Source organism: Pseudomonas sp. Ag1, assembly GCF_000278565.1.
Taxonomy (GTDB): Bacteria; Pseudomonadota; Gammaproteobacteria; order Pseudomonadales; family Pseudomonadaceae; genus Aquipseudomonas.
The window spans coordinates 1-57671 of record NZ_AKVH01000107.1 but is presented as its reverse complement, the minus strand read 5'-3'; the positions used below and the strand labels follow the sequence as shown (position 1 = coordinate 57671).

General features: G+C 59.8%; 49 protein-coding genes (1 of these 49 running past the window's edge). 29 read left to right on the top strand and 20 right to left on the bottom strand.

Translation table 11 applies throughout. The annotated features are described in order from the left end of the window. The 9 genes from A462_RS09340 to A462_RS09365 all read right to left on the bottom strand — a co-directional run. Positions 1–446 carry the start of an OprD family porin gene (locus A462_RS09340; protein WP_003215995.1) on the bottom strand. The gene continues 952 nt to the left of window position 1, outside the view, so 446 of the gene's 1398 nt are visible here — the first part of the coding sequence; its start codon is at positions 444–446; the stop codon falls past the left edge of the window. Positions 447–617: 171 nt separating this feature from the next. Then, positions 618–2162 (bottom strand): ABC transporter substrate-binding protein, encoded by a 1545-nt coding sequence (locus A462_RS09345; protein ID WP_371132335.1) that lies wholly within the window; start codon positions 2160–2162, stop codon positions 618–620. Between the two features lie 364 nt (positions 2163–2526). Next, positions 2527–4155, bottom strand: a complete 1629-nt coding sequence (locus A462_RS09350; RefSeq protein WP_003216000.1) for an ABC transporter substrate-binding protein — start codon at positions 4153–4155, stop codon at positions 2527–2529. Positions 4156–4413: 258 nt separating this feature from the next. Further along, the gene (locus tag A462_RS09355) at positions 4414–6015 is read right to left on the bottom strand and encodes an ABC transporter substrate-binding protein (protein WP_008437261.1); all 1602 of its coding nucleotides are present in this window, start codon (positions 6013–6015) and stop codon (positions 4414–4416) included. A gap of 135 nt (positions 6016–6150) precedes the next feature. After that, positions 6151–6678 (bottom strand): hypothetical protein, encoded by a 528-nt coding sequence (locus A462_RS34935; protein ID WP_238544253.1) that lies wholly within the window; start codon positions 6676–6678, stop codon positions 6151–6153. Positions 6679–6957: 279 nt separating this feature from the next. After that, the gene (locus A462_RS34930; RefSeq protein WP_238544252.1) at positions 6958–8523 is read right to left on the bottom strand and encodes a hypothetical protein; all 1566 of its coding nucleotides are present in this window, start codon (positions 8521–8523) and stop codon (positions 6958–6960) included. Further along, positions 8520–8831 (bottom strand): hypothetical protein, encoded by a 312-nt coding sequence (locus A462_RS34310; RefSeq protein ID WP_134327322.1) that lies wholly within the window; start codon positions 8829–8831, stop codon positions 8520–8522. The genes A462_RS34930 and A462_RS34310 overlap by 4 nt, the downstream gene beginning before the upstream one ends. Before the next feature lie 119 nt (positions 8832–8950). After that, a complete protein-coding gene (locus tag A462_RS09360) occupies positions 8951–12298 on the bottom strand; it encodes a dermonecrotic toxin domain-containing protein (protein ID WP_023659189.1) in 3348 nt (1115 codons plus the stop codon). 299 nt (positions 12299–12597) lie between these two features. Continuing rightward, entirely contained in the window at positions 12598–13311 is a 714-nt protein-coding gene (locus A462_RS09365) for an SIMPL domain-containing protein (RefSeq protein ID WP_003216012.1), read from the bottom strand. A 206-nt stretch (positions 13312–13517) separates the two neighbouring features. Between A462_RS09365 and A462_RS09370 the strand changes: the two genes are divergently transcribed. The 3 genes from A462_RS09370 (at position 13518) to A462_RS09380 (ending at position 17159) form a co-directional block, all read left to right on the top strand. Beyond that, entirely contained in the window at positions 13518–14780 is a 1263-nt protein-coding gene (locus tag A462_RS09370) for an ATP-binding protein (RefSeq protein ID WP_008437257.1), read from the top strand. Then, positions 14773–15333, top strand: coding sequence for a response regulator transcription factor (locus A462_RS09375; protein ID WP_003216016.1), 561 nt, complete (start codon positions 14773–14775; stop codon positions 15331–15333). The genes A462_RS09370 and A462_RS09375 overlap by 8 nt, the downstream gene beginning before the upstream one ends. Positions 15334–15434: 101 nt before the next feature. Beyond that, a complete protein-coding gene (locus A462_RS09380) occupies positions 15435–17159 on the top strand; it encodes an ABC transporter ATP-binding protein/permease (RefSeq protein WP_008437256.1) in 1725 nt (574 codons plus the stop codon). Positions 17160–17356: 197 nt separating this feature from the next. On the opposite strand, the gene A462_RS09385 is transcribed toward A462_RS09380, so the two are convergent. After that, the gene (locus A462_RS09385) at positions 17357–17794 is read right to left on the bottom strand and encodes a YhcB family protein (protein WP_003216019.1); all 438 of its coding nucleotides are present in this window, start codon (positions 17792–17794) and stop codon (positions 17357–17359) included. Between the two features lie 147 nt (positions 17795–17941). Here A462_RS09385 and A462_RS09390 point away from each other — a divergent pair, with 147 nt between their 5' ends. From A462_RS09390 to zapE, 3 genes are all read left to right on the top strand, one after another. Continuing rightward, complete coding sequence (locus tag A462_RS09390) at positions 17942–18571, top strand: alpha/beta hydrolase (RefSeq protein WP_023659190.1); 630 nt, start codon at positions 17942–17944, stop codon at positions 18569–18571. Between the two features lie 16 nt (positions 18572–18587). Next, complete coding sequence (locus tag A462_RS09395) at positions 18588–19943, top strand: tryptophan--tRNA ligase (RefSeq protein ID WP_008437254.1); 1356 nt, start codon at positions 18588–18590, stop codon at positions 19941–19943. Positions 19944–20021: 78 nt separating this feature from the next. Further along, a complete protein-coding gene (gene zapE / locus A462_RS09400; RefSeq protein WP_003216025.1) occupies positions 20022–21116 on the top strand; it encodes a cell division protein ZapE in 1095 nt (364 codons plus the stop codon). A gap of 193 nt (positions 21117–21309) precedes the next feature. Here the strand turns inward: zapE and A462_RS09405 are convergent, their stop codons facing one another. Beyond that, entirely contained in the window at positions 21310–22230 is a 921-nt protein-coding gene (locus tag A462_RS09405) for a GlxA family transcriptional regulator (protein WP_173406101.1), read from the bottom strand. A gap of 220 nt (positions 22231–22450) precedes the next feature. On the opposite strand from A462_RS09405, the gene A462_RS09410 reads away from it, so the two are divergent. Then, positions 22451–23587, top strand: a complete 1137-nt coding sequence (locus tag A462_RS09410) for an acyl-CoA dehydrogenase family protein (RefSeq protein WP_003216028.1) — start codon at positions 22451–22453, stop codon at positions 23585–23587. Positions 23588–23710: 123 nt separating this feature from the next. On the opposite strand, the gene A462_RS09415 is transcribed toward A462_RS09410, so the two are convergent. Then, positions 23711–24751: an NADP(H)-dependent aldo-keto reductase gene (locus A462_RS09415; protein WP_008437253.1), complete on the bottom strand. Its 1041-nt coding sequence runs from the start codon at positions 24749–24751 to the stop codon at positions 23711–23713. Between the two features lie 248 nt (positions 24752–24999). On the opposite strand from A462_RS09415, the gene rplM reads away from it, so the two are divergent. The 8 genes from rplM to A462_RS09455 all read left to right on the top strand — a co-directional run bounded on the left by rplM (position 25000) and on the right by A462_RS09455 (position 30808). Beyond that, a complete protein-coding gene (gene rplM, locus A462_RS09420; protein ID WP_003216032.1) occupies positions 25000–25428 on the top strand; it encodes a 50S ribosomal protein L13 in 429 nt (142 codons plus the stop codon). Between the two features lie 14 nt (positions 25429–25442). Beyond that, on the top strand, positions 25443–25835 hold the full coding sequence (rpsI, locus tag A462_RS09425; protein ID WP_003216038.1) for a 30S ribosomal protein S9: 393 nt from the start codon (positions 25443–25445) through the stop codon (positions 25833–25835). A 266-nt stretch (positions 25836–26101) separates the two neighbouring features. Beyond that, entirely contained in the window at positions 26102–26698 is a 597-nt protein-coding gene (petA, locus tag A462_RS09430) for a ubiquinol-cytochrome c reductase iron-sulfur subunit (RefSeq protein WP_003216040.1), read from the top strand. Beyond that, positions 26698–27909 carry a cytochrome b gene (locus A462_RS09435; RefSeq protein ID WP_003216042.1) on the top strand — a complete coding sequence of 404 codons (1212 nt, stop codon included), beginning with the start codon at positions 26698–26700 and terminating at the stop codon, positions 27907–27909. Before petA ends, A462_RS09435 begins: the two co-directional genes overlap by 1 nt. Next, positions 27909–28688 (top strand): cytochrome c1, encoded by a 780-nt coding sequence (locus tag A462_RS09440; RefSeq protein WP_003216044.1) that lies wholly within the window; start codon positions 27909–27911, stop codon positions 28686–28688. The genes A462_RS09435 and A462_RS09440 overlap by 1 nt, the downstream gene beginning before the upstream one ends. Positions 28689–28833: 145 nt before the next feature. Further along, positions 28834–29451: a glutathione S-transferase N-terminal domain-containing protein gene (locus A462_RS09445; RefSeq protein ID WP_003216049.1), complete on the top strand. Its 618-nt coding sequence runs from the start codon at positions 28834–28836 to the stop codon at positions 29449–29451. A gap of 17 nt (positions 29452–29468) precedes the next feature. Continuing rightward, positions 29469–29888, top strand: a complete 420-nt coding sequence (locus A462_RS09450) for a ClpXP protease specificity-enhancing factor (protein WP_008437252.1) — start codon at positions 29469–29471, stop codon at positions 29886–29888. Between the two features lie 170 nt (positions 29889–30058). Then, positions 30059–30808 (top strand): FadR/GntR family transcriptional regulator, encoded by a 750-nt coding sequence (locus tag A462_RS09455; RefSeq protein WP_008437251.1) that lies wholly within the window; start codon positions 30059–30061, stop codon positions 30806–30808. Positions 30809–31010: 202 nt separating this feature from the next. Here A462_RS09455 and A462_RS09460 read toward each other — a convergent pair whose 3' ends face one another. Further along, complete coding sequence (locus tag A462_RS09460) at positions 31011–32165, bottom strand: hypothetical protein (RefSeq protein ID WP_008437250.1); 1155 nt, start codon at positions 32163–32165, stop codon at positions 31011–31013. A gap of 224 nt (positions 32166–32389) precedes the next feature. Between A462_RS09460 and kdgD the strand changes: the two genes are divergently transcribed. The 5 genes from kdgD to A462_RS09485 all read left to right on the top strand — a co-directional run bounded on the left by kdgD (position 32390) and on the right by A462_RS09485 (position 38937). Then, a complete protein-coding gene (kdgD, locus tag A462_RS09465) occupies positions 32390–33301 on the top strand; it encodes a 5-dehydro-4-deoxyglucarate dehydratase (protein ID WP_003216058.1) in 912 nt (303 codons plus the stop codon). Between the two features lie 54 nt (positions 33302–33355). Beyond that, positions 33356–34801 carry an aldehyde dehydrogenase family protein gene (locus A462_RS09470; protein ID WP_003216060.1) on the top strand — a complete coding sequence of 482 codons (1446 nt, stop codon included), beginning with the start codon at positions 33356–33358 and terminating at the stop codon, positions 34799–34801. Positions 34802–34888: 87 nt separating this feature from the next. Further along, positions 34889–36253 carry an MFS transporter gene (locus A462_RS09475; protein WP_008437249.1) on the top strand — a complete coding sequence of 455 codons (1365 nt, stop codon included), beginning with the start codon at positions 34889–34891 and terminating at the stop codon, positions 36251–36253. A gap of 13 nt (positions 36254–36266) precedes the next feature. Next, entirely contained in the window at positions 36267–37820 is a 1554-nt protein-coding gene (gene garD / locus A462_RS09480) for a galactarate dehydratase (RefSeq protein ID WP_008437248.1), read from the top strand. Between the two features lie 175 nt (positions 37821–37995). After that, positions 37996–38937 carry an AEC family transporter gene (locus A462_RS09485; RefSeq protein WP_008437247.1) on the top strand — a complete coding sequence of 314 codons (942 nt, stop codon included), beginning with the start codon at positions 37996–37998 and terminating at the stop codon, positions 38935–38937. Here A462_RS09485 and A462_RS09490 read toward each other — a convergent pair. From A462_RS09490 to gatC, 6 genes are all read right to left on the bottom strand, one after another. After that, positions 38934–39314 (bottom strand): carboxymuconolactone decarboxylase family protein, encoded by a 381-nt coding sequence (locus A462_RS09490; protein WP_003216068.1) that lies wholly within the window; start codon positions 39312–39314, stop codon positions 38934–38936. The genes A462_RS09485 and A462_RS09490 overlap by 4 nt on opposite strands. Then, positions 39311–40357 (bottom strand): calcium/sodium antiporter, encoded by a 1047-nt coding sequence (locus A462_RS09495; protein ID WP_032899620.1) that lies wholly within the window; start codon positions 40355–40357, stop codon positions 39311–39313. Before A462_RS09495 ends, A462_RS09490 begins: the two co-directional genes overlap by 4 nt. Positions 40358–40416: 59 nt before the next feature. Then, positions 40417–40788 carry a septal ring lytic transglycosylase RlpA family protein gene (locus A462_RS09500; RefSeq protein WP_003216071.1) on the bottom strand — a complete coding sequence of 124 codons (372 nt, stop codon included), beginning with the start codon at positions 40786–40788 and terminating at the stop codon, positions 40417–40419. Between the two features lie 193 nt (positions 40789–40981). Beyond that, complete coding sequence (gatB, locus tag A462_RS09505) at positions 40982–42427, bottom strand: Asp-tRNA(Asn)/Glu-tRNA(Gln) amidotransferase subunit GatB (RefSeq protein ID WP_003216073.1); 1446 nt, start codon at positions 42425–42427, stop codon at positions 40982–40984. 10 nt (positions 42428–42437) lie between these two features. Beyond that, positions 42438–43889: an Asp-tRNA(Asn)/Glu-tRNA(Gln) amidotransferase subunit GatA gene (gene gatA / locus A462_RS09510; protein WP_008437245.1), complete on the bottom strand. Its 1452-nt coding sequence runs from the start codon at positions 43887–43889 to the stop codon at positions 42438–42440. A 16-nt stretch (positions 43890–43905) separates the two neighbouring features. Then, the gene (gatC, locus tag A462_RS09515; RefSeq protein WP_003216077.1) at positions 43906–44193 is read right to left on the bottom strand and encodes an Asp-tRNA(Asn)/Glu-tRNA(Gln) amidotransferase subunit GatC; all 288 of its coding nucleotides are present in this window, start codon (positions 44191–44193) and stop codon (positions 43906–43908) included. A gap of 210 nt (positions 44194–44403) precedes the next feature. On the opposite strand from gatC, the gene mreB reads away from it, so the two are divergent. The 8 genes from mreB to tldD all read left to right on the top strand — a co-directional run bounded on the left by mreB (position 44404) and on the right by tldD (position 55602). Next, on the top strand, positions 44404–45441 hold the full coding sequence (gene mreB / locus A462_RS09520; protein WP_002555108.1) for a rod shape-determining protein MreB: 1038 nt from the start codon (positions 44404–44406) through the stop codon (positions 45439–45441). Positions 45442–45581: 140 nt separating this feature from the next. After that, a complete protein-coding gene (gene mreC, locus A462_RS09525) occupies positions 45582–46691 on the top strand; it encodes a rod shape-determining protein MreC (RefSeq protein WP_080673268.1) in 1110 nt (369 codons plus the stop codon). Then, complete coding sequence (gene mreD / locus A462_RS09530) at positions 46691–47179, top strand: rod shape-determining protein MreD (RefSeq protein WP_003216081.1); 489 nt, start codon at positions 46691–46693, stop codon at positions 47177–47179. Before mreC ends, mreD begins: the two co-directional genes overlap by 1 nt. A gap of 50 nt (positions 47180–47229) precedes the next feature. After that, the gene (locus A462_RS09535; protein ID WP_008437228.1) at positions 47230–47826 is read left to right on the top strand and encodes a Maf family protein; all 597 of its coding nucleotides are present in this window, start codon (positions 47230–47232) and stop codon (positions 47824–47826) included. Positions 47827–47896: 70 nt separating this feature from the next. After that, entirely contained in the window at positions 47897–49354 is a 1458-nt protein-coding gene (gene rng, locus A462_RS09540; protein ID WP_003216085.1) for a ribonuclease G, read from the top strand. A gap of 76 nt (positions 49355–49430) precedes the next feature. Next, complete coding sequence (locus A462_RS09545) at positions 49431–53246, top strand: YhdP family protein (protein ID WP_008437219.1); 3816 nt, start codon at positions 49431–49433, stop codon at positions 53244–53246. Between the two features lie 48 nt (positions 53247–53294). Then, positions 53295–54143: a carbon-nitrogen hydrolase family protein gene (locus A462_RS09550; RefSeq protein WP_008437218.1), complete on the top strand. Its 849-nt coding sequence runs from the start codon at positions 53295–53297 to the stop codon at positions 54141–54143. Positions 54144–54159: 16 nt separating this feature from the next. Continuing rightward, a complete protein-coding gene (tldD, locus tag A462_RS09555) occupies positions 54160–55602 on the top strand; it encodes a metalloprotease TldD (RefSeq protein ID WP_003216090.1) in 1443 nt (480 codons plus the stop codon). Positions 55603–55647: 45 nt separating this feature from the next. Here the strand turns inward: tldD and yjgA are convergent, their stop codons facing one another. Continuing rightward, positions 55648–56169: a ribosome biogenesis factor YjgA gene (gene yjgA / locus A462_RS09560; protein ID WP_003216092.1), complete on the bottom strand. Its 522-nt coding sequence runs from the start codon at positions 56167–56169 to the stop codon at positions 55648–55650. 108 nt (positions 56170–56277) lie between these two features. Here yjgA and pmbA point away from each other — a divergent pair, with 108 nt between their 5' ends. Next, complete coding sequence (pmbA, locus tag A462_RS09565) at positions 56278–57624, top strand: metalloprotease PmbA (protein ID WP_003216094.1); 1347 nt, start codon at positions 56278–56280, stop codon at positions 57622–57624. Positions 57625–57671 lie beyond the last annotated feature (47 nt).

The window sequence follows — 57671 nt, the reverse complement described above, 5'->3', positions numbered from 1 at the left end:
CCCAGTTTGCTCCACTGGTCTACAGCGTCGCCGTCGGAGTCGGCCAGGGTACGGTTGGAGCCGCCCTTGATGTCGCGCTTGCTGCGGTCCAGGACCAGAGCGTTGTAAACCGCCACTTCAGTGCTCACGCCAACGGTGCCTTGGGTGAAACCCGAGGTAGCGTTGAGGATGGTGCCTTGCACCCAGTTGGTACGGTAGTTGTCAGTACGGGCTTCGCCGTGCTTCTGGTAAGTGAACTTGCTGCCACGGAAGCGTTGTTCGTTGGAGAACCAGTTACGGGTTGTACCGCCCAGGCTTGCGCCATCGATAAAGCCTTTGGCCTCGCTTTGGGCGCTGGTGCCGGCCAGTGTGGTTGGAACGAAGTCCTGGCTTGCAGGATCAGCGTAGGCGTTAGCCGTGATGCTGCTGATGGCCAGGGCCAGTAGCGCGGTGCTGCTCAGTTTCATGGGTGAAGCTCCTTTGGTTCTCTTTTTAATGCCGGTCTTTTTAGGTGAACCGGCTATTGGGTGTGTAACTCGTTCAAGCCTTTGCAAACGTTTGCCCATGGGTAAAACCCGAAATAAGGCTGCACGTTTGCAGCAAGGCGAATGCTCGCCCTGCGCAATCCGGTTATCTTTTTATGGGTTGATGCTGACGCCCGAGAACACGTTGCGGCCGAAGGGGCTCACTTTGAAACCTTCGACTTTGGCGCTTAACGGCTGGTTGACCGTCGAGTGGGCGACTGGCGTGATCGGCACCTGCTGCTTGAGCAGTTGCTGCGCCTGTTTGTATAGAACAGTCCTTTGTTCGCGGTCGGTGACGACCTTGGCTTGCTTGATCAGCTTGTCGTACGCCGGGTCACACCACATGGAGTAGTTGTTCCCGCCGATGGCGTCGCAGCTGTAGAGGGTGCCCAGCCAGTTGTCCGGGTCACCGTTGTCGCCGGTCCAGCCGATCAGGCTGATGTCATGCTCGCCATTCTTGGTGCGCTTGATGTACTCGCCCCATTCATAGCTGACGATCTTCACCTTGAGGCCAATCTTTGCCCAATCGCTTTGCAGCATTTCGGCCATCAGCTTGGCGTTGGGGTTGTAAGGCCGTTGTACCGGCATCGCCCACAGGGTGATCTCGGTACCTTCCTTCACGCCGGCAGCCTTGAGCAGTTCCTTGGCTTTTTCCGGGTTGTAGGCGGCGTCCTTGATGGTGTCGTCGTAAGACCACTGGGTCGGCGGCATGGCGTTGACCGCCAGTTGCCCCGCGCCCTGGTACACGGCGTTGAGGATGCTCTGCTTGTTCACCGCCATGTCCAGGGCCTGGCGCACTTCGAGCTGGTCGAAGGGCTTGTGCCGCACGTTATAGGCGATGTAGCCGAGGTTAAAGCCTGGCTTGGTCAGCAGTTGCAGCTTCGGATCGGCCTTCAGGGCTTCGACGTCGGCCGGGCGCGGGTGCAGGGTGATCTGGCATTCGCCGGCCTTGAGCTTTTGTACCCGTACCGAGGCGTCGGTGTTGATCGCAAAAATCAGCTGGTCGAGCTTCACGCGGCTCGGGTCCCAGTACTGTTTGTTGCCGGTGTAGCGAATCTGCGAGTCTTTCTGGTAGCGCTGGAACACGAACGGCCCGGTGCCGATCGGCTTCTGGTTGATGTCGCTGGGCTTGCCGACCTTGAGCAAATGGTCGGCGTATTCGGCCGACAGGATCGAGGCGAAGCTCATGGCGATGTTCTGGATAAACGCGGCGTCGACCGTGTTCAGGGTCATCACCACGGTGTGCGGGTCGGTTTTCTCGACCTTGGCGATATTCTTGTTCAGGCTCATCCCGTTGAAGTACGGAAACTCGGTGGGGTAGGCCTTGCGGAACGGGTGTTCGGGGTCAAGCATGCGATTGAAGGTGAACAGCACGTCGTCGGCGTTGAAGTCGCGCGTCGGCTTGAAGTCCTTGTTGCCGTGGAATTTCACCCCTTCACGCAGGTGGAAGGTATAGGTCAGGCCGTCTTCGGAAATATCCCAACGGGTTGCCAGGCCCGGTACGACATTGGTCGCGCCTTTTTCAAACTCGGCCAAGCGGTTGTAGATAGGCTCGGCGGCGTCGTTATCGGTGGCCGTCGTGTATTGCGCGGTGTCGAAGCCCGCCGGGCTGCCTTCGGAGCAAAACACCAGGCTCTTTTTCTCGGCAGCCTGGCCCATCGAGGCCACAGCCAGCAGGCTGGTGCCAAATATCGCGGATAGAACGGTGGTATGGCGCATAACAATCCCGATCCTTGTTTGTTGTTTTCGTCAGTGAGCAATCGCAAGGTCATTCACGACCTTGCGACAACACTGATCCCACAACGGCAGTTGCCCTACAGAGACGATGCGTCTGCCGTACCACGACGTTATGGGTCGGGAGCCAGGCAGTAAATGCAACGAATCTGACAGACCTTGTAGGTAACGGAGCCGCGATTCGCAGTTAGCTGCCGTAGGACGGCAGCGTGTGCGGAGGTGGTCTGTTTCCTACGGTCTTGGCGGATGCAATAACGGCGACGTTATGAAACGTCGCCGCCAGAGATCCTTACTTGCCGCTTACGCTCACGCCGTAGAAGGAGTTCAAGCCAAATGGGCTGATCTTGAAGTCCTGCACGTTGTTGCGCATGGGTTGATACACCGTCGAGTGCGCGATAGGTGTCATCGGGACTGCATCTTTGAGGATATGTTGCGCCTGCTTGTACAGCTCGGTGCGTTTGGCTACGTCGGAAGTCGCCTTGGCTTCTTTCACGATGCCGTCGAATTTCTTGTCGCACCACTTGGAGAAGTTGTTGCCGGCCAGGGAGTCGCAGCCGAACAGCACGTTCAGCCAGTTGTCCGGGTCACCATTGTCGCCGCTCCAGCCAATGATCATGGCCTGGTTCTCGCCGCCTTTGGAACGCTTGATGTACTCGCCCCACTCATAGCTGACGATGTTCACTTTCAGGCCGATCTGTTTCCAGTCGTTCTGCAGCATCTCGGCCATCAGCTTGGCGTTCGGGTTGTACGGACGCTGGACCGGCATCGCCCACAGGGTGATCTCGGTGCCTTCCTTGACGCCGGCTTCCTTGAGCAAAGCCTTGGCTTTGGTCACATCAAACGGCGCATCCTTGATGGTGGTGTCATAGGACCACTGGGTTGGCGGCATGGCGTTGACAGCCAGTTGGCCTGCGCCCTGGTACACCGAGTCGATGATCTGCTGCTTGTTCACCGACATGTCCAGGGCCTCACGCACGCGCAGGTCGGACAGCGGGTTAGGCGCGGTCTGGCCCTTGAGGACCGGCATTACGTTGTAGGCGATGTAGCCCAGGTTGAAACCGGCCTGGTGCGGCAGTTTCAGGTCCTTGTCTTCACCCAGCGCCTTGAGGTCGGCCGGACGTGGGAACAGGGTCACCTGGCATTCGTTTTTCTTCAGCTTCTGGATACGCACCGACGGGTCGGTAGTGATGGCGAAGATCAGGTTGTCGATCTTCACGTCTTCAGGTTTCCAGTAATCCTTGTTGCCGGTGTAACGGATGTTGGAGTCTTTCTGGTAGCTCTTGAACACGAACGGACCAGTGCCGATTGGCTTCTGGTTGATGTCCTGTGCCTTGCCTTCCTTCAACAGCTGGGCGGCGTATTCAGCCGACTGGATGGAGGCGAAGCTCATTGCCAGGTTCTGGATGAAGGCGGCGTCCACGGTGCCAAGGGTGAACTTGACGGTGTGGTCATCGACTTTCTCAATGTTCTTGATGTTGGTGTCCATACCCATGTCCGTGAAGTACGGGAACTCGGTCGGGTAGGCTTTACGGAACGGATCGTCTTTATTGATCATCCGGTTGAAGGTGAACAGTACGTCGTCAGCCGTGAATTCACGAGTTGGCTTGAAGTACGGGGTGGTGTGGAACTTGACGCCTTCACGCAGGTGGAAGGTGTACGTCAGGCCATCCGGGGAAACGTCCCAGGTCGTGGCGAGCCCAGGAACAACAGCGGTGCCGCCGCGCTCGAACTGGGTCAGACGGTTGAACATGGTTTCGGCCGAAGCATCGAAGTCTGTTCCGGTGGTGTACTGGCCTGGATCAAAACCGGCCGGGCTCCCTTCGGAGCAGAACACCAGGTTGCTCGCCGCTTGGGCGAAAGGTGCAGCAGCCATTAAACCGGCGCTGACTAATAACGGAATGACTGCGTGTTTAAGCATGTTGGCCTCATGATTTGTTGTCATTTTTGGTAGTGAGGGCGACCTCGTGAGTCGACCTGCGGATACTTATGCAGGGCCCATACCCAATGCAAGATGTTGAGAGCCTACAACGGCTAAACAGTGGTACGAACGTACACGAATGTCGCATATGTGTAAGTTCAGACACATTTACGCACTTTTGAGGGTTTTTTTCGGTGCGAGGGCTGCACCAGGAATGCCCAACCGAGGCGTCTGGCGCACTCGGTTGGGGCGCGGCTGTTACTTATTCAGACTGACGCCGTAGAAGGGAGTGAGTCCAAAAGGACTGATCTTGAAGTCCTGCACTTCCTTTCGCAGGGGCTGGAAAACCGTCGAGTTTGCGATAGGCGTTATAGGTACTTGTTCCTTAAGGATTTTTTGTGCCTGTTGATACCACTTGATGCGCTGCTCGCGGTCGCTGCTGACCTTGGCCTGCTGCACCAGTTTGTCGTAGGCCGGGTTACACCATTTTGCATAATTGCTGCCCTTCACCGCGGCACAACTGTAGAGCACGCCCAGCCAGTTATCCGGGTCGCCGTTGTCGCCGGTCCAGCCGTAGATCATCACGTCGTGCTCGCCGGCTTTGGCGCGTTTGATGTACTCGCCCCACTCATAGCTGACGATATTGGCCTTGATGCCAATCTTTTCCCAATCCTGCTGGATCATCTGCGCCGACATCCGGGCATTGGGATTCGACGCGCGTTGTACGGTCATCGCCCACAGGTTGAGGGTGGTACCTGGTGCAACCCCTGCTTCTTTTAGTAGCGCCCGCGCCTTGGCCGGATCGTAGGGCGCGTCCTTGATTGTCGGGTCATAAGACCACTGGGCCGGAGGCAGGGCGTTCTGCGCCAATTGTCCGGCGCTCTGGTACACCGCCTTGATAATTGCCGGCTTGTCGATGGCCATGTCCAGCGCCTGGCGCACCTTGAGCTGGTCCAGGGGCGGGTGGGTCACGTTGTAGGCGAGAAAGCCCAGGTTGAAGCCGGCTTGCTGAAGAACCCGCAGGTTGGGGTCTTGCTTCATCACTTCGATGTCGGAAGGGCGCGGGTAACCGCTGACCTGGCACTCGCCGGCCTTGAGCTTTTGCAGGCGCACGGCGGCGTCCGGGGTGATCGAGAACACCAGGTTGTCGAGCTTCACATCTTCGGGCTTCCAATACTGTTTATTGGCGCTGTAGCGAATCTGCGAATCCTTCTGGTAACGCTTGAACACAAATGGCCCGGTGCCCACCGGTTTCTGATTGATGTCCGCGGCCTTGCCTTCCTTGAGCAACTGCGCGGCATATTCGGCGGACTGCACCGAGGCGAAGCTCATGGCCAGGTTCTGCACGAAGGAGGCGTCAACGTTGTTCAGGTTGAAGCGCACGGTGTGCTCGTCGAGTTTTTCGACGCTCTTGATCGTGGTGTTCAAGCCCATGTCGGTGAAGTAGGGCGACTCCGATGGATAGGCCTTGCGGAACGGGGTCTCGGGATCCAGCAGGCGCTGGAAGGTGAAGAGCACGTCGTCGGCGTTGAAATCACGGGTCGGGGTGAAATAGTCGGTGGTGTGGAACTTGACGCCATCGCGCAGGTGGAAGGTATACATCAGGCCGTCTTTGGACACGTCCCAATTGGTTGCCAGGCCGGGTTCGACTTCAGTGCCGCCACGCTTGAACTGGGTCAGGCGGTTGAACACGGTTTCGGCGGAGGCATCGAAATCGGTGCCGCTTGTGTACTGGCTGGGGTCGAAGCCGGCGGGGCTGGCTTCGGAGCAGTAGACCAGGGTGCCGGCTGCCTGGGCCATGGGCATGAATGCCAGCAGGCCGGCAGCAAGGAGCAGCGGTTTTAAGGTGATTCTTTCCATGGAGACCCCTGAAGTGGCAGGCAAATAGTGCCCGAACGAAAACGGCAGTCACCGAGGTTACCGCCGTTCTTGTCACTCAGGTAGAGATAAGCATGCGAGGCCCCAGTGTCTCCGGGATTCGGCTATTCCAGGTCGCTACGATTTAGCCGGAAAGTGTTCGGGTTTATAAGTGAACGCCCACCACTTGAACGGATTCCAGTACGGGTTGTTCTTTGACGGCTTGAATTTCTTGATTCGCGCCATTTCTTCGCTGACATACTGTTCAGCCTCAGCTCTTACTGCGGTACGGACGTTATCGGTGATCTGAATATTTTGTGCGGATAAGTTCTCCAGGTAGATTTTTTCTACCTTGTCAATGGCAGCTTTTATCTCTTCAGGGGCCAGGTTGGCACTCAAGGTGCCGCTATAACCTTTGACAGGGCGGCCAATCAACTTTTGGAATTGAGCGGCAAACGAAGCATCCCCACCGGTTGCGGAATCACATGACAGCAGGCGCACGTTGTCGAACTCTTCCGGATGGATCCCTTTGCTGTGAAGCGTATCCAGCAATTCTTCCGGACTATTGAGCTTTCCATCATAAGAAACTTTTGCGACCCCGGTAGTCTCATCGACTTTACCGTGTACCAGTATGTTCAATCGCTGGGCCGAACCTTGTTTGTTCACATCCACGAACGTGTAAAGTTTATCGTTGATAGTGTTCAGGCTATCTATTTCTCCACTGAGAATACTGGTTTTTTCAGCAGTAGAAAAAAGGGCCTCGCCGACCGGCAGATTTTTAACCGTTTTCAGGGGCGGCAGTTCGATGCCGTCTACGTTGATAGATGCCGGGGGGACCTCTGGTCCACTCGACTCAATTTCATTTAAAGACGGGTCCGGATGACTATCGCCGGATACTTTCGAAACGCGTGTCAGCTCAAATTCGCTCTTCTGCGAATTATAGTTCTAGCGGTAGTCTTCAGTAACGGTGGAGTTGAACGTGATCGGAGTTTCACTCAGGCTCGCCTCGACCAAACCGGGTGCAACTTCGTGTGCCAGCATCAGGCTTGAGATGACGGCCGCAGCAGTTCCCCCTGTGCGCTCGCCTGCGGTCTTGCCATAGAGGCTGTCATGCACGCCAAACACGATATTGCCTATATTGCCAACAATGGGCAGATTACCAAAGGTTTTGCCCCAGGTGTCTTTCACCGACTTCCAGGCTTGCTGCGAGGCACCAAACACATCCGTCTGGTCGGCCCACACCGCATTGTTGGCGTTCTGCTCCTGATAGTGGGGGGCGATACCTTTGTTCAGATCGCCAAATTGCAGCCCATAACCTGCTTTTCGCGATTCGGTGTAGTTGAATAGCTCTCGTACCGGCACGGATTTATCTTTGTACCAGTGTTCGTACCCCGGATATCGCGACCGATTATCCTGGATGAGGCTGTCGAGCACCGCCCCGGCCGGTGGCCAGTGGGCATTGTGTCGCCCTTGCATATCACCGGTATTGAAACGGCGCATCAATTCATCACGATTGTCTTTGGCCCAGTTCGCAAATTCGTCATCGCCTTTTATCTCGCGGACAGCGCCGTTCTTCAAGTCGATCATGACTCCCTGATTGGGGCGATTGGCGGTATTGCCATCGTAAGGCGTGTAGGGGATAAAGGCATACCCGCTCATGGGGTAGCCGTAAATATTGGGGATAATCACTTGCCCATTCTTGTCCAGCGTGCGATTCACCGCTTCCTGGCCGGCAGGGCTTAACCTTGCGAAATTTTCCGTGTCACTACGAAGGCTCAGCAACGTGCCCCGTGTTACATAGGCGTCTGCTTTTCCCGATCGCTCTGCTATTGTTCCGGAGCCCTCGCGCATCGGCGCGGCTATGTCTTTCTCCCAGCGAGCTTGAAGTTGTCGGCCGAACGCTTCCAAATCATTGATTTTTGTCCGGTCTTTTTTTTCTATTTCCATTTCAGGAAAATTTAAAACCCCACCACGTGCGGGTCTGTCATGCGCTAGAGCACCCGCTGCAATTTCCCATGCGAAATAAGTGTGTGTCTGGGTATCAGAGAGATTTTGTGCTGTGCCCATACCGACATAGGTATTGAACGTTACCGTGAACTTTTCATGCGGGTCGAACCCGGCTGCCAATAAACCCCCACTGAAGTATCCTGCGGGGTCCATGAACAGGCGCACGTTCTGGAACTTGACGTTTCGTTCGCCTTCAGTGCCACTTTCTATATTTTCGATCTGCGTCTTTACACGATTGGCATAGGCATCGATATGAGCCTCTCGCTCATTGTAGATATACCCATCGCCTGGCGCGTGAACAAAGTCGGGTCCGTAAATGGTTGCCTTGTAGATATCAGACTCGTTCCTGGCGGCAGTGCCAACGTTGTCCGTTTCATAAATATCGGTACTCTTCAATGGCGTTGGCGGTATCCGTTCCAGCGCCTCGGTACGTTGTTCTTGAGTCGTACCGGGTAGCGGTGTTTTTGGGTAATGGACAATGTTAAGTTGAACTGAGCTTGTCATTTCAGATTACCTGGCTGGATGTTGATTGCACGCATCTGCGCCGCCATAAACTGTGGATGAGGAGTACGGTGATCTACGCCATGAGTGGTGCAGCGTCCAGGCGTGTTCCGCTCGTTGAGGGTGAGGATGTAGTTGTCCATTGCACGGGTTATAAGTTGAAAAGATTTATCACCAACGCACTTCAATGTGTCCGGACCAGCAGACGCCCGGCGATTAAGCATTTTCTGAAGCTGGTAACCGGTTATTACCGCTGAAACTTCTTGAATTAAGTGCCAGGCAAAAAAAATGCTGCCCGAAGGCAGCGGCATTGCAGTCCTGCTCCCTGAAATGGCAGGTAAACGCTACGCGAACGAGAACGGCGGTCACCACGGTTGCCGCCGTTCGGGTTACCCAGGTTGAGACAAGCGCCTGCGTCGCGGCGATCGCCTTAAAACACCTGTGCGCCGCCATAAACGGTGGACTGTATCCACCGCGGGTCCATAGGATCGCTCCAGACGTGCCGAGGCGGCGTACCACCATCTCCGATCAGGATTTGCCGGCCCTCGTCGCTCCATTCCTGCATGCGTTGTGCGAATTGGCCGTGGTACTCGTTGGCCGGACAAGTGATACCGGCCCATGGGTCCACTATCCACGCATCAGCCCATTCGGGCTCGGCAAATCCAGCGGTCAAGAGGTTAGGCTGACTTGCGGGGCCGCCGACCACGCTGAAGGTGTGTCCCTGCACTTGTGCAATGCGGGCAAAGCCGCCACTGGCGTTAACGGTATCGGTGGCGACCCTGGCCATCTGGTCGCAATTGCCAGCACCCGTTTTCAGGATGACCTCCGAGTAGTTGGGCGCGCCGGTTCGAGTGTATAGCCAGGTCACTATTTCATTGGCCACGTCGCTGCGCAGACTGTTACCGGCATCGGCCAGGGTTTTCTGGTTGGCCGACCGTATACCGGTTGTCTGGAACTGTTCCTCCACCGTTCTCTTGCCCCAACGGGCGTAGGCCTTGTTTTGCTCGTTGACCGTGAGCTGCCCGAAATAGTGAGGCTTTTGAAGGGGCTCAAGTTGTATGGTCTTGGCGGCCACCTCTACCTTCTTGTCCCAGGCATAGACTGCCAGTAGAACTTCACGTTTCTTTTCATCGGACAGTCCGGCCAGGACTCGGTCCAGTTGGGTGGCTTGATCGGGTGTGAAGTTGTATTCAAGGCTCAGTTTTTTTGCCAGTGAGTCCAGGGAGGGCAGTATCACCAGATCGTTATTGTGGGTTTTTCCGGAAATGTCACGATAGAGGTCCTTGTACTCGTCATGCAGCCTGATGATGTCCCGGCTGGCCGGATCGGTGTTTGCGGCGATGCGTTGAAAGTTGAGCGCAGGGTTCGAACCGTCGTATTCGGCCACGTAGTAAATGCCGGTATCGCCCTCGACCACCACATAATCTATTCCTGCGTAGGGTATTTTTATGCCCCTCAGGACGCGCTGGTCATCACTGAGATCACTGATCTGGTCCAGCTTTACAACCACGGTTTCCTGGTTGAGCGCCCGTGGTTGACCGATATCTTCATAGCCGAAGTCCGGCTCATTGAGCACCACCCCGCTGGTTTGGTTGCGGTAGGTAACCGGCGTGTGCCCGGGCACCGACATCAGCTCCTGGCTGGATGTGTCGCTCACTCTATACAGCCTGTGCTCATGCACCACGGTCCGCGCGCCTTCCTGCGTTGGGGCGCCCGGCAAGAGACGCCGATGCTCAAGTGCCTGGGCGTCTTGAGCGACCGATGTATCGGCGTCCTCGATCATTTTTGTGTAGCACAAGCTGTCAATGTTGCGCTTTACGCGGCGCCCAACCGGCGCACAAACGGCTTCAAAATCCTCCAGCGGCTCGGCATGCTCGGTAGGCCCCATCTTGGTCAAGGCGTCCGGTTGTGCGGGGTCGTAGCGGTAAACGTCATCCCCGACCACTACATCGGTATGGGTTGCACGCTTGATCAGGAAGGTCTGGTCTGCGGACAGGCCCTCAGGTACCAGCACGCTTGCCCCTGCAGCTCCCGGCTCGACTTCGCGCGTGAGGGCGATGCGGGTGGAGGACTCAAGGGCTTTCGAGGCCCTCTCTATCCCTTTCTCCACCAGTGAAGTTGCGCCCGAAGCCACCGTCGGCAGCGCATTGAGCACTCCGAACACGATATGGTCGGCCCCGCCTTTCTTGCCGTGCTTGACGTCATCGATGCCGATACCGGCCTCCGCTACGCCGGAGGCGACGTAGAACACCTCGAGGGCCACGGCGACTTCGGGCATCACCAGTGCCAGCGGCGTCATCAGCATCGCGACCTTGGTGGCGGTTTCCAGGCCTTTGAGGATGTTGGCTTTGGTCACGTCGCTGTCGGTGACGATTTGGGTCTCGGCATCCTTGTACGAGCGATCTTTCTGGCGGGCAGTAATGGCCTCGAATGGGTCCTGGGCGAGGGGTTCGGTGGTGATGAAAGTCTGCGGGTTGAATTCATTCAGGCGCTCCAACACATCGGCATCCGGCGCGTCTTTGCGGTGCCAGCCACCCAGCCCGGTCAGTGTCTGGTTCACGCCGTCGGAGAACGTCCGGTCGGCCTGGTCACGCAGCGTGAAATGGGTTGAAAGGGCTTCGCGCTTGGTGGGGTCGGCAGCTTGCTCAGCCAGCCAGTTTTTCATCTGGGCCTGGCTGTCAAAGCGATGAATAGGCGACGAGTTGCCGGGAATATACAAAAGCGTGGGGCTGATGATCTTGCCGTCATCGGTGACCTTGGGGTTTTTGTCGGTGATGTACAGCAGGTCCGAAGATTGAAAACCGTTGATGCTGAGCAGACCCATTTCCAGGCCTGGGTCCTGGGCGGCAGAGGCTTTCAGGTCCTCGACGCGGAGGTTCGACCAGTCTTTATCGGTGGTCAAGTTCGCTGCGCGTAGCGCCAGTTCCTTGTCGCTTGGGCTCAGGCTGCCGGTCTTTTCCTGGAGCAGGATGGCGGCAACGAAGGAGGCCTTGGTCAATGCCGTGTATTTGCTTTCGTGGCTGGGCCAGAACGTATCCAGGAATGTTTTATACGGCGCGGCGCGTTCGGTGTTCCACACCAATTCCCTGAATTGCTCCGGGGTCTTTTTGATCCGCATCGACTCGTTGTATTGCTGGCGCTGGCCGGGCGGGGAGGCGCGGTATATAAACTCATAGGTCTGCTGGGCATTGACGGCAGAGTCAATGGCAAGCCCCGCCTGGCCCAGCGGCGAAAACGTCAGTAGCCGTTCCAGCCAGGTATGCAGGGTCGTGCGTGTTTTTTCCTCGGGCGTCTGGTGTTCATCGGTGTTGTTTTTTTTCTGCACATCTTGCAGGGCCGCCTGGGTCAAGGTTATCCGGTTCAGTACCTTTGCATTGCGAGGAGGCCTTCCCCGTGTCGGGTCGTAGTTGAAGGTAGTAATAAACGTGTTGTCCGGATCAACGTCCTCGCCCCACTTTTTCTTGATTTCGGCCTTGATAAGGTTAGCGGTGCTTTCCAGGGGCGTCTCGAACCCTGTCGTTGCACTGCGAATGTAGTTTTCGACTGTCTTGTTGTATGGCAATCCCGGGATCAACACGTCGTGAGTGTGACGGCGGGGTCGTGATGCGGGAGTGTCGGTGGCCCGATCGGCTGCCTTTACGGGCTGCCCTGGCGAATATGTCTGCCGTGAAGTATCCGTACCTTGGCGGGGTTTTCCCTGTTCTTCGGCAATACCTGCCGAGGAGGGGGTATCAAGGAAGAAGCCGTTGTTTGCCGCGATGGAACCTATGGTGGTCATATGACAAATCCTGATGTGCATGGTGTGCAGGAATGATGTGATGTCCGCCATAGGTGGTTCAGCGTGTAGGCGTGTTCCGTTCTTTGATGGGGAAGATGTAGTTCGCCATTACGCGGGTTATAAGCTGAAAAGATTTATCGCCGGTGCGCTTCAAGGTGTGTGGACCAGAACACTCTCAGCCATTGAGTATTTTCTTAAGCTGATATCCGGTTATTACCGCTGATACTTCTTGAATGAAGTGCGCAGGCAAAAAAAACGCTGCCCGTGGGCAGCGTCATTGCAACTGGGGTACCGCTCGATCAAGGCATCTGGACTTCGATCACGCCATCTGCGGTCATGTTGACCTGGCTGGTGCCGGCTTCGACTTCCGGCGTCGGTGCCGAATCCATCGCTGCGGCTTTCATCATCATCCCGCCACGTGCATACGGCTGTGGATAACCGTTGGTGTTGAAGTTCAGGTTGACGATCTTGTAGCCCTTGCCGCCCAGCGCATCGGTGGCCAGTTGGGCACGGGCCTTGAATGCGGTGACCGCTTCTTTAAGCAGGGCATCTTCGCTGGCCTTGCGGGTCGGGTTGGCGATGGCGAAGTCCATACTGTCCATTTTCAGGTTGGTCAGCATGTCGCCGGTGAGCTTGGACAGGGCGGCGAAGTCGGCACTTTCCATGCGCAGCTCAGCGCGTTCACGCCATCCGGTGATTTTCTGGTTCTTGTTGTCGTAGATCGGGTAGCTGTTGCGGCTACCCTGGCGCAGGGTCACGCCTTTGACTTCGCGGGCCTGGGCCAGCGCCTTGTTCATGGTGGTGGTGATTTCGGCGGCAAGCTTGGCCGGGTCGGTGTTCTGCGACTCGGTGTACAGGGTGACGATCATCTGGTCGCGCGCCACTTCCTGGCTGACTTCGGCACGCAGGGAAATCTGGTTGTAATGCAGTTCGTCAGCGGCCATGGCCGGCAGGCTGGCGAGGGTAGCGGCGCCGAGTGTGAGGGTGGCTGCACTGCGAATGAAACGAGACATGTAAGCTCCTTGAGATGTTCGTGTTCGGTAAGACTGTAGACGCAAGGTTTCAGTTCTTCGGGTTTACACATTCGCTACAAGTTGGCGGATGCCGACGAACGGTCATGATCCTGACCCCTGCGTCAAAGAGCCACACACGCCGTGCCAGCGCTGTCGCTTCGTTTATACTCCGTGCGATCCGCCTGCAGCGCTCATCGGGAGAGCTCATGCTCGCCGCCGTAAAACTGACTTCCGCCACCCGCCAGAACCTTTGGCGCCTGACGTTCATCCGCACCCTGGTGCTGGCCGCACAGGCCGGTTCGGTGGGGCTCGCCTATTGGTTCAAGCTGCTGCCGCTGCCCTGGTTGCAGTTGGCCGTGACCCTCGGCTTCTCCACGGTGCTGTGTGTATTTACCGTGATCCGGCTGCGCACCACGTGGCCTGTGACCGAGCTGGAATACGCCCTGCAACTGGCCTGCGACCTGTTTATCCACAGTGTGTTGCTGTACTTCTCTGGCGGCTCCACCAACCCGTTCGTGTCCTATTACCTGGTGCCACTGACCATCGCGGCGGTGACCTTGCCGTGGCGTTATTCGGTGGTGCTGTCGGGTATTGCCCTGACCCTGTACACCCTGCTGCTGGCACAGTTCTACCCGTTGCAGACCTTCCCCATCGCCCGGGAAAACCTGCAGATCTACGGCATGTGGCTGAGCTTTGCCCTGTCGGCGGCGGTCATCACCTTTTTTGCCGCACGAATGGCGGAAGAGCTGCGCCGCCAGGAAGAGCTGCGCGCCATTCGCCGTGAAGAAGGCCTGCGGGACCAGCAGTTGCTGGCCGTCGCCACCCAGGCCGCCGGCGCGGCCCACGAATTGGGCACGCCGCTGGCGACCATGAGCGTACTGCTCAAGGAAATGACCCAGGACCACCACGACCCGGCCCTGCAAGACGACCTGAGCGTGCTGCAGGAACAGGTCAAGCAGTGCAAGCTGACCTTGCAGCAGCTGGTGCGCGCCGCCGAGGCCAATCGCCGCCTGGCGGTGGAGATGCAAGACGTCACCCAGTGGCTGGACGAAGCCCTGAACCGCTGGCACCTGATGCGTCCCGAAGCCAGTTACCGGTTCCACCTGCTGGGCCAGGGCACGGTGCCGCGCATGGCACCGCCGCCGGACCTGACCCAGGCGCTGCTGAACCTGCTGAACAACGCCGCCGATGCCTGCCCGGAAGGGTTGGAAGTGACCCTGGACTGGGATACGGAAGACTTCACCATCAGCATTCGCGACCACGGCGCCGGTGTGCCGCTGGCGATTGCCGAGCAGATCGGCAAGCCCTTCTTTACCACCAAGGGCAAAGGCTTCGGCCTGGGCCTGTTTTTGAGCAAGGCCAGCGTGACCCGCGCGGGCGGCTCAGTGAAACTCTATAGTCATGAGGAAGGCGGCACGCTCACCGAGCTGCGCCTGCCCCGTGTCGCACGAGGAGACATCGATGAGTGACGAGATCCAAGTCGAAGGCGAAGAACTGCCGCACCTGCTGCTGGTAGATGACGACGCCACCTTTACCCGCGTGATGGCCCGCGCCATGAGCCGTCGTGGCTTTCGCGTCAGCACCGCAGGTTCCGCCGAGGAAGGCCTGGCCATCGCCACGGCCGACCTGCCGGAATACGCGGCCCTGGACCTGAAAATGGACGGCGACTCCGGCCTGGTGCTGCTGCCCAAGCTGCTGGAGCTGGACCCGGAAATGCGCGTGGTGATCCTCACCGGCTATTCCAGCATTGCCACCGCCGTCGAGGCGATCAAGCGTGGCGCCTGCAACTACCTGTGCAAGCCGGCAGACGCCGACGACGTGCTGGCCGCCTTGCTCTCCGAGCACGCCGACCTCGACACCCTGGTGCCGGAAAACCCGATGTCGGTGGACCGCCTGCAGTGGGAACACATCCAGCGGGTGTTGACCGAGCACGAAGGCAACATCTCCGCCACGGCCCGCGCCCTGGGCATGCATCGTCGAACGTTGCAGCGCAAGTTGCAGAAACGCCCGGTTCGACGTTGAACGGCGACTGAACAATCTGCTTCAGGCCGCACGGAGCCCTGAACCGATCGTTTATGATCGGTTCAAACGCCTGTTATTTTTTTTCCTACCGAGCCTGAACAATGAATCAGAACGCTGAGTATTCCGCGGTCAATGACGCGGTGCGTGGGCAATTTTTAAGGAAAGTCTGGGCGCTGATCACCCCCTACTGGCGCAGTGAGGAGAAGTTCAAGGCCTGGCTGTTGTTGCTGGTGGTGCTGGGGCTTTCGCTGTTCAGTGTGGCCGTGTCGGTGTGGTTCAACAGCTGGAACCGCGACTTCTATAACGCCCTGGAAAAGAAGGACTACGACGCCTTCACCCACCTGCTGATGTATTTCAGCGTGATCGCCGTGGTGGCGATCGTCACCGGGGTGTTCACTTCCTATTTGCAGCAAATGCTCACCATCCGCTGGCGGCGCTGGCTGACTGAAACCTACTTCGCCAAGTGGCTGAGCGAGAAGAACTACTACCACCTGGAATATGGCGGCTACACCGATAACCCCGACCAACGTATCTCCGAAGACCTCAACGCCTTTACCAGCAGCACCCTGAGCCTGGGCCTGGGGTTTATCAGTAACCTGGTGAGCCTGGTGTCGTTCTCGGTGATCCTGTGGGGCGTGTCCGGCAGTATCGAGGTTTGGGGCATCACGATTCCCGGCTATATGTTCTGGGCGGCACTGGTATATGCCGTGCTGGGCAGTTGGTTGACCCACTTGATTGGTCGAAAACTGATCGGCTTGAGCAACCGCCAGCAACGCTTCGAGGCCGACTTGCGTTTCAGCCTGGTGCGGGTGCGCGAGAACGCGGAAAGCATCGCGCTGTTCAATGGCGAGCCGAATGAACACCAGCAACTGAGTGCACGTTTCGGGCGGGTGTGGAGCAACTTCTGGAGCATCATGCAGCTCAAGAAGCGCCTGAACTTTTTCACCAGTGGTTACTCGCAGATCGCGATCATCTTCCCGTTTGTGGTGGCAGCGCCGCGTTACTTTTCCGGCCAGATAGAGCTGGGCGTGCTGATGCAAGTGGCCAGTGCGTTTGGCAGCGTGCAGGGCAGCCTGAGCTGGTTTGTCGACGCGTACACCGTGTTGGCCAGCTGGCGTGCGACCTGTGATCGTCTGCTGAGCTTTGGCGAGGCGATGGAAGAAAACGAAGGCCGCAACACGGGCATCGAGTTGCAACGCCAGGGCGGCAATTTGCAGATGAGCAACCTCAGCCTCGATCTGGCGGATGGTCGTCACCTGCTCGATGGCGCCAACCTGACGGTTGCCGAGGGTGAGCGATTGATGCTCAGCGGGCGTTCCGGCAGCGGCAAGTCAACCTTGCTGCGGGCCATGGGCAATCTCTGGCCAAACGGCCACGGCAACATCCGCTTGCCGGCCGAGCGTTATCTGTTCCTGCCGCAAAAGCCGTACCTGCCGATTGGTACCTTGCGGGGTGTGTTGAGTTATCCACAGGAGGAGGGCGCGTACCCGGCGCAACGTTATGCACAGGTCCTGGAAACCTGCCGCCTGGCGCATCTGATTCCACGCTTGGACGAAGCCAATCACTGGCAGCGCATGCTGTCGCCGGGTGAGCAACAGCGCCTGGCGTTTGCGCGGGCGTTGTTGTTTGAACCGCAATGGCTGTACATGGACGAGGCCACCTCGGCGATGGACGAGGAAGATGAGGCGGCGCTGTATCAGGCGTTGATCGATGAGTTGCCGGGGTTGAGCATCGTCAGCGTCGGGCACCGCAGCAGCCTCAAGCGTTTCCATGGGCGGCATGTGCGGATACAGGACGGGCAGCTACAAGAACAGCCAGTGTCCTGAAGTCGGACTCGGTCAATGTGGGAGCGGGCTTGCTCGCGAATACGGTGGGTCAGTTAATACATAGGGTGACTGATAGACCGCATTCGCGAGCAAGCCCGCTCGCACATTGGATCAGTGTCGTCTGGTCGACCTGGTGCCAACAAAAAAGCCCGGCTGATCATCGATCAGCCGGGCTTTTTTATGCCGCTTGAAAGCTATTACTTCTTCAAGCCGTAATGCTCATCCAGCATCCCCGGGGCGTTTGGCGTTTTTGGCGCGTAATCCCGTGGCGGTTCCTGATTTTCCCGCGGAGGGGTCAGGCGTTCCCGTGGAGCGTGCGGTGCATCGGAATGCAGCGCGGCCAGCAGGCGCTGGCGGGTGATGTCGTCCAGGGCCAGGCGGTTGGCACCCTCGGCGAGATGATCCTGTACTTCCTGATAGCTCTGAGTGAGCTTTTTCACCAGGGTCGCGGTGCTGTTGAAGTGGGTAACAACCTCGTTCTGATAACTGTCAAAACGTTCCTGAATGTCATCCAGCTGACGCTGCGTGCGGTTAGGCGCGGCATTCGGCAGCAGGCGGGCAACCAGGAATCCAATGGCGACACCGGCAACCAAGGCGAGAGTCGGCAACAACCAAACTAAGAGCGAGTGTTCCACGAGTCCTTCCTCTATAAACGGCTTTGCTTTACGTTAACGGCTCGGACCTGCGCTGTATACCGCGATTAAGCTCGCAATGATGCCATGCACAGACTTTTAGCTAGACGAGTCGACCCCTTGAGAGGTCACGGAGTTCCTTCCTTGCTGATGCGTGAAACCCCCGTTTTGATCGATGGCCCGGTAGGCCAACTGGAAGCCCTGTATCTGGATCACCCCGAGCCACGTGGCCTGGCGCTGATCTGTCACCCGAACCCGGTGCAGGGCGGCACCATGCTCAACAAAGTCGTATCGACCCTGCAACGCACCGCGCGCGATGCCGGCTTGATCACGTTACGTTTCAATTATCGCGGTGTCGGCACCAGTGCCGGTACGCACGATATGGGCACCGGTGAAGTCGACGACGCCGAAGCGGCAGCCACCTGGCTGCGTGAAAAGCATCCCGACCTGCCGATCACCCTGCTGGGTTTTTCCTTCGGCGGGTTTGTCGCGGCCACCCTCGGCGGCCGCCTGGAAGCCAAGGGCGAAAAACTCGCGCACCTGTTCATGGTGGCCGCGGCCGTGATGCGCCTGCGGGATAACGACGTGTTGCCACAAGGCTGCCCATTGACCGTGATCCAGCCGGAAACCGACGAAGTGGTCGACCCGCAACTCGTCTACGACTGGTCCGCGGCCCTGAATCGCCCCCATGAGCTGCTGAAAGTGGCAGAATGCGGACACTTTTTTCATGGCAAGCTGACCGATCTCAAGGATCTTGTGCTGCCACGTCTTTCGAATTGATGACAAGCGATCACCCATGACGACCCGTACCCGCATCCTCACCGGCATCACCACCACCGGCACGCCGCACCTGGGCAACTACGCCGGCGCGATTCGCCCGGCGATCCTTGCCAGCCAGGACGCCAACGCCGACTCCTTCTACTTCCTGGCCGACTACCACGCCCTGATCAAGTGCGATGACCCGCAGCGCATCCAGCGCTCGCGCATGGAAATCGCCGCGACCTGGCTGGCCGGTGGCCTGGATGTGAACCGGGTAACCTTCTACCGCCAGTCCGACATCCCGGAAATCCCCGAGCTGACCTGGCTGCTGACCTGCGTGGCGGCCAAGGGCTTGCTCAACCGTGCGCACGCCTACAAGGCCTCGGTGGACAAGAACCTGGAGAACGGCGAAGACCCGGATGCGGGGATCACCATGGGCCTGTACAGCTACCCGGTGCTGATGGCCGCGGACATCCTGATGTTCAACGCCCACAAGGTGCCGGTCGGTCGTGACCAGATCCAGCACGTGGAAATGGCCCGCGATATCGGCCAGCGCTTCAACCACCTGTTCGGCAAGGGTAAAGAATTCTTCACCATGCCCGAAGCGCTGATCGAAGAAAGCGTCGCCACCTTGCCGGGCCTGGATGGCCGCAAGATGTCGAAGAGCTACGACAACACCATCCCGTTGTTCACCAGCGCCAAGGACATGAAGGACGCGATCTCGCGGATCGTCACCGACTCCCGCGCGCCGGGCGAAGCCAAGGATCCGGACAACTCGCACCTGTTCACCCTGTACCAGGCGTTTGCCACCCAGGCCCAGGAAGAAGAGTTCCGCGGTGAACTGCTGCAAGGCCTGGGCTGGGGCGAGGCGAAGAACCGTCTGTTCCAACTGCTGGACGGCCAACTGGGCGAAGCGCGCGAGCGTTATCACCAACTGATGTCGCGCCCGTCGGACATGGAAGACCTGCTGCTGGTCGGCGCCCGCAAAGCCCGCGCCGTGGCTGCACCGTTCCTGGCCGAACTGCGTGAAGCGGTGGGCCTGCGCTCGTTCGTCAATCCGGTCGCCGTGGCTGCCACCACCAAGAAGAAAGCTGCGAAAGCCGCGCGCTTTGTCAGCTTCCGCGAAGACGACGGCAGCTTCCGCTTCCGTTTGCTGGCGGCCGAAGGCGAGCAACTGCTGCTGTCGCGCAACTTTGCCGACGGTAAAACCGCAGGCGCCGTAACCAAGCAGCTGCAATCGGGGCAGGCGCTGGATGTACGCAGTGAAGCCTCGAGCTTCAGCGTGTGGCTGGACGGTGAAGTCGTCGCCGATAGCCCGGCGTTCGCCGACAGCGCCTCGCGGGATGCGGCGATCGAAGCCTTGCGCGTTGCGTTGACCCCAATCGAGGATTGACCCGACCAAGGGTTGATTGCCATTCTTCAGGGCCGTCGTTACAGTGGCGGCCCGTTTTTGTTGCCTTGCTAACGAATTATGACGCCCCTAGAACGATATCAAGCTGATCTGAAACGCCCTGAATTCTTCCATGACGCTGCCCAGGAAACTGCGGTGCGCCATTTGCAGCGCCTGTACGACGATCTGGTCCAGGCCTCGCAGAACAAGCCGGGCATGTTCAGCAAGCTGTTTGGCAAGAAAGACCATACGCCGGTCAAGGGCCTGTATTTCTGGGGTGGTGTTGGCCGGGGCAAGACTTACCTGGTGGACACCTTCTTCGAAGCGCTGCCGTTCAAGGAAAAGGTCCGCACCCACTTCCACCGCTTCATGAAGCGCGTGCATGAAGAGATGAAGACCCTGCCGGGCGAAAAGAACCCGCTGACCATCATCGCCAAGCGCTTCTCGGAAGAAGCCCGGGTGATCTGTTTCGATGAGTTCTTCGTGTCCGACATCACCGACGCGATGATCCTCGGCACCCTGATGGAAGAGTTGTTCAAGAACGGCGTGACCCTTGTCGCCACCTCGAACATCGTGCCCGACGGCCTGTACAAGGACGGCCTGCAACGCGCGCGTTTCCTGCCGGCCATCGCCCTGATCAAGCAGAACACCGACATCGTCAACGTCGACAGCGGCGTCGACTACCGCCTGCGTCACCTTGAACAAGCCGAACTGTTCCACTACCCGCTCAACGAAGTGGCCCAGGAAAGCCTGCGCAAGAGCTTCCGCGCGCTGACGCCGGAATGCACCCAGGCGATTGAAAACGACAAGCTGATCATCGAAAACCGCGAAATCATCGCACTGCGCACCTGCGATGACGTGGCCTGGTTCGAATTCCGCGAACTGTGCGACGGCCCTCGCAGCCAGAACGACTACATCGAACTGGGCAAGATCTTCCACGCGGTGATCCTGAGCGGTGTCGAGCAGATGAGCGTCACCACCGACGACATCGCGCGGCGCTTTATCAACATGGTCGACGAATTCTACGACCGCAACGTCAAGCTGATCATCTCGGCGGAAGTCGAGCTCAAGGACCTCTACACCGGCGGCCGCTTGAACTTCGAATTCCAGCGCACCTTGAGCCGCTTGCTGGAAATGCAGTCCCACGAGTTTCTGTCGCGGGCGCACAAGCCGTAAGCGATGTGCTTGAAATGAAAAAGGCCCGCAGCGATGCGGGCCTTTTTTTATGCAAATTTCCAGGTCAACAGAAAGCAACTGTGGGAGCCGGGCTTGCCCGCGATAGCGGTCTGTCGGTTGATGCCGCTGGTGCCTGGCACGCCGCCATCGCAGGCAAGCCAGCTCCCACATTTTTACTGTGTATACCCTTTGGTTACGCGGCCTGCTGGAACTGCTGGCGATACTGGTTGGGCGACAGCTCGGTATGCTGGCGGAACAGCCTCGCAAAGAAGCTCGCGTCGTCGTAGCCCACCTCGTAACTGATGGTCTTGATGCTTTTGCGGCTGCCGGACAGCAGGCCCTTGGCTGTCTCGATGCGCAACCGTTGCAGGTAGTGCAGCGGCTTGTCACCGGTGGCGGTCTGGAAGCGGCGCATGAAGTTGCGGATGCTCATGCCGTGTTCCCGGGCCACGTCTTCGAAGCGGAACTTGTCGGCGAAGTGCTCTTCGAGCCAATGCTGGATCTGCAGGATGATCACGTCCTGGTGCAGCTTCTGCCCGCCAAAACCGATGCGCCCGGGGGCGTAGCTGCGTTGCACTTCGTAGAGGATGTCGCGGGCTACGGCCTGGGCGATGTTGGCGCCGCAGAAGCGTTCGATCAGGTAGATGTAGAGGTCGCAGGCTGAAGTGGTGCCGCCGGCGCAGTAGAGGTTGTCGGCGTCGGTCAGGTGCTTGTCCTGGTTCAGCTGCACCTTGGGAAAGCGTTCGGTGAAAGCGTTGAAGAAGCGCCAATAGGTGGTCGCTTCCTTGCCATCCAGCAGGCCGGCTTCGGCGAGCCAGAACACCCCGGTGGCTTCGCCGCACAGCACCGCGCCACGGGCGTGTTGTTCGCGCAGCCAGGGCAGCACTTGGGGGTAGCGTTGGCACAACGAGTCGAAATCGTCCCAGAAGGCCGGGAGCACGATGATGTCGGCGTTTTCGAGGCCGCCGTCCACCGGCATGATCACATCGCTGAAGCTGCGCACCGACTGCCCGTCGGGGCTGACCAGGCGGGTTTCGAAGGCGGGAGTGAGGCCCTGGCCCAGCTGTTTGCCGTAGCGCAGGCTCGCGAGGTGGAAGAAATCCTTGGCTTGCATGAGGGTTGAAGCGAATACCCGATCAATGGCCAAAATGCTGACGCGCCGCAAGGGCGTGGAGATTTGGTTAGACATAATTTCATTTATTCTTATAGGGGAAAGTGGTCACCAGACGGCTGGATCGTCTTATTTTTTGTCGCATGTGTCCAGTGTCCTGTGACGCCTTCGCGGCTTAGGCTCTGTGATCCCGGTCTTGTCCGACAATTCACACAGGTGACCCATGATTCCCAGAACCTTGTTCAGCTCGGAGCACGAACTCTTCCGCCAGAGCGTGCGCACCTTCCTCGAAAAAGACGCGGCGCCGTTCCACGGGCAATGGGAAAAGCAGGGCTACATCGACCGCAACCTGTGGAACAAGGCGGGGGAGGCGGGGATGCTCTGCTCGCATTTGCCGGAAGAGTACGGCGGCCTCGGGGCGGACTTTCTCTACAGCGCGGTGGTGATCGAGGAGATCAGTCGCCTGGGATTGACCGGGATTGGTTTCTCCCTGCATTCGGACATTGTTGCGCCCTACATCCTGCATTACGGCAGTGAGGCGCTGAAGCACAAGTACCTGCCCAAGCTGATCTCCGGGGAAATGGTCACGGCGATTGCCATGACCGAGCCGGGGGCCGGGTCCGACCTGCAAGGGGTCAAGACTACGGCGGTGCTGGATGGCGATGAATACGTGATCAACGGCTCCAAGACGTTCATCACCAATGGCTTCCTGGCTGATCTGGTGATCGTCGTGGCCAAGACCGATCCCAAGGCCGGCGCCAAGGGCACCAGTCTGTTTCTGGTGGAGGCCAACACGCCGGGCTTCGACAAGGGCAAGCGCCTGGAGAAGGTCGGGATGAAGGCCCAGGATACATCGGAGCTGTTCTTCCAGGATGTGCGGGTGCCCAAGGAGAATCTGCTGGGCCAGGCGGGGATGGGCTTTGCCTACCTGATGCAGGAGTTGCCGCAGGAGCGTTTGACGGTGGCGATTGGTGCGCTGTCGTCAGCTGAGGCGGCGTTGCAATGGACGCTGGAATACACCCGGGACCGCAAGGCGTTCGGCAAGGCGATCATCGACTTCCAGAACACCCGATTCAAACTGGCGGAGATTGCCACTGAAACCCAGATCGGCCGGGTGTTTGTCGACAAGTGCATGGAGTTGCACCTGGAAGGCAAGCTCGATGTGCCCACGGCAGCGATGGCCAAATACTGGGCCACGGACCTGCAGTGCAAGGTGCTGGATGAGTGTGTGCAACTGCACGGCGGGTATGGGTTTATGTGGGAATACCCGATTGCGCGGGCGTGGGCAGATGCGCGGGTGCAGCGGATTTATGCGGGGACGAATGAGATCATGAAGGAGATTATTGCGCGGGCGCTTTGAATTCTTGGTGTTTTTGAGGGCCTCTTCGCGAGCAAGCCCGCTCCCACATTCGACTGCATTCCAAAGGTGGAACTCGGTGGAATGTGGGAGCGGGCTTGCTCGCGAAGGCGGTCTAGAGATCAATCAAGGCGCAGGATTCGGATGATCCTTCTGGATCGCCTCAATCCCCGCCAGCACCTCATCCGACAGTTTCAGGTCGGCGCTGGCGATGTTGCTGTCCAGCTGCTCCAGGGTCGTGGCGCCAATGATGTTGCTGGTCACGAACGGTTGTTGGGTTACAAACGCCAATGCCATCTGCGCCGGGTCCAGGCCGTGCTCACGGGCCAGTGCCACATAACGGCTGCATGCAGCTTCCGACTGCGGGTTGAAGTAGCGGCTGAAGCGGCTATAGAGGCTCAGGCGGCCCTTGGCCGGGCGTGCGCCACCTTCGTACTTGCCGCTGAGCATGCCGAACGCCAGCGGTGAATACGCCAGCAAACCGCACTGTTCACGGATGGCGATTTCCGCCAGGCCCACTTCAAAGCTGCGGTTGAGCAGGTTGTAGGGGTTCTGGATCGACACCGCGCGGGTCCAGCCACGGGCTTCGGCCAGGGCCAGGAACTTCATGGTGCCCCACGGGGTTTCGTTGGACAGGCCGATGTGGCGGATCTTGCCGGCCTTGACCTGCTCATCCAGGGCTTCGAGGGTTTCTTCCAGCGGCGTCAGGTCTTCTTCGGCCTTGTGCTTGTAGCCCAGTTGGCCGAAAAAGTTGGTGCTGCGTTCCGGCCAGTGCAGCTGGTAGAGGTCGATCCAGTCGGTTTGCAGGCGCTTGAGGCTCGCGTCCAGGGCTTCGGCGATGTGCTTGCGGTTGTGCTTGAGGCTGCCATCGCGGATGTAGTCGATGGTGTTGCCGGGGCCGGCGATCTTGCTGGCGAGGATCCAGTCGGCACGGTCGCCGCGGCTTTTGAAGTAATTACCGATGTAGCGCTCGGTGGTGGCGTAGGTGTCGGCCTTGGGCGGCACCGGGTACATTTCCGCGGTGTCGAGGAAGTTGATCCCCGCGGCCTTGGCCCGTTCGATCTGTGCGAAGGCCTCTGCCTCGCTGTTCTGCTCGCCCCAGGTCATGGTGCCCAAGGCTATCGCGCTCACGTTCAGATCGGTTCGGCCCAGCTGTCGATAGTCCATCGGGTACTCCTTCGGGGAAAACAATCATAAAAGCAGGTTGAAATTTTTTTGGCAATCTGCATAATTGCCCACCTCTTTCTGCAGTGGAAGTGATGCGCCGCCTGCCGAAGAATCTTGCCGTTGAACGGACGCGCCGACCCGAGCCCCCGATAGCGTCTGTATCCGGCTGCCTTTGACTTGTCAAAGTACGCACTATTCAGTAAGATCCGCCGTCTAATTTACAGGGCGGCCCCTGAGGCTATTAAAGAATGACAACTTTTACTGCAAAACCAGAAACAGTTCAGCGCGACTGGTTTGTCGTCGACGCCGCTGGTCAGACCCTGGGTCGTCTGGCCACTGAAGTCGCCAGCCGTCTGCGTGGCAAGCACAAGCCTGAGTACACCCCTCACGTTGATACCGGTGACTACATTGTCATCATCAACGCCGAGCAGGTACGTGTTACCGGCAACAAAGCGCAAGACAAAATGTACTACCGTCACTCCGGTTTCCCAGGCGGTATCAAGTCTTCGAACTTCGAAGGCCTGATCTCCAAAAAGCCTGAAGCCCCGATTGAAATCGCGGTCAAAGGTATGCTGCCGAAGGGCCCACTGGGTCGCGACATGTATCGCAAGCTGAAAGTCTATGCGGGCGCTGCTCACCCTCATGCTGCTCAGCAGCCCCAAGAACTGAAGTTTTAACGGAATAGTTCATTATGTCGGCGACTCAAAATTACGGCACTGGCCGTCGCAAAACCGCTACCGCTCGCGTTTTCCTGCGTCCGGGTACTGGTAACATCTCGATCAACAACCGCACTCTGGAAAATTTCTTCGGTCGCGAAACTGCCCGCATGGTAGTTCGTCAGCCGCTGGAATTGACCGAGACCGTTGAAAAGTTCGACATCTACGTCACCGTTATCGGTGGCGGTGTAAGTGGTCAAGCTGGCGCAATCCGCCACGGTATCACTCGCGCTCTGATGCAGTACGACGAAACCCTGCGTGGCGCTCTGCGCAAAGCTGGCTTCGTGACTCGCGATGCTCGTGAAGTTGAACGTAAGAAAGTTGGTCTGCGTAAAGCGCGTAAGCGTCCGCAGTACTCGAAGCGTTAATTCGCTTTTACGTTCCAGAAAACGCCCAGCCTCCTCACGGAGCTGGGCGTTTTTTATTGCCTGCTATTTATGTAAAAAAATCTGTGTGACAACTTGCCACATCCGTAGAGCCCCTATACTCAAAGGCTTGGAGCCAGTGCCGGGGGTAATTACCTTGTCAGACGTGGGGCTTTTCATTACCATTCGGCAAAATTTTTATAAGTTCAGATTTAACACTTAGTAGACGCCTGATTTAACAGGCCACAAAGCTGATGGGAGAGGACTGAATGAGCAATGACGGCGTGAATGCAGGCCGGCGTCGCTTCTTGGTAGCAGCCACATCCGTGGTGGGTGCTGCAGGAGCGGTGGGGGCTGCGGTCCCGTTCGTGGGGTCATGGTTTCCCAGTGCCAAGGCGAAAGCCGCAGGTGCACCGGTGAAGGTGAATGTCAGCAAGATCGATCCAGGCCAGCAAATGATTGCTGAATGGCGCGGTCAGCCAGTGTTCATCGTTCGTCGTACCGAGGAAATCCTGGGAAATCTGAAGAAGATCGAGGGCCAGCTGTCCGACCCCGACTCGAAGAATTCCGACCAACCCGCTTACGTCGATAAGGAAATTCGCTCGATCAAGCCGGAAATTCTGCTGCTGATCGGTATCTGCACCCACTTGGGTTGCTCTCCCACCTTCCGCCCGGAAGTGGCGCCCGCGGACCTGGGCAAGGACTGGGTCGGGGGCTATTTCTGCCCGTGCCACGGTTCTCACTACGACCTCGCTGGCCGCGTCTACAAGTCACAACCTGCACCACTGAACCTGCCAGTTCCGCCACATCACTACGAGACTGACAGTGTCATTGTCATTGGCGTCGACGAGGGGGAGAAAGCCTGATGAGCAAGTTCATGGATTGGGTGGATGCGCGCTTCCCCGCGACCAAGATGTGGGAAGACCACCTCAGCAAGTACTACGCACCGAAGAACTTCAACTTCTTCTATTTCTTTGGCTCCCTGGCACTTCTGGTACTGGTCAATCAGATCGTTACCGGTGTCTGGCTGACGATGAGCTACACCCCGTCGGCCGAAGAAGCCTTCGCCTCCGTCGAATACATCATGCGCGACGTCGAGTACGGCTCGATCCTGCGTCTGCTGCACTCCACCGGCGCCTCGGCGTTCTTCATCGTCGTCTACATGCACATGTTCCGTGGCCTGCTCTACGGTTCGTACCAGAAGCCCCGCGAGCTGGTGTGGGTGTTTGGCATGCTGATCTACCTGGCACTGATGGCCGAGGCCTTCATGGGCTACCTGCTGCCGTGGGGCCAGATGTCCTATTGGGGCGCCCAGGTGATCATCTCGCTGTTCGGTGCGATCCCGGTCATCGGCAACGACCTGACCCAGTGGATTCGCGGTGACTACCTGATCTCCGGAATCACCCTGAACCGCTTCTTCGCCTTGCACGTGGTGGCCTTGCCGATCGTGATCCTGGGCCTGGTAGTGCTGCACATCCTGGCGTTGCACGAAGTGGGTTCGAACAACCCCGACGGCGTGGATATCAAGAAGCACAAGGACGAAAACGGCGTACCACTGGACGGCATTCCGTTCCACCCGTACTACACCGTGAAAGATATCGTCGGTGTGGTGGTGTTCCTGTTCATCTTCTGCTCGATCGTGTTCTTTTTCCCGGAGATGGGCGGTTATTTCCTCGAGAAACCGAACTTCGAACAGGCGAACGCCTTCAAGACCCCGGAACACATTGCCCCGGTCTGGTACTTCACTCCGTTCTACGCGATCTTGCGGGCGATTCCCGACAAACTCATGGGCGTTATCGCCATGGGCGCAGCGATTGCAGTGCTGTTCGTGCTGCCGTGGCTCGACCGTAGCCCGGTCAAGTCCATGCGCTACAAGGGCTGGCTGAGCAAGATCTGGCTGTGGGTGTTCTGCATTGCGTTCGTGATCCTGGGTGTACTGGGCGTATTGGCGCCGACCCCGGAGCGTACGTTGCTGTCGCAGGTCTGCACCTTCCTGTACTTCGCCTACTTCATTCTGATGCCGTTCTATACCCGGCTCGAGAAGACCAAACCGGTACCGGAAAGGGTGACTGGCTGATGAAAAAATTATTCGTTGCATTCATTCTTGCGGCCCTGCCGCTGCTGTCCTTCGCCGCTGAACACGGCCCAGAGCTGGAAAAAGTCGACATCGACGTCTCGGACAAAGCCGCAATGCAGGACGGGCTGCGTACGTTCACCAACTACTGCATGGGCTGCCACAGCGCCAAGTTCCAGCGTTACGAGCGAGTGGCCGACGACCTGGGCATTCCCCATGACGTGATGCTGAGCCACTCGGTGTTCACCGGGGCGAAGATCGGCGACCACATGACCATCGGCATGCAACCGGCCGACGCCAAGACCTGGTTCGGGGCTGCACCGCCCGACCTGACCCTGGTGGCCCGTGTGCGTGGCACCGATTGGCTCTATGGCTACCTGAAATCCTTCTATGAAGACCCGACGCGTCCCTACGGCGTGAACAACAAAGTGTTCCCGAACGTCGGTATGCCTAACGTTCTGGTCGGCCTGCAAGGTCGCCAAGTGGTAGGATGCAAGCAAGTACAAATCGTCGAAGACGGCAAGAAGCAGTATGATCCGCTCACCGGTACGCCTTTGACTCATGAAGCGTGCGATCAGCTGACCATAGTGCCGAAGACCGGCACGCTGAACGAAGAGCAGTTCGACGAGAAGGTCAAGAATCTGGTGACCTTCCTGGCCTACTCGGCCAACCCAGTGAAGCTGCAGCATCAGCGCATTGGTACCTATGTGTTGCTGTACCTGGCCTTCTTCTTCGTGTTCGCCTATCTGCTGAAACGCGAATACTGGAAGGATGTGCATTGATCCAACCGTAAGTAATTGCTGTTAATCTTGCGCGCCCAGCGGCATCTCTGAAGGTAAGTCTGGTTTATCCAGGCGTCACGGAGATGCTCACTGGGCGCGCTCGTTTTTGAGCTTCCGATAATTTCAACAAGCGAGGAGGACCGCCATGGGCGTGACCAATCGGTTGGCCTGTTACTCCGACCCCGCCGACCACTATTCCCACCGAGTACGCATCGTGCTCGCAGAGAAGGGTGTCAGCGCAGAGATCATCAGTGTGGAGGTGGGACGTCACCCGCCGAAACTGATCGAAGTGAACCCTTACGGCAGCTTGCCCACCCTGGTCGATCGTGACCTGGCGTTGTGGGAGTCAACCGTGGTGATGGAATACCTGGATGAGCGTTATCCCCATCCACCGTTGCTGCCGGTGTATCCGGTGGCGCGTGCCAACAGCCGCCTGCTGATCCATCGGATCCAGCGTGACTGGTGTGGCCTGGTGGACCTGATTCTGGATTCACGCAGCAAGGAAGCGGCCCGGGTTCAGGCGCGCAAGGAATTGCGCGAGAGCCTGACCGGTGTTTCGCCGTTGTTTGCCGACAAACCTTTTTTCCTCAGCGAGGAACAAAGTCTGGTGGATTGCTGCCTATTACCCATACTCTGGCGCTTGCCGATTTTGGGCATAGAACTGCCGCGGCCTGCCAAGCCGCTGCTTGACTACATGGAGCGCCAGTTTGCGCGTGAGGCTTTCCAGGCGAGTCTGTCTGGTGTCGAACGCGATATGCGCTAAGGCTTAAGGAGCCGTTGATGAACTCCAGTCGACCTTACCTGGTCCGCGCGCTCTATGAGTGGATAGTGGACAACGATTGCACCCCGCACATGCTGGTCAATTCCGAGTTTCCCGCGGTTCAGGTACCGCAAGGTTTTGCCAGTGACGGACAAATCGTCCTGAACGTTTCACCCAGTGCCGTGCGACACCTGCACATGGACAATGAAGCGGTCAGCTTTGAAGGGCGTTTCGGCGGTGTGCCGCATACGCTGTTCGTGCCCATCGGTGCCATCCTCGGGATCTACGCCCGGGAAAATGGCCAGGGCATGGTGTTTGATCTGGAGTCTTCCCTTGAGGATGACGAAGCGATCGAGCTCGAAGGCGAAGATGATGTGCCGCCGCCGGATTTCGAGCCACCGCGTCCAAGCGGTCGGCCGAGTCTGAAAGTGGTGAAGTAACAAGGCGCGGGCCCTCGGGCCAGCGTTGAAAATGCCTCGGCGATGCCGGGGCATTTTTTTGCCTGGCGAAAACCCCGGCGGTTATAGATGAAAGTCATGACAGGACGGTGATCGTACAACCGCCATGGGCTATCATGCGTGCTTCAGATCGCCGAGATAGATGATTCATCATGGAAAACTCCAGCGCCGCCCCTCGTCTTCCCCGCAAGCGCCGCAGCCTTGCCCAGGAATTGGTCACGGTGTTGTCCGAGCAGATCCGCGACGGCCAACTCAAACGTGGCGACAAACTGCCCACCGAGTCGGCGATCATGGACGCCCATGGGGTCAGCCGCACCGTGGTGCGTGAAGCCATCTCGCGATTGCAGGCCGCCGGGCAGGTAGAAACCCGCCATGGCATCGGTACCTTTGTGCTGGATACGCCAAGCCCCAGCGGTTTCCGGATTGATCCGGCCACTGTTGTCACCCTGCGTGATGTGCTGGCCATCCTTGAACTGCGGATCAGCCTGGAAGTGGAGTCTGCCGGGCTTGCTGCCCAGCGCCGTAGCGACGAGCAATTGGCCGGCATGCGTGCTGCCCTCGATGCCCTTAACGAAAGTGCGGCCCACGCCGGTGATGCGGTGGCGTCGGACTTCCAGTTCCACCTGCAGATTGCCCTGTCCACCGGCAACCGCTACTTCACCGACATCATGACCCACCTGGGGACCAGCATCATTCCGCGCACGCGGCTGAATTCAGCGCGCCTGGCCCATGATGACCAGCAGCACTACATGAGCCGCCTGAGCCGCGAACACGAAGAGATCTATGAGGCGATCGCGCGCCAGGACTCGGACGCGGCGCGGGCGGCCATGCGGTTGCACCTGACCAACAGCCGTGAGCGGCTGCGCCATGCCCATGAAGAGGCGGAAGCGCAGCGCGGTTGATTCCAGGCTGGACGTAAGCGTGTGGCTTGAAAGCTCATTGTGGCGAGGGAGCTTGCTCCCGTTGGGCCGCGCAGCGGCCCCAAAATCCATTGCCCCGAGTTCCGTCTGAAAGAACCCCGTGTTCTTGCCGGGGTTGCTTCGCAGCCCAACGGGAGCAAGCTCCCTCGCCACAGGTTAATGCGCGAGGCTTAACTCACGTCTTTCAGGCCGGCTGATTCGGCTTGTAGTCCTTGAGCAGCAGATACGTGCTCCAACCCCACCAGTCATTGGTCCACTGCTTGTCGTTCAGGTTGTTGACGTCCTTGCGTCGCAGCACCTTGTCGCCTTCAGCCTTGAACAGCGGTGAGAAGTTGTTCGCCGGGTTCTGCGCGGCGTTCAGGTCCGGCACATACAGCGGTGCCTTGAAGTTGGCCGGGGAGGGCGCCATGCCGCTGATAAACGTTTCGAAGATCTCATCGGCCGAGGCCTGCACGGCGCGTTTGACCATGGCGCGGTTGGCCGCATCGTTGCTGTCGAAATAGCGTTTATCACCGTAGGCATGCCACTGCTCGCCCAGGGCGTTGCGCACATTGAGCCCGAACTTGCTGTCTTCATCGTGCATGAAGCGGCTGATCAGCGAGCCCAGTTCACCCGGTGTCACCACCGCCGCCAGTTGCTTGCGCGGTACCCGCAGGTGCCCGGCGGAAAATAGATCGGTCAAAAAGTGATCAGCAAAGCTGTTCATGGCATAGGCCAGTTCCAGCGCCTGGTCGGTGCCGGTCTGATGCGCCACGACGGCTTGTTGCAAGGCTGCCGTATGCCCCGCCAGATAGGCCGCCAAAGCCCATTCGCCAAAGTGGTCGGCATTGTCTGCCGCCAGTTTCAGGTAGCGCCCCAGTGGAATCAGCGCCGAGACGGCACTGCCGCCGCCGGTGATGCGGTTCCATTCCTCGGACAAGGTATCACCCAGTGCGTCATAGGCTTCATGGGGTTGCTTGCCGCCCTTGATCGCCTGGTTGACCGCATTGATCTCCTTTTGCATCACCGCCAGGATCTTGCCCGCTTCTTCCCGTGATGCTGGCAATACCGCCAGCGAGTTGAATGCATCGGTAAAGCGCTGCACACGATCAGCGGGCGATGTGCCTTCGTTGATGGGGCGCCCGGGGATGCCATAGAAATCACCGCCCAGGGCGATGATCTGGCCGTAGCTCAGGGCCAGGCCATTGGGCAGGTGCAATTCGACCTGCCGCGCGGGAATCGGCGGGGCGTCCTTGACGAAACGCAACAGGGTGTCGTCGCCGATGGCGGTGTGTTCGCCGCCTTCAAAACGCAGGGTTGGCGGGGTTTTCACAGGTGTGGCGAGTTCAAGATCTGACATGTTAGCTCCTTGCTATGTCGTAGGAATCTTCCGTAATAACTGTACGTATATACAGTTATCCAGAGCATAGAGGAAAAACTTCCTACGTCAAGAAAGCAGCAATCGAGAAGGGCGGCGATGAATTGCAGTTGACGAATATTTTTATAGTTGTACGATGACGTACGACATCAAGATAACCATCCGTAATCTCACAACAGAAAGTCTTCGCCCAGGGTGTTCGAATAATGAATCCACAAGAACTGAAGTCCATCCTCTCTCACGGTCTGCTGTCTTTCCCGGTGACCGATTTCAATGCCCAGGGTGATTTCCACCAGGCGGGCTACATCAAGCGTCTGGAATGGCTGGCCCCTTATGGCGCTACCGCCTTGTTCGCCGCTGGCGGCACCGGTGAGTTTTTCTCCCTGGCGGCCAGCGAATATTCGCAAGTGGTGAAAACCGCCGTTGATACCTGCGCCACCAGCGTGCCGATTCTTGCCGGTGTCGGCGGTGCCACCCGCCAGGCCATCGAGTACGCCCAGGAAGCCGAGCGTCTGGGCGCCAAAGGCCTGTTGCTGCTGCCGCACTACCTGACCGAAGCCAGCCAGGACGGGGTTGCCGCCCACGTTGAAGCGGTGTGCAAGTCGGTCAAGATCGGTGTAGTGGTCTACAACCGCAACGTCTGCCGCCTGACCGCGCCGCTGCTGGAACGCCTGGCCGAGCGCTGCCCGAACCTGATCGGTTACAAGGACGGCCTGGGTGACATTGAATTGATGGTGTCGATCCGTCGTCGCCTCGGTGACCGTTTCAGCTACCTGGGCGGCTTGCCGACTGCAGAGGTTTACGCCGCTGCCTACAAGGCCCTGGGCGTGCCGGTGTACTCCTCGGCGGTGTTCAACTTCATTCCAAAAACCGCGATGGACTTCTACCACGCCATTGCCCGGGAAGATCACGCCACCGTCGGCAAGATCATCGACGACTTCTTCCTGCCGTACCTCGACATCCGTAACCGCAAGGCCGGTTACGCGGTGAGCATCGTCAAGGCCGGGGCGAAAATCGTCGGTTACGACGCAGGCCCCGTGCGTACGCCGCTGACCGATCTGCTGCCGGAAGAATACGAAGCCCTGGCCGCGTTGATCGACAAGCAAGGCGCGCAATAACCCATCACCAAGGCCGCTGAGTAATCAGCGGCTTTTTGCGTCAGGAGAGAATTCGTGTCCCAAGCCAAGCGTTTCGAAAACTACATCGGTGGCCAGTGGGTTGCCGGCGCCGACTACTCGGCCAACATCAATCCGTCGGAGTTGTCTGATGTCATTGGCGAATACGCCAAGGCTGACCTCGCCCAGGTCCACGCGGCCATCGACGCGGCGCGCGCTGCTTTTCCGGCGTGGTCCACTTCCGGGATCCAGGCGCGTCATGATTCGCTGGATAAAGTCGGCACCGAAATCCTCGCCCGTCGCGAAGAACTCGGCACCCTGCTGGCCCGGGAAGAGGGCAAGACCCTGCCGGAAGCCATCGGCGAAGTGACCCGCGCCGGTAACATCTTCAAATTCTTCGCCGGTGAATGCCTGCGCCTGTCCGGCGACTACCTGCCGTCGGTGCGTCCGGGCGTCAACGTTGAAGTGACCCGTGAGGCGTTGGGCGTGGTTGGCCTGATCACGCCGTGGAACTTCCCGATTGCCATCCCGGCCTGGAAGATCGCCCCGGCCCTGGCCTACGGCAACTGCGTGGTGCTCAAACCGGCTGAACTGGTACCGGGCTGCGCCTGGGCCCTGGCCGAAATCATCTCCCGCGCCGGCTTCCCTGCCGGTGTGTTCAACCTGGTGATGGGCAGCGGCCGTGTGGTCGGCGATGCCATGGTCAACAGCCCGAAAGTCGACGGCATCAGCTTCACCGGCTCGGTGGGCGTAGGTCGTCAGATCGCCGTCAGCTGCGTGTCGCGCCAGGCCAAGGTGCAGTTGGAAATGGGCGGCAAGAACCCGCAGATCATTCTCGACGACGCCGACCTCAAGCAAGCCGTCGAGCTGTCGGTGCAGAGCGCGTTCTACTCCACCGGCCAGCGTTGCACCGCGTCCAGCCGCTTTATCGTCACCGCCGGGATTCACGACCAGTTCGTCGCGGCCATGGCCGAGCGGATGAAGTCGATCAAGGTCGGCCACGCCCTGAAAACCGGCACCGACATCGGCCCGGTGGTTTCCCAGGCCCAGCTGGACCAGGACTTGAAGTACATCGACATCGGCCAGAGCGAAGGCGCCCGGCTGGTCAGCGGCGGTGAGCTGGTGACCTGCGACACCGAAGGCTACTTCCTCGCGCCGACGCTGTTTGCCGACAGCGAAGCCGCGATGCGCATCAGCCGTGAAGAGATCTTCGGGCCGGTGGCCAACGTGGTGCGCGTGGCGGATTACGAGGCGGCGCTGGCGATGGCCAACGACACCGAGTTCGGCCTCTCGGCCGGTATCGCCACCACCTCGCTGAAATACGCCAACCACTTCAAGCGTCATTCCCAGGCCGGGATGGTGATGGTCAATCTGCCGACTGCCGGTGTGGATTACCACGTTCCATTCGGCGGCCGTAAGGGTTCATCCTACGGTTCGCGTGAGCAGGGTCGCTATGCGCAAGAGTTCTACACCGTGGTGAAAACCAGCTACATCGGTTCGTAACGGCTGCACCCTGTGGCGGGTCCGTGCCCGCCACAGGCTTACAATTTGATTACCCGCAAAAAAAATAATTAGTGGGAGTACATCTTCATGCAAGCGACCAAGCCGACCCATGTCCGTTATTTGATCCTGCTCATGCTGTTCCTGGTGACCACGATCAACTACGCCGACCGGGCCACCATCGCCATTGCCGGCTCCAGCCTGCAAAAAGACCTCGGCATCGACGCGGTCACCCTTGGCTATATCTTCTCCGCATTCGGTTGGGCCTACGTGGCCGGGCAAATTCCCGGCGGCTGGCTGCTGGACCGCTTCGGTTCGAAAAAAGTCTACGCCCTGAGTATCTTCACCTGGTCACTGTTCACCGTGCTGCAAGGCTATGTCGGTGAGTTCGGTGTTTCCACGGCCATCGTTGCGCTGTTCATGTTGCGCTTCCTGGTGGGCCTGGCTGAAGCGCCATCCTTCCCCGGAAATGCGCGCATCGTGGCGGCGTGGTTTCCTACGGCTGAGCGGGGTACGGCCTCGGCGATCTTCAACTCGGCGCAGTACTTTGCGACTGTGTTGTTCGCGCCGTTGATGGGCTGGATCGTCTACACCTTCGGCTGGCAGCACGTGTTCGTGGTGATGGGCGGCATCGGTATCGTATTCTCGCTGATTTGGCTGAAAGTTATCCACAGCCCGCGCCAGCACCCGATGATCAACGAGGCCGAGTTCCAGCACATCGCTGCCAACGGGGCCATGGTCGACATGGACCAGGACAAGGGCAGAGGCAAGAAAACCGACGGCCCGAAGTGGGATTACATCCGTCAGTTGCTGACCAACCGCATGATGCTCGGCGTGTACCTGGGCCAGTACTGCATCAATGGCATCACCTATTTCTTCCTGACGTGGTTCCCGGTGTACCTGGTTCAAGAACGCGGCATGACGATTCTCAAGGCCGGCTTCATCGCGTCCTTGCCGGCGATCTGCGGCTTTATCGGCGGCGTGTTGGGCGGGGTGATTTCCGACTACCTGCTGCGCAAGGGCCATTCGCTGACCTTCGCCCGCAAGGCGCCGATCATTGGTGGCTTGCTGATTTCCAGTAGCATTGTCGCGTGCAACTACGTCGACATCGAATGGATGGTGGTGGGCTTCATGGCCCTGGCCTTCTTCGGTAAAGGCGTTGGCGCACTGGGCTGGGCGGTGGTGTCCGACACCTCGCCGAAACAAATCGCTGGCTTGAGTGGCGGTTTGTTCAACATGTTCGGCAACCTGGCCTCCATCAGCACCCCGATCGTGATCGGCTACATCATCAGCACCACAGGCTCCTTCAAGTGGGCGCTGGTGTTTGTCGGTGCCAACGCATTGCTGGCGGTGTTCAGCTACCTGGTAATCGTTGGCCCGATCAAGCGTGTAGTGCTCAAAGAGCCGCCGGCCAAAGGCCCCGAGATGACTAAACTTTCCCAAGCGCATTCCTGAAGGGGCCCGCGTCATGCAGTTGATTGAACATGCCGATTCGCCACGCTCCATCCGTTTGCACGCGCTGGATAACGTGGTGATTGTGGTCAACGACCAGGGCGTACCGGCGGGGACCGAGTTTCCCGACGGCCTGGTGACGGTGGATTTCATTCCCCAAAGCCACAAGGTGACGCTGGAAGACATCCCCGAAGGCGGCCGCATCATTCGCTACGGCCAGACCATCGGTTATGCCCTGCGCCCGATTCCCCGCGGCAGTTGGGTGCAGGAAGATCAACTGCGCATGCCCACGGCGCCGCCGCTGGACAGCTTGCCGCTGTCCACTGAAGTGCCCGACGCCCAGGCGCCCCTGGAGGGTTTTACCTTCGAGGGTTATCGCAATGCCGACGGCACCGTGGGCACACGCAATATCCTCGGGATTACCACCACGGTGCAGTGCGTCACGGGCGTGCTGGACCATGCGGTGAAGCGCATCAAGGACGAGTTGCTGCCCAAGTACCCGAACGTCGATGACGTGGTGGCGCTGACCCACAGCTACGGCTGCGGCGTGGCGATCACGGCCACCGACGCCTACATCCCGATCCGCACCGTGCGTAACCTGGCGCGCAATCCGAACCTGGGCGGTGAAGCCCTGGTGATCAGCCTGGGTTGCGAAAAGTTGCAGGCCGGGCAGGTGATGCATGAAAACGACAGCTCGGTAGACCTGAGCGAGCCATGGCTTTATCGGTTGCAGGACTCCAGCCACGGCTTTACCGAAATGATCGAACAGATCATGGAACTGGCCGAAACCCGCCTGAAGAAACTCGACCTGCGCCGGCGGGAAACCGTACCGGCGTCGGAGTTGATCCTCGGCATGCAGTGTGGCGGCAGTGATGCGTTCTCGGGGATTACCGCGAACCCGGCGCTGGGTTATGCCTCGGATTTGCTGCTGCGGGCGGGCGCGACGGTGATGTTTTCCGAAGTGACCGAAGTGCGCGATGCGATCTACCTGCTGACTTCCCGTGCCGAGAATCAGGACGTGGCCCGGGAACTGGTGCGGGAAATGGACTGGTACGACCGCTACCTGGCCAAGGGCGAGGCAGATCGCAGCGCCAACACTACGCCGGGGAACAAGAAGGGTGGGTTGTCGAATATTGTCGAGAAGTCGTTGGGTTCCATCGTCAAGTCGGGCAGTAGTGCGATCAATGGCGTGCTTGGCCCGGGCGAGCGGTTCAATCGCAAGGGCCTGATCTTTTGCGCCACGCCGGCGAGTGATTTTGTGTGCGGCACGTTGCAGTTGGCGGCGGGGATGAATTTGCATGTGTTCACCACCGGGCGTGGCACGCCCTATGGGCTGGCGATGGCGCCGGTGGTGAAGGTTTCGACGCGCACCGAGCTGGCGCAGCGTTGGCCGGACCTGATTGATATCGATGCCGGGCGGATCGCCACTGGGCGGGCAACGATCGAGGAGTTGGGTTGGGAGTTGTTCCATTTCTATCTGGACGTGGCCAGCGGCAAGAAGCAGACATGGGCGGAGCAGCACAAGCTGCATAACGACATTACGTTGTTCAATCCGGCACCGATTACTTAAGACCGAGTCGCCTGCTTCGCGAGCAAGCCCGCTCCCACATTTGACTGCATTCCAAAGGTAGAACTCGGTCAAATGTGGGAGCGGGCTTGCTCGCGAAAGCGGTAGTCCAGACGAAGCTGGCCATGCTGGCTTATCATTAGCCACCTACCGACGCCCACCCAAGGTTCTCCCCGGCATGCTGGCAATCTTCCTACAAACCCTGAACATCACCGCGCCGGTGTTTGCCATGCTGTTCCTGGGCGTCCTGCTCAAGCGCATCAACTGGATCAACGACAACTTTATCCACATCGCTTCGGCCCTGGTGTTCAACGTCACCATGCCGGCGTTGCTGTTCCTCGGGATTCTCCATGCCGACCTGCATTCAGCCCTCAAGCCCGGCCTGCTGATCTACTTCGCCGTCGCCACGCTGGTGAGCTTCGCTCTGGCCTGGGGCTGGGCGATCTTTCGGTGCCCGCGGGAAGATCGCGGCATCTATGCCCAAGGCGCGTTTCGCGGTAACAACGGTGTGATCGGCCTGGCCCTGGCCGCCAGTATGTACGGCGACTACGGGATTTCCCTTGGCGCGGTGCTCGCGGCGCTGGTGATCCTGTTCTACAACACCCTGTCGACCATTGTGCTGGCGGTGTACAGCCCGGTGATCAAGTCCGACCCGTGGAGCATCTTCAAGAGCGTGCTGGCCAACCCGTTGATCATCAGCGTGATCGCGGCGGCGCCCTTCGCGTACTTCCAGATTGGCTTGCCTGGCTGGCTGGAATCCTCCGGGCAGTACCTGGCGGACATGACGTTGCCATTGGCGTTGATCTGTATCGGTGGCACGTTGTCGTTGGCGGCACTGCGCAAAAGCGGCGATATGGCCCTGAGTGCCAGCTTGATGAAGATGGTCTGGCTGCCGGTGCTCGCTACCTTTGGCGCTTGGCTGCTGGGGTTCCGTGGGCCGGAGCTGGGGATTCTGTTCCTGTACTTCGGTGCGCCCACAGCAGCGGCCAGTTTTGTCATGGCACGGGCGGCGGAGGGCAATCATGAGCTGGCGGCCGCGATTATCGTGATCACCACCTTGATGGCGGCGGTGACCACGAATATCGGGATTTTCGTGTTGCAGGCGGGTGGCTGGATCTAGGCGTCTTTCTGGTAGCTGTCGATCACTTCCTGCGCGGCGCGGAAGGCGTCAATCGCCGCCGGCACACCGGCATACACCGCACAATGCAGCAGCGCCTCGCGAATCTCCTCCACGGTGCAACCGTTGTTCAGCGCGCCGCGCACGTGGCCCTTGAGTTCCTGCGGGCACTTGAGGGCGGTCAACGCGGCGAGGGTGATCAGGCTGCGGGTTTTCAGCGGCAACCCTTCGCGATTCCACACGCTGCCCCAGGCATGCTCGTTGACGAAATCCTGCAGCGGCTGGCTGAACTCCGTGGCATTGCCCAGCGCCCGATCGACAAACACATCACCCATCACCTGGCGGCGCATTTCAACGCCGGGCTTTTTCTGTTCGGTCATTGCGATTCCCTCTTGTGTTGGCGGCGCCAGGCTTGCAGCGAGGTGAACAACAGGAAAGCCACCAGCGCTGGCAGGACGTAATACAGCATCAGTTGTTCAAGCTTGTTGGCCAGCGGCATGCCGAAGGTGAACGACACCACGTGCAGCCCGTACACCAGGTACAGGCCCAGGAACACCAGGCCTTCGGCCCGGGTGACGCGGTAGCCCGAATAAAACACCGGCAGGCACAGGGCGACCACGCCGAGCATTACCGGCAGGTCGAAATCCAGGGCATTGGGCGACACCGACAACGGCGAGGGCGCCACCAGGGCGGTAAAGCCCAGCACCCCAAGCAGGTTGAACAGGTTGCTGCCGATCACGTTGCCCACGGCAATTTCCCGCTGGCCGCGCAGGGCGGCGATCAGCGAGGTGGCCAGGCAGGGCAGGGAAGTGCCGACACCAATCAGCGTCAGGCCGATGATGCGTTCCGACAGGCCCAGGTCAGAGGCCACGTCCACCGCCGCGCCCAGCAGCAGGTGCCCGGCCAGTACGAGGATCAACAGTCCACCGAGCATCAGCAGCACGCTGCTCAGCCACGGCGCCTGCACCACAGTGTCCCGGGTGCGCGGGCGGCGGGAGTGGCGGGTCTGGTAGAGCAGCACGCCGAGGTAGGCCACCAGGGCCACCAGCAGTAACAGGCCATCGATCGGCGTGAGTTCTTCATTGGCGGCTAGCACAAACACCAGCAGGCTGGCGATGATCATCATCGGGATATCCAGGCGTACCAGTTGCCGGGAGACCCGCAGCGGAATGATCAGGGCTGCCAGGCCAAGGGTCACGAGGGTGTTGAAGATGCTGCTGCCGATCACACTGCCCACGGCGATGTCGGTGTTGTCCGCCAGGGTCGCTTGCAAGCTGATCGCCATCTGCGGCGCGCTGCTGCCGAAGGCGACGATGCTCAGGCCGATGATCAGCGGGCGCACCTTGAGGCTGGCCGCCAGGCGCACGGCGGCGCGTACTAATACTTCTGCGCCGAAGATCAACAGCAGCAGGCCGCTGATCAGTTCGATCAGGCTAAAGGGCGAGAGGGCGGTTAATGCGGAAATGGCCTGGGCTCCGTCGGTCAGTTGCTGAGGGCTTGCACGCGAACGCGCGCGGTGCCGCTGCCGATCATACCGATCTGTTCGGCGGCCTTGCGTGAAAGGTCGATCAGGCGCCCACGGGTATGCGGGCCGCGATCATTGATGCGGACAACGACGCTTTTGTTGTTGTCGAGATTGGTGACCTTCACCTGCGTGCCGAAGGGCAGGCGACGATGGGCGGCGGTCAGGGCATTCTGGTTGAACGGTTCACCGCTGGCAGTGCGGTTGCCGTGGTGTTTGGCGCCGTAGTAGGACGCGGAGCCGGTTTCGTCATAGCCGTTGGGGTCGATGAGGCCGCTGGCGCAGCCGGCGAGCAGAGAGAACAGGGCCAACAGGCCGAGTAGACGCTTCATTTTCAAGGTTTCCCCCTTACAGATGTGGGAGCGGGCTTGGGTGGGAGCGGGCTTGCTCGCGAATGCAGTGTGTCAGGCAACGAATAGGCTGACTGATCCACCGCTTTCGCGAGCAAGCCCGCTCCCACACAAGCCCGCTCCCACAAGGGGTCAGAGTTGGACGTGAGGTCCTGCTCCGACCATTTCACCGCGTTTAGCCTTCGAGTTTGCTTTTCAGCAGTTCGTTGACCTGTTGCGGGTTGGCCTTGCCTTTGGAGGCTTTCATCGCCTGGCCGACAAAGAAGCCGAACATCTTGCCCCGCTTGGCTTCATCCGCCGCACGGTATTGTTCAACCTGCTCGGCATTGGCTGCCAGCATCTCGTCGAGCACGGCCGAAATCGCGCCGCTGTCGGTGACTTGCTTCAGGCCGCGCTTTTCGATGATCTCGTCAGCGTTGCCTTCGCCGGCGGCCATGGCTTCAAACACGGTCTTGGCGATTTTGCCGGAGATGGTGTTGTCCTTGATCCGCAGCAACATGCCGCCCAACTGTTCTGCCGACACCGGTGCTTCGTCGATTTCCAGGCCCTGTTTGTTCAACAGGCTGCCCAGCTCAACCATCACCCAGTTGGCCGCCAGTTTGGCGTCGCCGGCAATGCTCACGACTTTTTCGAAGTAGTTGGCTTGCTCGCGGCTCGACGCCAGCACGCTTGCGTCATACACCGAAAGCCCGAACTGCGCCTGGAAACGCTCGCGTTTCTGCGGTGGCAGTTCCGGCAGCGTGGCGCGCACGTCAGCCAGGAACGAGTCCTCGATGACCACCGGCAACAGGTCCGGATCGGGGAAGTAACGGTAGTCGTTGGCTTCCTCCTTGCTGCGCATGGCGCGGGTTTCGTCTTTGTTCGGGTCGTACAGGCGGGTCTGCTGGATCACCTTGCCGCCGTCTTCGATCAGCTCGATCTGGCGACGTACTTCGGTGTTGATCGCCTTCTCGATGAAACGGAACGAGTTGACGTTCTTGATCTCGCAGCGGGTGCCGTACTCGGCCTGGCCTTTTGGCCGCACCGACACGTTGCAGTCGCAACGCAGGGAGCCTTCGGCCATGTTGCCGTCGCAGATCCCGAGGTAACGCACCAGCGCGTGGATCGTCTTGACGTAGGCCACGGCTTCCTTGGCGCTGCGCATGTCCGGCTCGGAAACGATCTCCAGCAGCGGGGTGCCGGCGCGGTTCAGGTCGATGCCGGTGGCGCCGTTGAATTCTTCATGCAGGCTCTTGCCGGCATCTTCTTCCAGGTGCGCACGGGTCACGCCGACACGTTTGATGGTGCCGTCTTCCAGCGGGATGTCCAGGTAGCCCTTGCCGACGATCGGCAATTCCATCTGGCTGATCTGGTAGCCCTTGGGCAGGTCCGGGTAGAAGTAGTTCTTGCGGGCGAACACGTTGTGCTGGCCGATCTCGGCATCGATGGCGAGGCCGAACATCACCGCCATGCGCACCGCTTCCTGGTTCAGCACCGGCAGCACGCCGGGCATGCCCAGGTCTACCAGGCTGGCCTGGGTGTTGGGTTCTGCGCCGAACGTGGTGGCGCTACCGGAGAAAATCTTCGATTGGGTGGCGAGCTGGGTATGAATCTCCAGCCCGATCACGACTTCCCATTGCATAGTGTTCTCCTCAGAAGCCGGTAGGGGTGCGAGTGTGCCAGTCAGTGTTCAACTGGTACTGGTGCGCCACATTGAGCAGGCGGCCTTCCTGGAAATACGGGGCGAGCAGTTGCACGCCCACCGGCAAGCCATCGACGAAACCTGCAGGCATGGACAAGCCCGGCAGACCGGCGAGGTTGGCGGTGATGGTGTACAGGTCTTCCAGGTACTCGGCGATCGGGTCGCCGGTCTTGGCGCCGATCTTCCAGGCCGGGTTCGGCGTGGTTGGGCCGAGGATCACGTCGACTTCATTAAAGGCAGCCATGAAGTCGTTCTTGATCAGGCGACGGATCTTTTGCGCCTTGAGGTAGTACGCGTCGTAGTAGCCGGCCGACAGGGCGTAGGCACCGACCATGATCCGGCGTTGTACTTCCGCGCCGAAACCTTCGCCACGGGAGCGCTTGTACAGGTCGGTGAGGTCTTTCGGGTTTTCGCAGCGGTAGCCGAAGCGCACGCCGTCGAACCGCGACAGGTTGGAGGACGCTTCTGCCGGGGCGATCACGTAGTAGGCCGGAATCGCGTGCTGGTTGTTCGGCAGGCTGATTTCCTTGATCACGGCGCCGAGCTTTTCCAGCTCCTTGACGCTGTTGTGCACCAGTTCGGCGATGCGCGGGTCGAGGCCGGCGCTGAAATACTCTTTCGGCACGCCGATGCGCAGGCCTTTGATCGAGGTATTCAGGCTGGCGCTGTAGTCCGGCACGGGTTCATCAATGCTGGTGGAGTCCTGCGGATCGAAGCCTGCCATGCCTTGTAACAAAATTGCGCAGTCTTCAGCGGTGCGTGCCAGGGGGCCGCCCTGGTCGAGACTGGAGGCGTAGGCAATCATGCCCCAGCGGGAAACGCGACCGTAGGTCGGTTTCAGACCGGTGAGGTTGGTGAAAGCGGCCGGTTGGCGGATCGAGCCGCCAGTGTCGGTGGCCGTGGCGGCAGGTAACAGACGAGCGGCAACCGCGGCTGCCGAACCACCGGACGAACCACCGGGCACGTGCTCGAGGTTCCACGGGTTTTTCACCGCGCCGTAGTGGCTCGACTCGTTGGCCGAGCCCATGGCGAATTCGTCCATGTTGGTCTTGCCCAGGGTCACGGCCCCGGCAGCGGCCAGCTTGGCGACCACAGTGGCGTCGTAGGGCGCCTTGAAATTGTCGAGCATCTTCGAGCCGCAGCTGGTGCGAATGCCCTGGGTGCAGAACAGGTCCTTGTGGGCAATCGGCGCACCCAACAGGGCGCCGTTCTCACCGTTGGCGCGACGTGTGTCGGCGGCCTTGGCCTGGCTCAGGGCCAGCTCTTCGGTGATGCTGATGAAGCTGTTGACCTTAGGGTCCAGCTCGGCGATACGCGCCAGCAGGGTCGTGGTCAGCTCTTCGGAAGAAAACTTTTTGTCGGCGAGACCGCGGGCGATCTCGGCCAGAGTCAATTGATGCATTGCAGGCTCTTTCCCTTTAGTCGATGACTTTCGGAACCAGGTACAGGCCGTTTTCGACCGCTGGCGCGATGGACTGGTAAGCCTCGCGATTATTGCGCTCGGTCACGACGTCGGCGCGCAGGCGCTGGCTGGCTTCCAGCGGGTGAGCCAGGGGCTCGATGCCGTCGGTATTCACGGCTTGCATTTGGTCGACCAGCCCGAGAATGCTGTTCAGGGCTGCGGTGGTCTGTGGAAGATCGGCTTCATTGAGGCCCAGGCAGGCCAAATGAGCGATTTTTTCCACGTCGGAGCGTTCAAGCGCCATGGGATTCTCCAGTGGAAAACAGAACGGAAGCTATCCGTGTGTTAGATTGTAGGAACACTACCGCATTTCTACGGTCATATGGCCGCGATTGTGGGGGTTGGTGCACAGAAAGTCGGCCAATTTAGCACATTGGCGCCTTGCCCAAAATCCCTGTCGTTGTTAGAGTTTGCCGCACTTTTTTACCCACGCGTTGCCTAGGGTCCCTTTCCCATGTTCAAGAAACTGCGTGGCATGTTTTCCAGCGATCTTTCCATCGACCTGGGCACTGCCAACACCCTTATTTACGTGCGCGAGCGCGGTATCGTCCTGAATGAGCCATCGGTTGTGGCCATTCGGACCCATGGTAATCAGAAAAGTGTCGTTGCCGTTGGCACCGAGGCCAAGCGCATGTTGGGCCGAACACCGGGCAACATTGCTGCCATTCGTCCGATGAAGGATGGCGTGATTGCTGACTTCAGTGTCTGCGAAAAGATGCTGCAGTACTTCATCAACAAAGTTCACGAAAACAGTTTCCTGCAGCCCAGCCCTCGTGTGCTGATCTGCGTTCCGTGCAAATCCACCCAGGTGGAACGTCGTGCCATCCGTGAGTCGGCCCTTGGCGCCGGTGCCCGTGAAGTGTTCCTGATTGAAGAGCCAATGGCCGCTGCGATCGGTGCCGGCCTGCCGGTTGAAGAAGCGCGCGGTTCGATGGTGGTGGATATCGGTGGTGGTACCACTGAAATCGCCCTGATCTCCCTCAATGGTGTGGTGTATGCCGAATCCGTACGGGTTGGCGGCGACCGCTTCGACGAAGCGATCATCACCTACGTGCGTCGCAACTACGGCAGCCTGATCGGCGAATCCACCGCCGAGCGCATCAAGCAGGAAATCGGTACCGCTTACCCGGGCGGCGAAGTTCGCGAAGTCGATGTTCGCGGTCGCAACCTGGCCGAAGGCGTTCCACGTGCCTTCACCCTGAACTCCAATGAAGTGCTGGAAGCTCTGCAAGAGTCCCTGGCCACCATCGTTCAGGCGGTGAAGAGCGCCCTGGAGCAATCGCCTCCGGAACTGGCTTCCGATATCGCCGAGCGTGGCCTGGTACTGACCGGTGGTGGCGCCTTGCTGCGCGACCTCGACAAGTTGCTGGCCCAGGAAACCGGTTTGCCAGTGATCGTCGCTGAAGACCCGTTGACCTGCGTCGCCCGCGGCGGTGGCCGTGCACTGGAAATGATGGATAAACACACCATGGACCTGCTCTCCAGCGAATAAGAATTTGCTGGTTTGCCCATGTTTCGCTCACAGGCAGCACTTTGCAGTGCTGCCTGTTGGCGTTTATCTTCTTCAATCTGCATCCAGGCCGGTTTGATGCCGTATGAATAAAGAAAACATTTGCCTGGGAGGAGCGGCTTATTAAACCGCTTTTTTCCAAAGGCCCCTCATTGGGCGTGCGCCTGTTGGTGCTGGTCGTGCTATCGGTTGCGCTGATGGTGGTCGATGCCCGCTTCACACTGCTCAAGCCAGTGCGTAGCCAGATGTCGCTGGTCCTGATGCAGACGTACTGGATCACTGACCTGCCGCAGCGTCTCTATCAGGGTGTCGCCAGTCAATTTGGCAGCCGCACCGAACTGGTGGCGGAGAACGAAAAACTCAAGACCGAAAACCTGCTGCTGCAGGGGCGCATGCAAAAGCTCGCGGCCCTCACCGAGCAGAACGTTCGGCTGCGCGAGTTGCTCAATTCCTCTGCGCTGGTCAATGAGAAGGTCGAAGTGGCCGAGTTGATCGGTATGGATCCGAACCCCTTCACCCATCGCATCATCATCAACAAGGGTGAGCGTGACGGCGTAGTCCTTGGCCAACCGGTGCTCGATGCCCGTGGCTTGATGGGCCAGGTGGTGGAGTTGATGCCTTATACCTCCCGCGTGCTGTTGCTGACCGACACCACCCACAGCATCCCGGTGCAAGTAAACCGCAACGGCCTGCGGGCGATTGCCAGCGGTACCGGTAACCCGGAACGCCTGGAGTTGCGTCACGTCGCAGACACCGCCGACATCAAGGAAGGCGACCTGCTGGTCAGCTCCGGCCTGGGTCAGCGGTTCCCGGCAGGCTACCCGGTCGCGACGGTCAAGGAAGTGATCCACGATTCCGGCCAGCCGTTCGCCATTGTGCGTGCCGTGCCGACCGCCGCATTGAACCGCAGCCGTTACCTCTTGCTGGTGTTCAGTGACAACCGCACCCCGGAAGAGCGTGCCAACGAAGCCGCCCAGGCCCAGGAAGCGGAAGACAAGCAAAACGGCACCGCGCCGATCATTCCGGCCACCGTGCCAAAACCGGCGGCACCTGCTGCCCCGGCAGCCGCTCCGGCAACGCCAGCCGCGCCGGTTGCGACACCGGTCAAGCCTGTGGCCCATAGCGCGCGTCCGGCCAAGCCTGCGGCTGCAACACCTGCCGCTGCCAAACCGCCCGCCGCCGCCAAACCACCGGCCGCGGCCCCGGCAACCACTCGGCAGAGGGAAGAATAATGGCCGGTACTCATTCGCGTAACGGCTGGATCGTCTGGCTGACCTTTGCCATCGGCTTGCTGCTCAGCGTTTCGCCGCTGCCGCAATTCATGGAGATCCTGCGCCCGCTGTGGCTCGCCTTGCTGCTGGCGTTCTGGGCCCTGGCGCTGCCGCACAAGGTCGGGATGGTCACGGCCATGTGCCTGGGGCTGATGGAGGATGTGCTCTACGGCACCCTGCTCGGGCAGAACGCGTTGATCCTGACCCTGATTACCTTCCTGGTGCTGTCATTGCAGCAGCGCCTGCGGATGTTCCCGATGTGGCAACAGTGCCTGGTGATCCTGGTGATCTTCGGCCTGGCGCAGTTGGTACAGCTGTGGCTCAGCGCCTTGACCGGCAACCGCCAACCGACCCTGGCGCTGGTGTTGCCCGCGCTGGTCAGCGCGCTGTTGTGGCCCTGGGTCAGTTTTGGCCTGCGTGGATTGCGTCGTCGCTATAAAATCAATTGAATGGATCGCGAGGCTCTGCCTGGTTATCGAACCCTACAGGGAGAGTCTGCATGAATTCGCTTTATCTGGCCTCGGGCTCCCCGAGGCGGCGTGAGCTGCTGACACAGATCGGCGTGCCGTTCACCGTCGTCAGCGCCGCCATTGATGAAACTCCCCTTACAAATGAATCGCCCGCGTCCTACGTAGAACGCCTGGCGCGCGGCAAGGCTGCGGCCGGTCGAGCGACCTTGGCCGATGCCACCGGCGCCTGTGTGCTGGGCGCGGACACAGCCGTGATCCTCGACGGCCGGATCCTCGGTAAACCCGTGGATCAAGCCGACGCCCTGGCCATGTTGCTGGCCCTTTCCGAGCGTGAACACGAAGTCTTGACGGCCATTGCCCTGATTGACGGCCCGCGTTGCGAAACGCAGCTGGTCAGCAGTCGTGTGCGCTTTCGCAGGATTTCAGCGGACGAAGCCACCACTTATTGGCACAGCGGCGAGCCCCAGGACAAAGCGGGCGGCTATGCTATCCAAGGCTTGGCGGCGGTGTTCGTCGCCGGACTCAATGGCAGCTACTCTGCCGTCGTTGGCCTGCCGGTCTGCGAAACCGCAGAACTGCTGGGCCAATTCGGCATACCCTGTTGGCAAAACCTTACCGTGCGCTAAACGCCTTATTCCAGCGCCAAGCCTTAAGCGATCGGTCACTATTGTGAAAACGCCTGAACGAGACCCAGCCATGAGTGAAGAGATTCTGATCAATATCACGCCGATGGAATCACGCGTGGCGGTGGTAGAGAACGGTGTTCTGCAAGAAGTGCACGTCGAGCGCACCCAAAAGCGCGGGATCGTCGGCAATATTTATAAAGGCAAGGTCGTGCGTGTGTTACCGGGGATGCAAGCGGCGTTCGTCGACATCGGCCTGGACCGCGCTGCGTTTATCCATGCTTCGGAAATCTCCCTGCGCGAAGGCCCGGCGGTCGAAAGCATCAGCGCCCTGGTGCACGAAGGGCAGAGCCTGGTGGTGCAAGTCACCAAGGATCCGATTGGCTCAAAGGGCGCACGCCTGACCACGCAACTGTCGATTCCTTCGCGCTACCTGGTGTACATGCCGCGCACGGCCCACGTCGGTATTTCCCTGAAAATCGAAGACGAAGCCGAGCGCGAGCGCCTGAAAAAGGTGGTCAGTGACTGCGTGGCGCTGGAAGGTATCAAGGAGGCCGGCGGCTTTATCCTGCGTACTGCCGCAGAAGGTGCCGGTGCCGATGAAATCCTCATGGACATCCGCTACCTGCGCCGCCTCTGGGACCAGATCGGCGCGCAGATCAAGACCATTGGCGCCCCCAGCGTGATCTACGAAGATCTCGGCCTGGCCCTGCGCACCTTGCGCGACCTGGTCAGCCCGAAGATCGAGAAAATTCGCATCGACTCGCGGGAAACCTTCCAGCGCACTACGCAATTTGTTGCCGAGCTGATGCCGGAAATCGCCGATCGCCTGGAGCATTACCCGGGCGAGCGGCCGATTTTCGACCTGTATGGCGTCGAAGACGAAATCCAGAAAGCCCTTGAGCGCAAAGTGCCGCTCAAGTCCGGCGGTTACCTGGTAGTGGACCCGGCGGAAGCCATGAGCACTATCGACGTGAATACCGGTGCCTTTGTGGGCCATCGCAATCTCGAAGAAACCATCTTCAAGACCAACCTCGAAGCGGCCACCGCGATCGCCCGCCAGCTGCGCCTGCGCAACCTGGGCGGGATCATCATCATCGACTTCATCGACATGGAAGACGAAGAGCACCAGCGCCAGGTGCTGCGTACCCTGGAGAAGCAACTGGAGCGCGATCACGCCAAGACCAACATCATCGGCATCACCGAGCTGGGCCTGGTGCAGATGACCCGCAAGCGCACCCGCGAAAGCCTGGAGCAAGTGCTGTGCGAGCCGTGCAGCAGTTGCCAGGGGCGCGGTAAGTTGAAGACCCCGGAAACGGTTTGCTACGAGATTTTCCGGGAAATCTTACGGGAGGCACGCGCCTACCAGGCCGAGGGCTATAGAGTTCTGGCTAACCAGAAGGTGGTCGACCGTTTGCTGGATGAAGAATCCGGCAACGTAGCCGAGCTGGAGGGTTTTATCGGGCGCACCATTCGCTTCCAGGTCGAAACCATGTATTCCCAGGAACAATATGACGTGGTGCTGCTCTGATTCGCGTTAGTTCTTATCAACGAGACGGGCAGGCCTTGATCTGCCGTCCGACTATTGCCTTTGAGGGTCGCCTGACATGGAGCGTCTGATACGCTTTTTTGCCGCATTGACCCGCTGGGGCCTCGGCCTGTGCGCCTTGCTGCTGGTATTGGCGGCGGTGTACGTGAGCCTGGGCCGTGAATTGACGCCGTTGGTGGCGGAATACCGTGGCGAAATCGAGGCCAAGGCGCGTACTGCGCTGGATATGCCCGTGAACATCGGCAGCCTGGAAGGGCGCTGGAGTGGCTTCGCGCCGGTATTGTTGGCTCACGACGTGATGGTCGGCGAGGGCAGCAGCGCCCTGCGCCTGGACCAGGTGCAAGTGGTGCCGGATATCTGGGCCAGCCTGCTGGCGCGTGAAGTGCGCATTGCCCACCTGGAAGTCAGCGGCCTGCAAGTCAGCGTGAAGGAAGACCAGGACGGCCACTGGGCGCTGCAAGGCCTGCCGGTGCAGGATGACCAGCCGCTGGATCCCGAACAACTGCTGACGCGCCTGCAAATGGTCGGGCAGGTTTCATTGCTCGACAGCCAGGTGACGCTGCAGCCGTTCGACCAGGCTCCGCTGACCTTGACCTATGTCGGCGTGAGCCTGCAGACCGGCGCCAACCGCCAGCGCCTGGACGTGCGCCTGACCCTGCCCGACGGCCAGCCCCTGGCGTTGAACCTGCGCACCCGAATCCGCGCCAGCCAGTGGAAAGACGGCGAAGCCGAGGCTTACCTGAGCTTGCCCCAGAGTGACTGGGCAAAATGGATCCCGGCAAAACTGATCCAGCAATGGAAACTTACCGAACTCAAGGCCGGCGGCGAATTCTGGCTGACCTGGGCCAAGGGCACCGTGCAAAGCGCCGCCGTGCGCCTCAACGCCCCGCAGCTCAAGGGCAGCTATGCCGATCGCAAGCCGACGCACATCGAGAACCTGGCCCTCACTGCGTACCTGCAACGCAGTGACAGCGGCCTCAAGGTGCTGTTTGACTCGCTCGCAATGAACCTCGGCGACACCCGCTGGGAATCGCGCCTGCAACTGCAGCAAACCCTGGCCACCGACAAGGCCCAGGAAGTCTGGAACCTGCAGGCCGATCGCCTCGACCTGACGCCGATCACGCCATTGCTGCACGCCTTGGCACCCTTGCCGGAAGCCGTGGCCACCACCCTGGATCATCTGAAGGCCACCGGCACGCTGCGGAACGTGTTGCTGGATTATCGGCCTCAAGACACCACCGACCAGCGCGTGAGCTTCGCGGCCAACCTCGACCGTATTGGTTTCGACGCTTACTTCGGCGCACCGGCCGCCCGCAATGTCAGCGGCAGCATCAGCGGTGACCTGGGCAAGGGTGAGCTGCGCATGGACAGCAAGGATTTCTCCTTGCACCTGTTTCCGATCTTCGCCAAGCCCTGGCAGTACATCCAGGCCAACGCCCGCCTGACGTGGAAGCTCGACAAGCAAGGCTTCACCCTGATCGCGCCGTATATCAAGGTGCTGGGCGAGGAGGGCAAGGTCGCCGCCGACTTCCTGATTCGCCTGCATTTCGACCATAGCCAGGAAGACTACATGGACCTGCGGGTCGGTATGGTCGACGGCGATGGCCGCTTCACCCCCAAATACCTGCCGGCGGTGTTGAGCCCGGCACTCGATGAGTGGCTGCGCACTGCGATTCTCAAGGGTGCAGTGGACGAGGGCTTCTTCCAGTACCAAGGCTCGCTGAACCACGACGCACTGCCTGCCTCGCGCAATATCAGCCTGTTCTTCAAGGTGCATGATGCCGAGCTGGCATTCCAGCCGGGCTGGCCGCACGTGAGCAAGGTCAAGGGTGAAGTGTTTGTCGAGGAAAGCGGCGTGCGCATCCTGGCCAGCAAGGGCCAGTTGCTCGACACCAAGGTCAATGATATCTACGTCAACATTCCCCACGCCCCCGAAGGCAAGGACAGCCACCTGCTGCTCACCGGCAACTTTGCCGGTGGCCTGGGCGATGGCCTGAAAATCCTTCAGGAAGCGCCGATCGGCACCGCCTCGACCTTCGCTGGCTGGAAAGGCGAGGGCGACCTGCAAGGCAAGCTGGACCTGGATATTCCCCTAGCCAAGGGCGCCGATCCCAAGATCGTGGTGGATTTCAAGACCGACAAGTCCCGCCTGCAACTGGCCGAGCCTACGCTGGACCTGAGCCAGCTCAAGGGTGATTTCCGCTTCGACAGCGCCAAGGGCCTGAGTGGCCAGAACATCAGCGCCCAGGCCTTCGACCGACCGATCACCGCGCAGATTTTCGCCGATGGCAAGCCAGGCGACCTCAACACCCGCGTCACCGCGAAAGGGCAGGTGACCGTCAAGCGGCTGACTGACTGGCTGAAGGTCAGCCAGCCGTTGCCGGTGTCCGGCGATATCCCCTACCAATTGCAGCTCAACCTCGATGGCGCCGACAGCCAGTTGATGGTCAGCTCCAACCTCAAGGGCGTGGCCGTGGACCTGCCGGCGCCGTTCGGTATGCCGGCGAGCCAGGGCCGCGACAGTGTGTTCCGCATGACCTTGCAGGGTAAGGAGCGCCGTTACTGGTTCGATTATGGCGAGTTGGGCAGCTTCACCTTCGCCGCCCCGGCGGACAATCTCGCCGACGGCCGGGGTGAGCTGTTCCTGGGAGATGGCGATGCGGTGTTGCCGGCCGGCAAGGGCTTGCGAATCCGCGGCGTGTTGTCGGAGCTGGATATCGACCCCTGGAAAAAGCTCGTGGACCGCTACGCCGGCAACGACCCGGGGGGCAGTGCCAAGCAGTTGTTGAGCGGGGCCGATTTCAAGGTCGGCAAGCTGACCGGTTTCGGCACCCAGTTCGACCAGGTCAGCTTGCAGCTGGACCGCAAACCCGCTGCCTGGGGCTTGCAGTTCGACAGCCAGCAGGCCAAGGGTACCGTGGGGTTGCCGGACGCCAAGGGCGCGCCGATTGCAGTCAACCTGCAGTACGTGAAGCTGCCTGCGGTGGATCCGACCGTGCAGGCGGATGAAAATGCGCCGGACCCATTGGCTGATGTTGATCCCAAGGATATTCCCGCGCTGGATATCTCGATTGCCCAGTTGTTCCAGGGCCCGGACCTGGTAGGTGCCTGGTCTCTGAAAGTTCGCCCGACCACCAGGGGCATGGCGTTCAACAGCCTGAACCTGGGGCTCAAGGGCATGGTGCTCCAGGGCGCCGGCGGTTGGGAAGGTGCACCCGGTGCCAGCAGCAGTTGGTACAAGGGCCGCCTCGATGGCAAGAACATTGGCGACGTGCTCAAGGGCTGGGGATTTGCGCCGAGCGTGACCAGCGAAGATTTTCACGTGGACGTGGACGGCCGCTGGCCGGGTTCGCCGGCCTGGGTAGGTCCCAAGCGTTTCTCCGGCAGCCTGGACGCCAGTTTCCGCAAAGGCCAGTTTGTTGAAGTGGACGGCGGTGCGCAGGCCCTGCGGGTGTTTGGCTTGCTGAACTTCAACTCCATCGGTCGCCGGCTGCGCCTGGACTTCTCGGACTTGCTTGGCAAGGGCTTGAGTTATGACCGGGTCAAGGGCTTGCTGGCCGCCAGTAACGGCGTGTTTGTAACCCGTGAGCCGATCACCATGACCGGCCCGTCGAGTAACCTGGAGATCAACGGCACCCTGGACCTGGTGGCTGATCGCGTCGATGCCAAGTTGCTGGTGACGCTGCCGGTCACCAACAACCTGCCGATTGCTGCATTGATCGTCGGCGCGCCGGCCATTGGCGGGGCGCTGTTCCTGATCGACAAGCTGATTGGCGACCGTGTTTCGCGTTTCGCCAGCGTACAGTACAAGGTAGAAGGCCCGTGGAAGGACCCGAAAATCACCTTCGACAAGCCATTTGAAAAGCCAAACTGAGTACCTGTGGAGTAGCATGGCCGCATGCCTTTTCTGGAGTGTGGGCCCATGTCCTTTGCGGTAATTCAAATGGTCAGCCAAAGCGATGTGCTGGCCAACCTGGCTCAGGCCCGGCGCCTGCTGGAGCAAGCGGCGGCGGGCGGTGCAAGGCTTGCGGTACTCCCGGAAAACTTCGCCGCCATGGGCCGTCGCGATGTGGCCGATATCGGTCGCGCCGAGGCCTTGGGCGAAGGTCCGATCCTGCCATGGTTGAAACAGACCGCCCGCGACCTCACCTTATGGATAGTGGCCGGCACTTTGCCGCTGCCCCCAAAGGATCAGCCGAACGCCAAGTCCAATGCCTGCTCGCTGCTGATCGATGATCAGGGCGAAATCGTTGCCCGCTACGACAAGCTGCACCTGTTCGATGTCGATGTGGCCGATGCCCGGGGTCGTTATCGTGAATCCGATGACTATGCTCATGGTAGCCAAGTGGTCGTGGCGGATACGCCGGTCGGCCGCCTGGGGCTGACGGTGTGTTACGACTTGCGCTTCCCGGAGCTATACAGCGAATTGCGCGCTGCGGGTGCCGAGTTGATCACCGCGCCCTCGGCCTTTACAGCGGTAACCGGCGCCGCGCACTGGGATGTGCTGATCCGTGCGCGTGCCATCGAGACCCAGTGCTACCTGCTGGCGGCCGCCCAGGGTGGCGTGCATCCGGGGCCCAGGGAAACCTTCGGGCATGCAGCGATCATCGACCCATGGGGGCGCGTGCTGGCACAACAGGATCAAGGCGAGGCGGTGTTGTTGGCCGAACGCGATAGCAGCGAACAGGCGTCGATACGGACGCGTATGCCGGTGGCGGGCCACCGGCGCTTTTTCTCGCAGGGCGCACAGCGACCTGCTTCAGAACGATGAATTTAAGGCCAAACCTATGAGCGAGTTGTTGTCCTCAGTCAGTGAACACCTCCTGGCGCCTGGTGGCGTGACCATCGAAAGCTTGCAAACGGTCCTCGGCGATCTGGCCGGGCCAGGCATCGACGCTGCGGACCTATATTTCCAGGGGCAGATTTCCGAGTCCTGGGCCCTGGAAGACGGGATCGTCAAGGAAGGCAGCTTCAACCTCGACCAAGGCGTGGGTGTGCGTGCGCAGTCCGGTGAAAAAACCGGCTTTGCCTACAGCAACGCCATCACCCTGGAAGCCCTGGGGCTGGCGGCTCGCGCAGCGCGTTCGATCTCCCGTGCCGGGCAAAACGGCACGGTGCAGGCGTTCAGCACCCAGGACGTGGCCCAGCTGTATGCCCCGGATAACCCATTGGAAGTGATCAGCCGCGCCGAAAAGGTCGAGCTGCTCAAGCGTGTGGACGCGGCGACCCGCGCCCTGGATCCGCGTATCCAGCAAGTCACCGTAAGCATGGCCGGGGTGTGGGAACGCATCCTCGTGGCCTCCACCGATGGCGGCCTGGCGGCGGATGTGCGGCCGCTGGTGCGCTTCAATGTCAGCGTGATCGTTGAACAGAATGGCCGTCGCGAGCGCGGTGGCCATGGCGGCGGTGGGCGTACCGACTACCGTTATTTCCTCACCGAAGACCGCGCCATGGGGTATGCCCGTGAAGCGTTGCGCCAGGCCCTGGTCAATCTGGAAGCAATTCCGGCCCCGGCAGGTACGTTGCCGGTGGTATTGGGCTCTGGCTGGTCCGGCGTGCTGCTGCATGAAGCGGTGGGCCACGGCCTGGAAGGTGATTTCAACCGCAAGGGCAGTTCCGCCTACAGCGGGCGCATGGGCGAGATGGTTGCGTCCAGGCTCTGCACCATCGTCGATGACGGTACCCTGGCCGGGCGTCGCGGTTCGTTGAGCGTCGATGACGAAGGCACCCCGACCGAGTGCACCACGCTGATCGAAAACGGTGTGCTCAAGGGCTACATGCAAGACAAGCTCAACGCGCGCCTGATGGGCGTGGCCCGCACCGGTAACGGTCGTCGCGAGTCCTACGCGCACCTGCCGATGCCGCGCATGACCAACACCTACATGCTCGGCGGCGAAAGCGATCCGGCCGAAATCATCGCCTCGGTGAAACGCGGCATCTACTGCGCCAACCTCGGTGGTGGGCAGGTGGACATCACCAGCGGCAAGTTCGTGTTCTCCACCAGCGAGGCGTATTTGATCGAAGACGGCAAGATCACCGCGCCGGTCAAGGGTGCAACGTTGATTGGCAACGGCCCGGAAGCCATGAGCAAGGTGTCGATGGTCGGTAACGACCTGTCGCTGGACAGCGGTGTGGGGACGTGCGGCAAGGATGGTCAGTCGGTGCCGGTGGGTGTCGGCCAGCCAACCTTGAAAATCGATGCGATCACCGTGGGTGGCACGGGGTCGTAAGAACGGGAGCTTCGGGTGGCGAAGGCCGCCACCCGGGGAAGAGGGTCAGCGCAGGCCGCGTTGACTATCGTCCAGCTCACGGATGTATTTGAAGATTTTTCGGCTGGAGGCCGGTGGCTTGCTTTGCGCCAGTTCGTGCTGGGCCTGACGGATCAGGGAGCGCAATTGTTGGCGATCGGCATCCGGGTACTCGATGACGAACTTCTCCAGTACCGCGTCATCGCCAGCGATCAGGCGATCACGCCAGCGTTCCAGGTTATGGAAGCGCTCGTTGTACTGGCGAGTGGAGGCATCGAGTTGATCGAGCAACGTCAGAATGGCGTCAGTGTCCTGGTCGCGCATCAGTTTGCCGATGAACATGAGGTGCCGTTTACGCGCGATATTCGCGGTGTGCTTGGGCGCATCGTTCAGAGCCCGGCGCAGGGCGTCGGTCAATGGCAGTTTTGCACACAAGTCAGGCTTGAGTGTTGTAAGGCGCTCGCCGAGGTCAACCAGAGCATGCAGCTCGCGTTTGACCTGAGATTTGCTTTTCTCCCCATCGAGGGAGTCGTCGTAAGAATCAACCATGGTGGCAGTCCGCAAAGAAACGCCGCCATGATAACCAGTCGGGGGCCGCTTGTCCGGCCCGGTCGCTAGAAGGCCTTAACCGAAAGCAGAATTTGAGTGGAGAAAACCATGAGTGCAGCCCAAAGCGTCGGTCCGCAAGCGTTACCGGCACTGCAGGAACAAGTCGAGCAGATCATTGCCGAGGCCAAGCGCCAGGGGGCCAGTGCCTGTGAAGTGGCGGTGTCCCTGGAGCAGGGGTTGTCGACATCGGTGCGCCAGCGGGAAGTGGAAACCGTCGAATTCAACCGCGACCAGGGGTTTGGCATCACCTTGTACGTGGGCCAGCGCAAGGGCTCGGCCAGCACTTCTGCCAGCGGCCCGGAAGCGATTCGCGAAACTGTTGCAGCAGCGCTGGCGATTGCCAAGCACACCTCCGAAGATGAAAGCTCCGGCCTGGCTGATGCAGCCCTGATGGCTCGGGACTTGAAGGATTTTGACCTGTTCCATGCCTGGGACATCACCCCGGAACAGGCTATTGAACAGGCTTTGACCTGTGAAGCGGCGGCATTCGATGCCGACAGCCGGATCAAGAACGCCGATGGCACCACCTTGAGTACTCATCAGGGTTGCCGCGTATACGGCAACAGCCACGGTTTTATCGGCGGTTATGCCTCGACGCGTCACAGCCTGAGTTGCGTGATGATCGCCGAAGCCAACGGCCAGATGCAGCGTGATTACTGGTACGACGTGAACCGCCAAGGCGAATTGCTGATGGACCCGGTACTCATCGGCCAGCGTGCCGCGCAGCGTGCTGCCAGCCGCCTGGGCGCGCGCCCGGTGCCGACCTGTGAAGTGCCGGTGTTGTTCTCGGCGGAACTGGCCGGTGGTTTGTTCGGCAGTTTCCTTGGGGCGATTTCCGGTGGCAACCTGTACCGCAAGTCGTCGTTCCTGGAAGGTGCGATTGGCCAGAAGCTGTTCCCGGAATGGCTGACCATCGATGAGCGCCCGCACCTGATGCGCGCCATGGGCAGTTCGTCGTTTGACGGTGATGGCCTGGCCACCTATGCCAAGCCGTTCGTCGAGAACGGTGAGCTGGTGTCCTATGTGCTGGGCACCTACGCCGGTCGCAAACTCGGCCTGCCAAGCACCGCCAACTCCGGTGGCGTACACAACCTGTTCATCACCCATGGCGATGAAGACCAGGCGGCGCTGTTGCGGCGCATGGGCCGTGGCTTGCTGGTCACCGAGTTGATGGGCCATGGTCTGAATATGGTCACGGGTGATTACTCCCGTGGTGCGGCGGGTTTCTGGGTGGAAAACGGCGAAATCCAGTTCGCCGTGCAGGAAGTGACCATCGCGGGCAACATGCGTGACATGTTCAAGCAGATTGTCGCGGTGGGTAATGACCTGGAACTGCGCAGCAACATCCGCACCGGTTCGGTGTTGATCGAAAAGATGACCGTCGCCGGCAGCTAATCCGCCGACAGACGCCATAAAGAAGGCGCGCCACCCATTGGGTGGCG

Excerpts from the sequence above, each read along its gene's own strand:
- A462_RS09345 (WP_371132335.1), bottom strand. The coding sequence starts at position 2,162 with ATGGGCCAGGCTGCCGAGAAAAAGAGCCTGGTGTTTTGCTCCGAAGGC.
- kdgD (WP_003216058.1), top strand. The coding sequence starts at position 32,390 with ATGAATCCACAAGAACTGAAGTCCATCCTCTCTCACGGTCTGCTGTCT.
- A462_RS09365 (WP_003216012.1), bottom strand. The coding sequence starts at position 13,311 with ATGTCTCGTTTCATTCGCAGTGCAGCCACCCTCACACTCGGCGCCGCT.
- gatA (WP_008437245.1), bottom strand. The coding sequence starts at position 43,889 with ATGCATCAATTGACTCTGGCCGAGATCGCCCGCGGTCTCGCCGACAAA.
- A462_RS09395 (WP_008437254.1), top strand. The coding sequence starts at position 18,588 with ATGACGACCCGTACCCGCATCCTCACCGGCATCACCACCACCGGCACG.
- A462_RS09375 (WP_003216016.1), top strand. The coding sequence starts at position 14,773 with ATGAGTGACGAGATCCAAGTCGAAGGCGAAGAACTGCCGCACCTGCTG.
- A462_RS09360 (WP_023659189.1), bottom strand. The coding sequence starts at position 12,298 with ATGACCACCATAGGTTCCATCGCGGCAAACAACGGCTTCTTCCTTGAT.
- A462_RS09460 (WP_008437250.1), bottom strand. The coding sequence starts at position 32,165 with ATGTCAGATCTTGAACTCGCCACACCTGTGAAAACCCCGCCAACCCTG.
- A462_RS09415 (WP_008437253.1), bottom strand. The coding sequence starts at position 24,751 with ATGGACTATCGACAGCTGGGCCGAACCGATCTGAACGTGAGCGCGATA.
- zapE (WP_003216025.1), top strand. The coding sequence starts at position 20,022 with ATGACGCCCCTAGAACGATATCAAGCTGATCTGAAACGCCCTGAATTC.
- A462_RS09445 (WP_003216049.1), top strand. The coding sequence starts at position 28,834 with ATGGGCGTGACCAATCGGTTGGCCTGTTACTCCGACCCCGCCGACCAC.
- pmbA (WP_003216094.1), top strand. The coding sequence starts at position 56,278 with ATGAGTGCAGCCCAAAGCGTCGGTCCGCAAGCGTTACCGGCACTGCAG.
- A462_RS09450 (WP_008437252.1), top strand. The coding sequence starts at position 29,469 with ATGAACTCCAGTCGACCTTACCTGGTCCGCGCGCTCTATGAGTGGATA.
- rpsI (WP_003216038.1), top strand. The coding sequence starts at position 25,443 with ATGTCGGCGACTCAAAATTACGGCACTGGCCGTCGCAAAACCGCTACC.
- gatC (WP_003216077.1), bottom strand. The coding sequence starts at position 44,193 with ATGGCGCTTGAACGCTCCGACGTGGAAAAAATCGCTCATTTGGCCTGC.
- yjgA (WP_003216092.1), bottom strand. The coding sequence starts at position 56,169 with ATGGTTGATTCTTACGACGACTCCCTCGATGGGGAGAAAAGCAAATCT.
- mreB (WP_002555108.1), top strand. The coding sequence starts at position 44,404 with ATGTTCAAGAAACTGCGTGGCATGTTTTCCAGCGATCTTTCCATCGAC.
- tldD (WP_003216090.1), top strand. The coding sequence starts at position 54,160 with ATGAGCGAGTTGTTGTCCTCAGTCAGTGAACACCTCCTGGCGCCTGGT.
- A462_RS09440 (WP_003216044.1), top strand. The coding sequence starts at position 27,909 with ATGAAAAAATTATTCGTTGCATTCATTCTTGCGGCCCTGCCGCTGCTG.
- petA (WP_003216040.1), top strand. The coding sequence starts at position 26,102 with ATGAGCAATGACGGCGTGAATGCAGGCCGGCGTCGCTTCTTGGTAGCA.
- A462_RS09405 (WP_173406101.1), bottom strand. The coding sequence starts at position 22,230 with ATGCAAGCCAAGGATTTCTTCCACCTCGCGAGCCTGCGCTACGGCAAA.
- A462_RS09355 (WP_008437261.1), bottom strand. The coding sequence starts at position 6,015 with ATGGAAAGAATCACCTTAAAACCGCTGCTCCTTGCTGCCGGCCTGCTG.
- A462_RS09550 (WP_008437218.1), top strand. The coding sequence starts at position 53,295 with ATGTCCTTTGCGGTAATTCAAATGGTCAGCCAAAGCGATGTGCTGGCC.
- A462_RS09350 (WP_003216000.1), bottom strand. The coding sequence starts at position 4,155 with ATGCTTAAACACGCAGTCATTCCGTTATTAGTCAGCGCCGGTTTAATG.
- mreD (WP_003216081.1), top strand. The coding sequence starts at position 46,691 with ATGGCCGGTACTCATTCGCGTAACGGCTGGATCGTCTGGCTGACCTTT.
- A462_RS09485 (WP_008437247.1), top strand. The coding sequence starts at position 37,996 with ATGCTGGCAATCTTCCTACAAACCCTGAACATCACCGCGCCGGTGTTT.
- A462_RS09380 (WP_008437256.1), top strand. The coding sequence starts at position 15,435 with ATGAATCAGAACGCTGAGTATTCCGCGGTCAATGACGCGGTGCGTGGG.
- garD (WP_008437248.1), top strand. The coding sequence starts at position 36,267 with ATGCAGTTGATTGAACATGCCGATTCGCCACGCTCCATCCGTTTGCAC.
- A462_RS09490 (WP_003216068.1), bottom strand. The coding sequence starts at position 39,314 with ATGACCGAACAGAAAAAGCCCGGCGTTGAAATGCGCCGCCAGGTGATG.
- A462_RS09410 (WP_003216028.1), top strand. The coding sequence starts at position 22,451 with ATGATTCCCAGAACCTTGTTCAGCTCGGAGCACGAACTCTTCCGCCAG.
- gatB (WP_003216073.1), bottom strand. The coding sequence starts at position 42,427 with ATGCAATGGGAAGTCGTGATCGGGCTGGAGATTCATACCCAGCTCGCC.
- A462_RS09535 (WP_008437228.1), top strand. The coding sequence starts at position 47,230 with ATGAATTCGCTTTATCTGGCCTCGGGCTCCCCGAGGCGGCGTGAGCTG.
- A462_RS09500 (WP_003216071.1), bottom strand. The coding sequence starts at position 40,788 with ATGAAGCGTCTACTCGGCCTGTTGGCCCTGTTCTCTCTGCTCGCCGGC.
- A462_RS09390 (WP_023659190.1), top strand. The coding sequence starts at position 17,942 with ATGCGTGAAACCCCCGTTTTGATCGATGGCCCGGTAGGCCAACTGGAA.
- A462_RS09545 (WP_008437219.1), top strand. The coding sequence starts at position 49,431 with ATGGAGCGTCTGATACGCTTTTTTGCCGCATTGACCCGCTGGGGCCTC.
- A462_RS34930 (WP_238544252.1), bottom strand. The coding sequence starts at position 8,523 with ATGACAAGCTCAGTTCAACTTAACATTGTCCATTACCCAAAAACACCG.
- A462_RS09455 (WP_008437251.1), top strand. The coding sequence starts at position 30,059 with ATGGAAAACTCCAGCGCCGCCCCTCGTCTTCCCCGCAAGCGCCGCAGC.
- rng (WP_003216085.1), top strand. The coding sequence starts at position 47,897 with ATGAGTGAAGAGATTCTGATCAATATCACGCCGATGGAATCACGCGTG.
- rplM (WP_003216032.1), top strand. The coding sequence starts at position 25,000 with ATGACAACTTTTACTGCAAAACCAGAAACAGTTCAGCGCGACTGGTTT.
- A462_RS09435 (WP_003216042.1), top strand. The coding sequence starts at position 26,698 with ATGAGCAAGTTCATGGATTGGGTGGATGCGCGCTTCCCCGCGACCAAG.
- A462_RS09370 (WP_008437257.1), top strand. The coding sequence starts at position 13,518 with ATGCTCGCCGCCGTAAAACTGACTTCCGCCACCCGCCAGAACCTTTGG.
- A462_RS09475 (WP_008437249.1), top strand. The coding sequence starts at position 34,889 with ATGCAAGCGACCAAGCCGACCCATGTCCGTTATTTGATCCTGCTCATG.
- A462_RS34310 (WP_134327322.1), bottom strand. The coding sequence starts at position 8,831 with ATGCCGCTGCCTTCGGGCAGCATTTTTTTTGCCTGGCACTTAATTCAA.